Source organism: Oligoflexia bacterium (assembly GCA_034439615.1).
Lineage (GTDB): Bacteria > Bdellovibrionota > Bdellovibrionia > JABDDW01 > JABDDW01 > JAWXAT01.
Genome location: JAWXAT010000047.1, coordinates 1 through 57,671 on the forward strand (window position 1 = coordinate 1; position 57,671 = coordinate 57,671).

Annotated in this window: 49 protein-coding genes (1 of these 49 running past the window's edge); 19 read left to right on the top strand and 30 right to left on the bottom strand. The window is 39.9% G+C overall.

Translation table 11 applies throughout. The features are described 5' to 3' along the window. The first annotated feature begins 599 nt into the window (after positions 1 to 599). Positions 600 to 1,223 (top strand): hypothetical protein, encoded by a 624-nt coding sequence (locus SGI74_10820; protein MDZ4677983.1) that lies wholly within the window; start codon positions 600 to 602, stop codon positions 1,221 to 1,223. 241 nt (positions 1,224 to 1,464) lie between these two features. Here SGI74_10820 and nadB read toward each other — a convergent pair whose 3' ends face one another. Both nadB and SGI74_10830 read right to left on the bottom strand, forming a co-directional pair. Further along, positions 1,465 to 3,066 carry an L-aspartate oxidase gene (gene nadB / locus SGI74_10825; protein MDZ4677984.1) on the bottom strand — a complete coding sequence of 534 codons (1,602 nt, stop codon included), beginning with the start codon at positions 3,064 to 3,066 and terminating at the stop codon, positions 1,465 to 1,467. Positions 3,067 to 3,225: 159 nt separating this feature from the next. Continuing rightward, positions 3,226 to 4,212 (bottom strand): hypothetical protein, encoded by a 987-nt coding sequence (locus tag SGI74_10830; GenBank protein MDZ4677985.1) that lies wholly within the window; start codon positions 4,210 to 4,212, stop codon positions 3,226 to 3,228. A gap of 377 nt (positions 4,213 to 4,589) precedes the next feature. On the opposite strand from SGI74_10830, the gene SGI74_10835 reads away from it, so the two are divergent. After that, positions 4,590 to 5,537, top strand: a complete 948-nt coding sequence (locus tag SGI74_10835) for a hypothetical protein (protein MDZ4677986.1) — start codon at positions 4,590 to 4,592, stop codon at positions 5,535 to 5,537. A gap of 9 nt (positions 5,538 to 5,546) precedes the next feature. Here the strand turns inward: SGI74_10835 and SGI74_10840 are convergent, their stop codons facing one another. Genes SGI74_10840 through SGI74_10850 form a run of 3 tightly spaced genes read right to left on the bottom strand, consistent with a single transcriptional unit; the run spans position 5,547 to position 7,590 of the window. Further along, on the bottom strand, positions 5,547 to 6,149 hold the full coding sequence (locus SGI74_10840) for a hypothetical protein (protein ID MDZ4677987.1): 603 nt from the start codon (positions 6,147 to 6,149) through the stop codon (positions 5,547 to 5,549). Continuing rightward, the gene (gene pyrE, locus SGI74_10845) at positions 6,146 to 6,727 is read right to left on the bottom strand and encodes an orotate phosphoribosyltransferase (GenBank protein MDZ4677988.1); all 582 of its coding nucleotides are present in this window, start codon (positions 6,725 to 6,727) and stop codon (positions 6,146 to 6,148) included. Before pyrE ends, SGI74_10840 begins: the two co-directional genes overlap by 4 nt. A 26-nt stretch (positions 6,728 to 6,753) precedes the next feature. Beyond that, positions 6,754 to 7,590, bottom strand: a complete 837-nt coding sequence (locus SGI74_10850) for an alpha/beta hydrolase (GenBank protein MDZ4677989.1) — start codon at positions 7,588 to 7,590, stop codon at positions 6,754 to 6,756. A gap of 79 nt (positions 7,591 to 7,669) precedes the next feature. On the opposite strand from SGI74_10850, the gene SGI74_10855 reads away from it, so the two are divergent. Beyond that, complete coding sequence (locus SGI74_10855) at positions 7,670 to 8,275, top strand: hypothetical protein (GenBank protein MDZ4677990.1); 606 nt, start codon at positions 7,670 to 7,672, stop codon at positions 8,273 to 8,275. Here the strand turns inward: SGI74_10855 and SGI74_10860 are convergent. Next, a complete protein-coding gene (locus SGI74_10860; GenBank protein MDZ4677991.1) occupies positions 8,181 to 11,309 on the bottom strand; it encodes a UvrD-helicase domain-containing protein in 3,129 nt (1,042 codons plus the stop codon). The genes SGI74_10855 and SGI74_10860 overlap by 95 nt on opposite strands. Continuing rightward, positions 11,285 to 14,119, bottom strand: coding sequence for a PD-(D/E)XK nuclease family protein (locus SGI74_10865; protein ID MDZ4677992.1), 2,835 nt, complete (start codon positions 14,117 to 14,119; stop codon positions 11,285 to 11,287). Before SGI74_10865 ends, SGI74_10860 begins: the two co-directional genes overlap by 25 nt. A 78-nt stretch (positions 14,120 to 14,197) precedes the next feature. Here SGI74_10865 and SGI74_10870 point away from each other — a divergent pair, with 78 nt between their 5' ends. Then, positions 14,198 to 14,518, top strand: coding sequence for a DUF503 family protein (locus SGI74_10870; GenBank protein ID MDZ4677993.1), 321 nt, complete (start codon positions 14,198 to 14,200; stop codon positions 14,516 to 14,518). A 65-nt stretch (positions 14,519 to 14,583) separates the two neighbouring features. Here SGI74_10870 and SGI74_10875 read toward each other — a convergent pair whose 3' ends face one another. Then, positions 14,584 to 15,282 (bottom strand): hypothetical protein, encoded by a 699-nt coding sequence (locus SGI74_10875; GenBank protein ID MDZ4677994.1) that lies wholly within the window; start codon positions 15,280 to 15,282, stop codon positions 14,584 to 14,586. Between the two features lie 168 nt (positions 15,283 to 15,450). Here SGI74_10875 and SGI74_10880 point away from each other — a divergent pair, with 168 nt between their 5' ends. The 3 genes from SGI74_10880 (at position 15,451) to SGI74_10890 (ending at position 18,597) form a co-directional block, all read left to right on the top strand. Next, complete coding sequence (locus SGI74_10880; protein MDZ4677995.1) at positions 15,451 to 16,530, top strand: hypothetical protein; 1,080 nt, start codon at positions 15,451 to 15,453, stop codon at positions 16,528 to 16,530. A 61-nt stretch (positions 16,531 to 16,591) separates the two neighbouring features. Next, complete coding sequence (locus SGI74_10885) at positions 16,592 to 17,452, top strand: hypothetical protein (GenBank protein ID MDZ4677996.1); 861 nt, start codon at positions 16,592 to 16,594, stop codon at positions 17,450 to 17,452. Then, on the top strand, positions 17,437 to 18,597 hold the full coding sequence (locus SGI74_10890) for a hypothetical protein (protein MDZ4677997.1): 1,161 nt from the start codon (positions 17,437 to 17,439) through the stop codon (positions 18,595 to 18,597). The genes SGI74_10885 and SGI74_10890 overlap by 16 nt, the downstream gene beginning before the upstream one ends. 5 nt (positions 18,598 to 18,602) lie before the next feature. Here the strand turns inward: SGI74_10890 and SGI74_10895 are convergent, their stop codons facing one another. Continuing rightward, complete coding sequence (locus SGI74_10895; protein ID MDZ4677998.1) at positions 18,603 to 19,742, bottom strand: hypothetical protein; 1,140 nt, start codon at positions 19,740 to 19,742, stop codon at positions 18,603 to 18,605. A gap of 64 nt (positions 19,743 to 19,806) precedes the next feature. Here SGI74_10895 and SGI74_10900 point away from each other — a divergent pair, with 64 nt between their 5' ends. Continuing rightward, entirely contained in the window at positions 19,807 to 20,436 is a 630-nt protein-coding gene (locus tag SGI74_10900) for a hypothetical protein (protein ID MDZ4677999.1), read from the top strand. Positions 20,437 to 20,445: 9 nt separating this feature from the next. On the opposite strand, the gene coaE is transcribed toward SGI74_10900, so the two are convergent. Next, positions 20,446 to 21,045 carry a dephospho-CoA kinase gene (gene coaE / locus SGI74_10905; protein MDZ4678000.1) on the bottom strand — a complete coding sequence of 200 codons (600 nt, stop codon included), beginning with the start codon at positions 21,043 to 21,045 and terminating at the stop codon, positions 20,446 to 20,448. A 54-nt stretch (positions 21,046 to 21,099) separates the two neighbouring features. Here coaE and SGI74_10910 point away from each other — a divergent pair, with 54 nt between their 5' ends. Both SGI74_10910 and SGI74_10915 read left to right on the top strand, forming a co-directional pair. Continuing rightward, positions 21,100 to 23,064, top strand: a complete 1,965-nt coding sequence (locus tag SGI74_10910; GenBank protein MDZ4678001.1) for a serine/threonine-protein kinase — start codon at positions 21,100 to 21,102, stop codon at positions 23,062 to 23,064. A gap of 81 nt (positions 23,065 to 23,145) precedes the next feature. Beyond that, positions 23,146 to 24,942 (top strand): long-chain fatty acid--CoA ligase, encoded by a 1,797-nt coding sequence (locus tag SGI74_10915; protein ID MDZ4678002.1) that lies wholly within the window; start codon positions 23,146 to 23,148, stop codon positions 24,940 to 24,942. 28 nt (positions 24,943 to 24,970) lie between these two features. Here the strand turns inward: SGI74_10915 and SGI74_10920 are convergent, their stop codons facing one another. The 3 genes from SGI74_10920 to SGI74_10930 form a co-directional block, all read right to left on the bottom strand. Further along, positions 24,971 to 25,708, bottom strand: a complete 738-nt coding sequence (locus tag SGI74_10920; protein ID MDZ4678003.1) for a hypothetical protein — start codon at positions 25,706 to 25,708, stop codon at positions 24,971 to 24,973. A 20-nt stretch (positions 25,709 to 25,728) separates the two neighbouring features. Next, positions 25,729 to 26,250, bottom strand: coding sequence for a hypothetical protein (locus tag SGI74_10925; protein ID MDZ4678004.1), 522 nt, complete (start codon positions 26,248 to 26,250; stop codon positions 25,729 to 25,731). 93 nt (positions 26,251 to 26,343) lie between these two features. Further along, the gene (locus SGI74_10930) at positions 26,344 to 30,198 is read right to left on the bottom strand and encodes a hypothetical protein (protein ID MDZ4678005.1); all 3,855 of its coding nucleotides are present in this window, start codon (positions 30,196 to 30,198) and stop codon (positions 26,344 to 26,346) included. Here SGI74_10930 and SGI74_10935 point away from each other — a divergent pair. After that, positions 30,197 to 30,382 (top strand): hypothetical protein, encoded by a 186-nt coding sequence (locus SGI74_10935; GenBank protein ID MDZ4678006.1) that lies wholly within the window; start codon positions 30,197 to 30,199, stop codon positions 30,380 to 30,382. The genes SGI74_10930 and SGI74_10935 overlap by 2 nt on opposite strands. A 111-nt stretch (positions 30,383 to 30,493) precedes the next feature. Here the strand turns inward: SGI74_10935 and SGI74_10940 are convergent, their stop codons facing one another. Next, positions 30,494 to 31,030: a hypothetical protein gene (locus SGI74_10940; protein ID MDZ4678007.1), complete on the bottom strand. Its 537-nt coding sequence runs from the start codon at positions 31,028 to 31,030 to the stop codon at positions 30,494 to 30,496. A 273-nt stretch (positions 31,031 to 31,303) separates the two neighbouring features. Between SGI74_10940 and SGI74_10945 the strand changes: the two genes are divergently transcribed. The 5 genes from SGI74_10945 (at position 31,304) to SGI74_10965 (ending at position 35,914) form a co-directional block, all read left to right on the top strand. Next, complete coding sequence (locus SGI74_10945) at positions 31,304 to 32,170, top strand: NAD(+)/NADH kinase (protein MDZ4678008.1); 867 nt, start codon at positions 31,304 to 31,306, stop codon at positions 32,168 to 32,170. 42 nt (positions 32,171 to 32,212) lie between these two features. Continuing rightward, complete coding sequence (recN, locus tag SGI74_10950) at positions 32,213 to 33,916, top strand: DNA repair protein RecN (GenBank protein MDZ4678009.1); 1,704 nt, start codon at positions 32,213 to 32,215, stop codon at positions 33,914 to 33,916. Between the two features lie 147 nt (positions 33,917 to 34,063). Further along, positions 34,064 to 34,447, top strand: a complete 384-nt coding sequence (locus SGI74_10955; GenBank protein MDZ4678010.1) for a hypothetical protein — start codon at positions 34,064 to 34,066, stop codon at positions 34,445 to 34,447. 127 nt (positions 34,448 to 34,574) lie between these two features. Beyond that, on the top strand, positions 34,575 to 35,216 hold the full coding sequence (locus SGI74_10960) for a hypothetical protein (protein MDZ4678011.1): 642 nt from the start codon (positions 34,575 to 34,577) through the stop codon (positions 35,214 to 35,216). An 11-nt stretch (positions 35,217 to 35,227) separates the two neighbouring features. Continuing rightward, a complete protein-coding gene (locus tag SGI74_10965) occupies positions 35,228 to 35,914 on the top strand; it encodes a hypothetical protein (protein MDZ4678012.1) in 687 nt (228 codons plus the stop codon). A 4-nt stretch (positions 35,915 to 35,918) separates the two neighbouring features. Here the strand turns inward: SGI74_10965 and SGI74_10970 are convergent, their stop codons facing one another. From SGI74_10970 to SGI74_11040, 15 genes are all read right to left on the bottom strand, one after another. Further along, a complete protein-coding gene (locus tag SGI74_10970; GenBank protein MDZ4678013.1) occupies positions 35,919 to 36,641 on the bottom strand; it encodes a UDP-2,3-diacylglucosamine diphosphatase in 723 nt (240 codons plus the stop codon). Positions 36,642 to 36,683: 42 nt separating this feature from the next. Then, the gene (gene ftsZ, locus SGI74_10975) at positions 36,684 to 38,255 is read right to left on the bottom strand and encodes a cell division protein FtsZ (GenBank protein MDZ4678014.1); all 1,572 of its coding nucleotides are present in this window, start codon (positions 38,253 to 38,255) and stop codon (positions 36,684 to 36,686) included. A gap of 19 nt (positions 38,256 to 38,274) precedes the next feature. Next, entirely contained in the window at positions 38,275 to 39,540 is a 1,266-nt protein-coding gene (gene ftsA / locus SGI74_10980) for a cell division protein FtsA (GenBank protein MDZ4678015.1), read from the bottom strand. A gap of 104 nt (positions 39,541 to 39,644) precedes the next feature. After that, positions 39,645 to 40,349: an FtsQ-type POTRA domain-containing protein gene (locus SGI74_10985; protein MDZ4678016.1), complete on the bottom strand. Its 705-nt coding sequence runs from the start codon at positions 40,347 to 40,349 to the stop codon at positions 39,645 to 39,647. Further along, positions 40,346 to 41,257 (bottom strand): D-alanine--D-alanine ligase, encoded by a 912-nt coding sequence (locus tag SGI74_10990; protein ID MDZ4678017.1) that lies wholly within the window; start codon positions 41,255 to 41,257, stop codon positions 40,346 to 40,348. Before SGI74_10990 ends, SGI74_10985 begins: the two co-directional genes overlap by 4 nt. Positions 41,258 to 41,346: 89 nt before the next feature. After that, positions 41,347 to 42,159 (bottom strand): aldo/keto reductase, encoded by an 813-nt coding sequence (locus SGI74_10995; protein MDZ4678018.1) that lies wholly within the window; start codon positions 42,157 to 42,159, stop codon positions 41,347 to 41,349. A gap of 24 nt (positions 42,160 to 42,183) precedes the next feature. Further along, entirely contained in the window at positions 42,184 to 43,089 is a 906-nt protein-coding gene (murB, locus tag SGI74_11000; protein MDZ4678019.1) for a UDP-N-acetylmuramate dehydrogenase, read from the bottom strand. Next, positions 43,086 to 44,450: a UDP-N-acetylmuramate--L-alanine ligase gene (gene murC, locus SGI74_11005; GenBank protein ID MDZ4678020.1), complete on the bottom strand. Its 1,365-nt coding sequence runs from the start codon at positions 44,448 to 44,450 to the stop codon at positions 43,086 to 43,088. Before murC ends, murB begins: the two co-directional genes overlap by 4 nt. Positions 44,451 to 44,453: 3 nt before the next feature. Continuing rightward, complete coding sequence (gene murG / locus SGI74_11010; protein ID MDZ4678021.1) at positions 44,454 to 45,530, bottom strand: undecaprenyldiphospho-muramoylpentapeptide beta-N-acetylglucosaminyltransferase; 1,077 nt, start codon at positions 45,528 to 45,530, stop codon at positions 44,454 to 44,456. Continuing rightward, positions 45,527 to 46,639: a putative lipid II flippase FtsW gene (gene ftsW / locus SGI74_11015; GenBank protein MDZ4678022.1), complete on the bottom strand. Its 1,113-nt coding sequence runs from the start codon at positions 46,637 to 46,639 to the stop codon at positions 45,527 to 45,529. The genes murG and ftsW overlap by 4 nt, the downstream gene beginning before the upstream one ends. A gap of 4 nt (positions 46,640 to 46,643) precedes the next feature. Next, a complete protein-coding gene (gene murD / locus SGI74_11020; GenBank protein MDZ4678023.1) occupies positions 46,644 to 48,017 on the bottom strand; it encodes a UDP-N-acetylmuramoyl-L-alanine--D-glutamate ligase in 1,374 nt (457 codons plus the stop codon). Between the two features lie 7 nt (positions 48,018 to 48,024). Continuing rightward, positions 48,025 to 49,101, bottom strand: coding sequence for a phospho-N-acetylmuramoyl-pentapeptide-transferase (gene mraY, locus SGI74_11025; protein ID MDZ4678024.1), 1,077 nt, complete (start codon positions 49,099 to 49,101; stop codon positions 48,025 to 48,027). Positions 49,102 to 49,121: 20 nt separating this feature from the next. After that, a complete protein-coding gene (murF, locus tag SGI74_11030; protein MDZ4678025.1) occupies positions 49,122 to 50,525 on the bottom strand; it encodes a UDP-N-acetylmuramoyl-tripeptide--D-alanyl-D-alanine ligase in 1,404 nt (467 codons plus the stop codon). An 8-nt stretch (positions 50,526 to 50,533) separates the two neighbouring features. Next, positions 50,534 to 52,021 (bottom strand): UDP-N-acetylmuramoyl-L-alanyl-D-glutamate--2,6-diaminopimelate ligase, encoded by a 1,488-nt coding sequence (locus SGI74_11035; GenBank protein ID MDZ4678026.1) that lies wholly within the window; start codon positions 52,019 to 52,021, stop codon positions 50,534 to 50,536. A 21-nt stretch (positions 52,022 to 52,042) separates the two neighbouring features. After that, positions 52,043 to 54,205, bottom strand: coding sequence for a prolyl oligopeptidase family serine peptidase (locus SGI74_11040; protein MDZ4678027.1), 2,163 nt, complete (start codon positions 54,203 to 54,205; stop codon positions 52,043 to 52,045). Between the two features lie 123 nt (positions 54,206 to 54,328). On the opposite strand from SGI74_11040, the gene SGI74_11045 reads away from it, so the two are divergent. The 3 genes from SGI74_11045 (at position 54,329) to SGI74_11055 (ending at position 57,480) form a co-directional block, all read left to right on the top strand. Then, entirely contained in the window at positions 54,329 to 55,687 is a 1,359-nt protein-coding gene (locus tag SGI74_11045) for a M64 family metallopeptidase (protein ID MDZ4678028.1), read from the top strand. Between the two features lie 67 nt (positions 55,688 to 55,754). Further along, a complete protein-coding gene (locus tag SGI74_11050) occupies positions 55,755 to 56,732 on the top strand; it encodes a hypothetical protein (protein ID MDZ4678029.1) in 978 nt (325 codons plus the stop codon). A gap of 73 nt (positions 56,733 to 56,805) precedes the next feature. After that, a complete protein-coding gene (locus SGI74_11055) occupies positions 56,806 to 57,480 on the top strand; it encodes a hypothetical protein (GenBank protein ID MDZ4678030.1) in 675 nt (224 codons plus the stop codon). Positions 57,481 to 57,556: 76 nt separating this feature from the next. Here SGI74_11055 and SGI74_11060 read toward each other — a convergent pair whose 3' ends face one another. Further along, positions 57,557 to 57,671 carry the 3' portion of a DUF4360 domain-containing protein gene (locus tag SGI74_11060; GenBank protein MDZ4678031.1) on the bottom strand. The gene runs 479 nt beyond the window's last position, so 115 of the gene's 594 nt are visible here — the last part of the coding sequence; its start codon lies off the right edge, out of view; the stop codon is at positions 57,557 to 57,559.

Consider the following 57,671-nt stretch of genomic DNA (forward strand, 5'->3'; position numbering starts at 1 on the left):
ATCGAAGTGCGATCTGAAGCGGGGGATTACAAACTTTGTTGCTCCATCGAAGTGCGATCTGAAGCGGGGGATTACAAACTTTGTTACTCCATCGAAGTGAGATCTGAAACAGGGGCAATATTATTATTGTTTTTATAATAACAAGTAACTCAATTGTTCCATCGAAGTGAGATCTGAAGTGAGAGCATTACAAACTTTGCTGTTCCATCGAAGTAGGAACTGAAATGAGAGCAATACAAACCCTATTGCTTCATCGAAGCGGGAATAATACCAAATCAGTAATCATATTTAATCTGGTGTGTGTTCTTAATGCGTTATAGTACATGGCTAATTTTTCAATATTTTGTCGAAGTTATTGCCAGTTCAAGATGATTGACGAATTTTAAAGGACACAAGTGCTGAGATGCTCGTATTTTCAATCACTTAACAAACTAGCCTATGGTACGGAGTTTGAACTAAACATCATATGAATTTTGAATTGAGTAATGATTCGTATGTATGAATTTTGTTGTGAATAAATTATTCGGGCAAATGAATTTTGAAGTGAACATTGAACACCAATAATAAATATGGGGCACCAATAATGAACAAGGAACACCATGACCACGCTCAAAAATAACCTCATCTTGATTCTTCTCGTCGGCACTGGTGTCATCAATAGCGGATGCGGAAATAGCAATACTTTGAAGAAATTAACCAGTGCTAGTCTCAGCGATGAAGATCTTCATACACCGACTCCGTCTGATTCGAATAATTCACAAACACCAACGCCCTCACAAACAGCTATCAACACAACGCCTGGTGGCTGTTATCCAAAACCACCACCGATAAGTCGAATTGATCTTGTTGTTCATATAAAAATGCACAACAAAGTTCTGCTGGATGTCACGCCAGTCGTGTGCGGTTCTGATGACCCAGAAAGTATTCATTATAATTATTGTACTAAAATCATGCAGCGACCTTATGGCCGGTGTTGCGCAATGGGTCCGGATGGCGATGCAATGAGAATCCAATGTGAAAGTGAACTCATGGGATATGACCTTGAAGACGAGCGAGTCGGCCCAAAGTGGTACAGCCTAGGCTCCGGCGAAGTGGTGAAACATCCTGACAATTCCTACCTCGCTCATTATTATGGAAACGGCACCGCAAAAGCCTGTACGAATAAATCGCCAGCAATTTGTGGAACAGTTGAAATAACAGATAACGATCCAAGCCAGCAATAATTAATCTTGAAGAAGTAAACTCTTGGCAATTAATTTTGAACAAACACTTCCTAAGTAAATAACTGCATCTGGAAATACATCTACCTACAATCTTGTATAAAAAATTATTATTGCTGAATTATCTCCATTATGAGGAGAATATGGCGGTGTTACCCAAAGGGTTTGAACCCACCCAAGTTGAAAATAAGTGGTATCCATTGAATTTTCACCGCTCAATTAAAATACTTTAAATGCTTAAAATTTAAATCACTGTGTCGCTTGCGAATTTTTGATTTGTGTCGGGGTAATCTAGTGTGAAATGAATTCCGCGGCTTTCTTTTCGTGACAGTGCAGATTCAATTACAAGTTCAGCGATGAGAGCAATGTTACGAAGTTCGAGCAGGTCTTTATTCACTCTAAAATTCCAATAATATTCTTTGATTTCATCTTGCAATACTTTAATGCGATTATGTGCACGCTCGAGACGTTTTGTTGAACGAACAATGCCAACGTAGTTCCACATCAAACGTCTGATCTCATCCCAGTTGTGAGAAATCACAATCATCTCATCGGGATTCACAGCTTCGCCATGATCCCACTCTTTTACTTTCATATTCAACTCAGGGTAATCTAAAAAATGCTGTTCAATATACTCAACCGCATTATGAGCAAAAACCGTTGCTTCCATTAAAGAATTACTAGCTAATCGGTTGGCACCATGAAGGCCTGTGTGTGCTGTTTCACCAATTGCAAATAAATGATTAATATCTGTCTCGGCATTTTCTTTTGTCCACACTCCACCGCAAATATAATGAGCTGCAGGAACCACTGGAATGGGTTGCACTGTCATATCGATGCCATACTTTAAACATCGCTCATAAACTCCAGGAAAACGTGTTTTCAATTCAACTGCTGGCATATGTGTCACATCTAAAAATACGCAATCTTGACCGGTTCGTTTAATTTCGGCATCAATCGCTCGAGCCACGATATCACGAGGAGCAAGCTCTGCTTTCTCATGATACTTCGGCATAAACCGCTCACCATTTTCTAATATGAGATGAGCTCCTTCGCCTCGCAATGCTTCGGTGATTAAAAAATTTCTTGCCTGTGGATGATAGAGACATGTTGGATGAAATTGCAAAAACTCCATATTTGCAACTCTGCAACCAGCGCGTCTTGCCATGGCGATTCCGTCACCGGTAGCTCCATCCCAATTTGAAGTGTAGAGATAAACCTTTCCTGCGCCACCGGTAGCAAGAATAGTGAAGCGAGAAATTTGAGTTTGAACCTGATTATTCTTCGTATCTAGCACATAGGCGCCCAAGCATTGTGTTGGGCCGGTTTTGAGTGGATTAATTTTTTTATCGATAATCAAATCAATTGCCATTTGGTATTCAAGAATTTTAATATTTGAATTTTTAGCACATGCTGCAAGCAGAGCATTTTGAATCGCAAGACCTGTCTGATCAAAACTGTGTAAAATTCTTTTTTGAGAATGGCCACCTTCCCGTGTAAGATCAAATAAATCTGATCCGGTTGTTTTATTAAACACAACTCCGTACTCAATAAGATCACGAATGCGTGCAGGTGCTTGACTCACACACATTTTCACAATTTCTTCGTTACAAAGTCCAGCGCCGGCAACAACAGTATCTTTAATATGAGAATCAAAACTATCATCTTGCCCCGTTACACTGGCGATTCCACCTTGGGCCATTGCTGTTGCAGTATGTGTTGCAGAACCCTTTGCAAGAACAGTCACGGTGCCAAGTCGTGCCGCTTTCAACGCAAAGAAAAGCCCAGCAATACCTGAACCGATGACTAAGAAATCAGACTTTTGAACTGACACTGACGCTGACATTGTGGGCAAAGTACTGGGATGACCCGCTACAGTCAAGTGGGGTTACAAAATACAATTATCATCTACGTAAGGGTATTTAGACTATCTTTCGCACCAAAGCATTTGGACTATCTTTGACACCAATGCATTTGGACTATCTTTGACACCAATGCATTTGGACTATCTTTGGCGCCAGGGCAATTCAGCCAATTTAGATGCACATGATTGAGCTCTTAATAATGCTAATTCTAATTGTGTTTGATTTCTTACAGCCTCAAGGCGTCTTGTTTCTTTTTGGTAGCGTGTACTTCCATCAACCATAGCCTCACGATTTGACGTTTGTGAGACAAATTCTTTGGAATACCTAAATACTTCCTCATGTGCTTGAGAACTACCGGATTGTGAATCGTGAATCTGTGAACCGCTTAATGGTAACTTCATGTCAGTAATTAATTGCATATTTGTTTCAAGTGATAGGGCTTGAAGATTTAAAACTGCATCACCTCTCGCGATAGACGGAGGTGTTGCGTTACTATTTGGAATATGAATCGAAGCCCCCGTCTTTAAGGTAAGCGTCATGCCCTTTATATTTTTTTCTACATGCATAACAGTTTCTTTTTTTCTTGCGCCTGGTTTGCCAATATAAACTTCATACTGATCATAAGTGAACATGGCTTTTGCTGCTGTGATGATCACGTATGAATCGCCCGCTCCCTTTAACAGCATCATTACTTCTCTGACATGATTTGATTCATAAAAATGCAAAATATTATTTTTAATTTTTGAAACTAAAACTTCACGCTCTGGGCGCGACATTTCTCTAAACTGTGAACGAAAATTCTTATCATTCAAATCAATAGTAGTTGTTAAAGGAAAAAATCGCCCCTGCCCGCCCCAAAACTTTGAACTTGCGCCTGATTCTGGCCCAGAGAAATTTAAGAGTGAAACTATTGAATTCCCGGCATTGTCTGAATAGGCCCATTCTATAACTACATTTTGTAATTGCTCAGGAGGTGATGTTTCGACAGCTGCGTTTGCAGATAAGACCGTGGCAGCAGATGTGGATGCTCCTGTAACTGCAACACTTGCAGTTGCCGCAAAAGAAAGTGCAGTACTGAGTAAATTGACAGTCAGTAATTGCAGCAATTGTGTATTTATAAACCGCATCTGATGACCTCTATATTATATAACTTTACCGACATCTTTTCTGACATATAGGGCTCAACTTCAACCAAACCCGCTCAACTTCAACCTAAGCTTCATCACATCCACTTACCCATTAAGAATACAAGATTTATACCCATTGATTGGCTCTATAACACCCGTGGCCCAATGAACCGCTCGCCAAATCGTGGTGATGACAAAAATTGTTACTCGCATGACTTTCAACGCTAAATTCAGAATCATTTATGAAACTTTTTCAGATCACCACTCAGCCATCACCACTGAATTTCTTTTAAGACTATAAAAGCCATGGCATATGCATTGCTCATATTTGAAATTGAAAAGAAGCATAAGTAACAAAATAGAAAAGTGGAACGTTTATGAAAATTTTTAAGTTGTTTGTAATTTTTGGTCTCTTGATCTCTACCACCCCTTCATTTGCTGCAAGTGGAGAAAAACCATTTCGATTTGAACAGTGTGGGTCATGGCTCATACGCCTGGGAGATATTCATTCTAACCTCGATCGAGAACAATCAGACAAACAAACATTTAATGCTCTCATGGGTTTAAATAATTTCGAAAAAAGTTCACTCAAACCCCAACCCAAGTCTCTTCGTTCAACTTATCCATTCACGCTCGATGTGACTTCAGAAATAATTGATGAAGCAAAACATGCAGACATTTCAGATCGCGTTGATCGCATTAATCTTATGATGCGTAAGCAATCGCCTAATGTACTTACACGTGTGGGAAAGCGAACAATTATTGCCGGTTATGAAGTCCGAGGGGAAAAAGAAATTAGACTTATGCTAGACGCTGTATCCAATGATCGACAGTTACTAGAAGACATAAGAGCCGCTAAAAAAATGAAAAATTTGCTTACGGGCCTTGCAGAAACAGGAGTTGGCTTAACAGCAATTGCTTTCTTGGATTCTTATTTTGGTTTGCCTCAATATATAGGCTTAGTCAATTTAGTCGCAGGTGCTATTACTTTGTGTGCTTTACCTTTGGATCTTGTTCATCGAGAAAATGATTTTGAGAAAAAGCAAAAAGCTATTGATGCTTTTTTGGTGAAAAAGGATCCTCAATCTTGGATTTATCAAGGTCGAAGCTCCTACGTCGACAGACAAGTTGGACACCTATGGCGTAGTACTAAAAATGTAGAACGTATCGCAAACAAAGAAGTTCAACACCAGCTTACACCAAACATGCTCACAAGAAGTACTGACCCGCATCTCATTGAAACCGATATGCTCATTCGTTATGAAAAAGACGAGCAGGGCCAAATTACTCCGGTACTCTCAGTATTTTTACAATTTAGAAAATAATTGTTATTCTTATTTTGAGAACTTTAGAAAGCTTCCGCCCAATGGCCCCGCAAGCGTTAATCCAACAGCGCCTGATGTTGCGGCTACAGTTCCGATTGGAAATTTAATAATGTAGGGCTTACTCCATATATTGTGATAAGGATATTTTGCTGCCAAAGCGACTTTGTTTTCGTAAACACGCTTAATAGATTTCGGCATTACTCTTTGACCACTAACATCTAAAAAAATATTCCATACAGAATCTTTTTTATCTAAAACATTGGTATCATCTTTGTCGGTATAAAGGCTGACAAACACTGTCGTCTCATTTTGCGCTTCATACAAAGCTTTTTGACGAGCTTCGCGCAATTGCTCAGCACTCCATTGATACTGTTGTGCATCTTGAAACACCTGATGCTCAACAACTTCCATTGCCTGCAGAGTAGCTGTGACTTGATAGGCGGCACTCATGCTGGCATAAGATTTTTCACCAGTAGTCCAACGATCTAAAACCGTCGTGTATTTTCCTGGAGGGCGCTCAATGCCCTTGTAGTTGAGAGTTTCTTCGTGATTTGTCGTAGAGCACCCAATCATGCTTAAAGCTAAAACAAACATTACAGCGAGAAACTTCATTTGCTTATCTCCAGTATCATCTGTTTTGTTACGATGGGTTCATAATCAAGGCCTGCTTTTTTAATATTTTCTGCACCACCCTCTTGGCGATCAACAGCGGTGTATACACCAACTACATCAAGGCCAGCCAACTTTGCTCTTTCTACACTTTTTAAAGTTGAGCCTCCGGTAGTCACCACGTCTTCAAGAATAATCACCTTATCACCTTGGCTAAAATTCTTCATTCCTTCTACCCACTGCTGTGTGCCATGTGCTTTTGGTTCTTTACGGATATAAAAGGCAAAAAGTGAGTCGCTCCAATCTTGCGTGAACATACTCACACCTGTTGCCAGTGGGTCTGCACCCATGGTCAAACCACCAACACCTTTGATTTTTGCACCGCTTTGATTCTTCGCTTTAATTTTTCCGGCAATAAGACTACTCACCAACCAAATTCCACGCGGGTGTAAGAGTGTATGCTTCATATCGATGTAGAAATCACTAGATTTCCCTGAAGCCAGCGTGACATTACGTTTTTCGTAACTTAGTTTTCTAACCAGGCTTACAAATTCTTGGAGCATTTCTTTTGAATCAGTCACTTTTATAAATCCTGTCGCGAAAAAAATTATTGATGCTTAATAAGCCATTTTTTCAAATCAGAAAATGGTTTATCGCGCCCGACTTCATTGTAAATCTCATGATAGAATTGCTCATAAATCAGCAGTTCTTTGTCTTTTGCTTCTAATTGTTCATAAAACTCTTCGGCTTTTGGTCGACTCACTATTTTATCGTCGCCTGAAAGTTGCATCAGCACAGGAAGTTGAATTTTACGAGCGCAATCAAAAACGTATTTCATACTTGCTAGCAATTCTACAAACAGTTTCGGACTGATTCGATTATGGCGTAAGTGATCTAACTCCATAGTGCCCACATGTTCTTTATCGTGGCTAAGGTGATTCAGAGGGATTTCATTGTACAAAGTCATATTGGGTGCCATCGCTGCTAAAACGCCTGCACTTTTTCTTTTAAGTTTTGGAATTTGGACACTCAAATCTAATAATGGAGAACTAAAAATAGCACCTCGTGCTCCAAAATCTCCATGTCTGATGAGAAGTTTTGAAAGTACTAACCCACCCATTGAATGACCGAGAAAAAAAATAGGCTTTCCAGAAAATCGAGTCTTCACAACGCTGTGAAAAAGTTTGATATCTAAAACAAACTCATCGATTGTTCCAACTCCTCGTTTGCCAGAGCTTCGACCATGACCTCGAAGATCAGACATAATTAATTGATAGGGTGAACCCATAAGACCTTCGGCGAGAAGTTTGTATGAATCTGAATGCTCTCCAAGTCCGTGGATCCCCAAAATAACGGCTTGGGATGATTGTTGAGCCCAGGTTTGAAAAAATAATTCCGAACCATCGTAACCTTTGAATGTACCTTCTTCGATTTGCAAGCCCATAGTCCTTATTGTGATAGGAGTTTAAAACCACGTCAAGGCGATCATTGAACTTGTAGGCCTATCAATGTAGAATGTTTTCATGGATCGCAATTTAATCGTGCTGCTAATGGTCATAGTTTGTTTACAATTTCCTTTTATGGGAAGCGCTCAAGAATTTGATGACCCCAATAATCCACAGGCCAAAGAAGGCGAAGTCAACGCGCGCTTTGCAAGAATGACAAAAGAAGTAGGCTTTTTATGTGGTAAATTTTTGCCCAATTCAATACCTGGAATCACAGAAGTGATGTCACTGTGTGGACCGCGAGCGGCAATCAAAACCGGGCGAAATGCTTTTTTCGAAGGCACACTTCTTCAAGGTTCTGGCAGTGGACAAAGATATCTCATGGGTTCGGGAGCATTTAGATCTGATTCTCAGATAGATGATTTTGTTGCCTCATTTTATGCTGGTGCAGATATTCATTATGCGACAAATCCCATATACACGGTTGTTCCCACAGGTGAAGAAACCAGAATCTACCCAGGTCTTCATGCTGGAGGAGCACTTTGGTGGGAATTCAATGACGTCACAAGTCTTAGATTTGATTTAAAATTTAATTTTTACCCAGGGTCATCTCTGATTGTAGGTGTGGGGCTTGTGATACGCTTTGGACCTGCCGGGCAAGATGCCGATCAACAAGGCCAATGATAACTTCTTTTTTCTCTCGCGGTTCAAATATATAAGCACGCCCATCAAGTGGTGCAATCACTGCTAACTTGATTTTATCCCATGAAGCACCTGCGCGATTTACAGCCAATGCGTATAACTCTAATTGTGCACGCGCACGCTCTAATGCATCATCAGATATATTTTTTGCACTCTTATAATCGCAAACCCACACCACCTCATCGACTATTCCCCAAAGATCAATTTGCCCTTCAAGAATTACCCCTCCCTCTGTGATTAAAAAAGGCCATTCTGAAAAACCTTTTGAAATTAGTTCTTTTAAGGGTGGCTGCTTAATTTCAAGAGTTTTTTGCACAGCCTTAGAGTTAATCTTCCAACTGGTAATAAATCGTTGTGAGATAGTACTAATAAGTTCATCAAGATTTGCATCAGGATTTGTTTTGAGAAATTCAAATAAAGCGTGAAGCGCTAAACCTCGTTGTTGTGATTCTAGCTGCGCTTTTAGGGGCAGCTTTTCTTGAGATTGTGGAAGTCCATACGCACCACCCAGTGCTTCACTTACGGTAAGACGTTTAATTTTTTCTTGGGAAGATTCAGGAAGTTTCAGTTTTATATCAGCACTTGATTTAATATTTTCTTTGGCTTTTGAAATCTCAAGAGGTTCAGACCAAACTTTTACTGAATAAGTATTTTCTTGAACGCCTTGAGAAATACTAGGGCCATTAAAAAGTGATACTTTAGAAAACCAACTCTTCTCAACAACTTTACTCTTTGCTATGAGGCTGAGTTTTTCTGCTGCTCGTGTCACTGCCACATAAAAAACTCTGAGACTCTCGGCAAGTTCACGTTTATAGCGCTCTTCTTTAAGAACATGGTGCATGATGGGAGCAACTTTTTCTTCAGCTTCAGGGCTTAATACTTTCACAGCCCATTTGCCGTCAGAGGAAAGCTCTAAAAGATTTGATTTTGGCCTCAACGGATCAGAACAATATGGCACAACGACGCAATTAAATTTTAGCCCCTTACTTTTATGAATAGTCATGATGTTTACACGCTGAGGTTCAATGAAGCTTGCAGCCTCACTTTCTTCGTTAGTTTGTTCAAGATCACTCCACGCACGTTTGATAAAAACTGTGGCTGAAAATCCAGGACTCCTCTCTTCTTGACGAAGGCTTGAAACAAGTTTTCTCAAATTTGCTTCTCTACGCCCACTGACATCACCGATGAGACAAAATTCAAAAAAACCAAGGCGATTTAAGATTTCATCAAAAGCGACAGACAATGGCCAGGTTTCAACTTTTTCCACTGCATTTCTGAGATCAAGTAGTGATGGGTATTTTTCAATTTCCAAATTATTTGATTCAAGCCAATGCCAAAATGACTTTGATTCACGTTCGTGGCCCCAACGAGCTAATACAGTGTCGGGGATTCCAATCCACGGTGAACGCGCTATAAGAATAAATGCATCATCGTCAGAAGAATCTTCGATAAAACTTAAAACCGCCAACGCATCAAGAACTTCACGCCGATCATAATAGCCACCAGTCGAATGTATATAAACGGGGATCCCCGCATCAGCCAAAGTACTGGCAACAAGCCTTGCTTTATCGTTGGTCTTTACAAGGACTGCCATTTCATGAAATGCGTGCCCTTGAATTTGCCAATCTAAAACTTGTCTGGTTATAAGGTCTTCTTCGGTAGCCAAATTTTCTGCAAATTGCACATGGGTACGAATACCACCCTCTTCTGGCCCCTTTGCTACAAGATTATTCATCGGAGGATTGAGCGAAGTAAAAAGCATGTTCATAAATTTCAAGAGATCCGGGTGACTACGATAATTCACCTCAAGTCGTTCAACTAGGCCATGAGCTTCTTTGACGATTTTTTTTGTATCTTGAAAAACATTTTCATCAGCACCTCTGAAAAGATAAATACTTTGCTGAGGGTCACCAACAAAATAAGAGTTCCAAGGTTTTCTAAACAATTCAAAAAGAAGCTTTTTTTGTAATGGGCTTGTATCTTGATACTCATCTACAAACCAAAAATCCCACTCCTTACGAACAGAACTCACAACCTGCGGATGTTTTTCAATGAGTTCAAATGTTAAAAACTCAAGATCATCAAATGAAAGAGCCCCCTGTGTTCGCTTTTCTTCAAAAACTTGATTGATCGACAATGCAACTAAATCACTAATTAATTTTGCAAGCTCATCATGGTTTTTATTAATTTCAGGATCATAACTTAATTCAGCCCATTTTTCTTTTTTAAGCTCAAAAATAAAATCAATAGATTCTTTAAATTCAGAACCTTTAGCCCCTACTCTTATAGCGGGCTTAGACATCTCACCAACGACATTTAAAAATTTCTCACGTACTACCACATAGTCGTCAGCTGTTTTATCAAGAATAAGCCAGAGCGATTGAAGCTCGCTAATTTTTTCACCCAGCTTATCGGATAATTTTGAGATATCGGCTGTGCATAAAAATTTTAGATGATCTTTGAGACTGGAAATATCTTTTTTGGCGATATCTTCCCACCCAGTGGCAGACTTAAAATCATTTCCATAGGTTTGACGATGGGCCATTAAATCACAAACGATGCTAATAAGTTCTGAGAAAGAATATTGCTCTAGTAAAATTCCATACTCAGGTTTTTGAGAGATAATACTCCTTAAAACTTTTTGAACAATTTCTCGCTCTTCTGGGCCATTTAAAATTACAAACTCAGGGTCAAGACCCAAGAGCATACCAAACCTATGTAAAATGAGTGAGAGTGTTCCGTGGATTGTGGATATATGAAGCTTCTCTGTATCTTGCACAAAATGTACAAGCCAAGAAGGTGGATTTTTTTCTTTTGATAATATTGAAACAACTCTTTCACGCAGCTCAGCTGTAGCGCGCTCCGTGAAAGTAGTCGCCACAAGCCTTGGAACTCGCTTATTTTGATTATAAAGATATGTAGCGATTTCAATAATTCTACGAGCGAGGCTTTCGGTTTTGCCAGTACCTGCTCCCGCTTCAACGATTGTAGTTATGAGAGGTGAGGTGCTCGACATAGAGTCCTCCATGAGCAAGAAGGACACAAAGTTTCAGTTCGAGGTATCGGTGTGAATTTTCCTTCACGAATGTGTTCTAAACATTCATGTACACTTTCATTGATTTGGGTAAAATACTTATCTTTTATTTCTTGAGTAACATTTGCATTACCCACTTTTTCTAAGGGCAACACACCTGCTAATTCCACATCACTTAATTGAAAACCTTTTTTACGATTCATTTTTTTCAATGAATAAAATTGAGCGGCAATTATTTTTTTAAGTTTCTCACCGTTTTTTTCTAACAAACCTGACTCGATGGCCTGTGCATAAAGTGCTAATTGATAACTGCCACGCTTTTGCCAACTTGGAATATTGCTGCTGGCAGAATCACCACTTTTATAATCAATTAAGATTGCAGAGCCCTGTGCCGCCACATCAATACGATCGATACTTCCTCGAAAAGGGGCCCAATGTTTTGACACATCTTGCGGAGCAACTTTACTAAATTCTAATGTCTTTTGACCTTCACTCCACGCAAGATAACCCTTAAACGACATTTCAAAACCAAGTGGGGTTGTACATGGATATTCTTTTCTCCAATCTATTTCATATTGGATAAATCTACGTAAGAGTCTGACAAATCTTGATCTGATTGAAGGCCAAATATCAGAGCTCACTTGTTTTTGAACTACATCAAGAGTGTCGATGAGCTCTTCACATTCTTTATCACCCCAGAGTTCAAGTGAAATTTCAGATTGCAAAATTCGCTCAGCAGCTCGATGCAGCCATTGACCACGAGTTTGGGCTGAAGGTTCAACGTCAAGTTCGCTTTCATCAAATAGTCGTAAATGGGTACTTGCAAAAAACTTAAACGGACACGCCCCATAAGATTCAATCTTTGATGCACTCAATGATACAGAAAGTGGTTTTGCATCTTCAGCAGGTATTACAACTTGTCGCAATCCTTCAATTTCTTCACTTACACGGAGGCCAAGATTTTTTGCAGTTAAGGGGTTCCATATTTTAAAACCATCAACTTGATCAGCGACCATGGGGTTTAAAATGTTTTTTTGCACATCAAGCCACATTGTGTGTTCAGAAAAATCAAGGGTTTCAAGATTTTTACCAAGATCTGAAGCGGTCTTAAGCCATAACGAACTTGCACTTACAGTGCGCCCATTTGAATCTGTTTTTGGACAACTTAATACAATGTGATTCCACGCTCCAGTTTTAAGCCAGCGGATTTGGCTATCATCACGTTTATCAGTCGATGCAGAAAGGTCAAAACCATACTGCTTTAACAAAATCAATTGATCTGAATTAAGGTTACTCACTACCGATCGACGCCCAGGCGTATCGATACTTCCTAAAATAATTAAATGCGTGGCAGGTGCTTCTTCGGCAGAAGCTAAGTCCACGGCCCAAATTCCTTTAGCACCCGCTTGCTTGTAGACGATATCAATGCGGCTTGTGATTTCTTGCCAAGCTTCAATCCAAAGTTTTAATTGCAACTTACCATCACCCACCTCTGATCGCAAAGCGGTCACGGCTCTTAAGAAATTTACATCTCGTTGTGAGTCAGACAAATCCAACACAAGTTCTTCATAAAGTTTGAAAAGTAGACTTTCAAAATCTTGTCTTGTGAGCTCACCTCGTGATTTGAGTCGCCCAAGTTTTAGGATTTGATTACGCATTTCATCAATCGAAACTTGGTCTTCAGATATAACGGGGCCGAGCACACGTTTTTCTTTTCTTCGCCTGCTCGTTCGACGATAATGAGACATCGTTAAGAATGCTTCTTGTAGGATTCCTGAGTGAACTTGGCCATCAACTAATTCTAATCTGCCATTGAGGGCACGAAAAACACGGCCCGCCGATAATCGAGCAGAAAGAGATCTTTGAAATCCGATTCCTTGCCAAGCTAAATCATGATTTAATAAATTTTCATATTCAGAAATTTCTGGAGCTGCGATACAAATCGATTCAGGTTTAATACCTGCAGCAACCCATTTTGAAATAGTCTCCACAGCTTTACGAGCTTCAGCATCTGGTGAGCTGCAACGCCAAATATCAAATGGTACATTCGCATTTAAAACTTCTACCATTTTTTCTTCTTTTACCTGAGGTACACCCAAACCCAAACCACGATATGAATAAAGACCTGACTCTAAAAGTGCTTCTGCATTTTCTACAGGCACAAGAATTTTTACATTGCTCTCTTTAGCAAGTCGGTGAATAAGCTCACGCTCTCCGTCTGTCATGTCTAAACCCAAATCAAAAACAAGTTCAGAGTCTTGCTTTAACACTTCAGGATGTTCCGCTAAATAGTAGGGAACAAAAAACCATGGAAGCCTTTTTGCTTCGATGCAACGTTTATAAAAGCGAATCCCAAGGCTTGCGAGTTCTTGAAACTGAGAAGAATCAAAAGGATTTTGGTGTTCAAATTCTGCAATAGTTTCTAATGCAATTGGATGAGAAATAATTTGAGCGAGATTCTGACAGGCTTCTAAAAATTTTCGAGGAGCCCGAGGTCTTTGACACCACTGGGCCGTGCCTTGCGTTTGAAGAAAATCTCGAGCGGTGATTTTTGAACCCACAGGACCTAAAATTCCCATGGAAGGATCAACGCTTTGCAGTAAATTTCGCCAAAACTCTGAAGCACGCTTCACGGGTTCACCGATGACGATGCCATTTCTTTCAAGGAGGTTTTGGCGCAAAAATATTTTAGATTTAACGTCGCTGACCACCCAGACCTGTCGCGAAGGATCAAATCGGGACCAAAGAGTTTTTTTGCAAGCTAGTTTAGAAAGCCATACAATAGTAAGCATCGCAGGCGGAAGTTATAAAAATTCGCCAAAGAAAGCAATGAAGCATTGACCAAAGAAGTTAACCGCCAGAGGTTCTAAATGATTATTGCAGCTTTAAGGCTCACCTTTATGACGTCACCGGATAATAGCTCTAGCCGCGGACTAGCTCAAAAAATTAAAGACCGACTTTTAACCAAATTTAAAGCTTCTGTGACTGAAATCCCAACACCTGGTTCAAATGAACTTGTAATCGGCGTAGCAATTGTTGGTTACGACGAAGCAAAAACAAAAGAGCGCGTGAATCAGATCATTCGTCATTTGCAAGAATGGAGTTCTGTAGAACTCGTCAATGATGAAGTCGAGATTATGCAATTTGATGATCTTGAGATGGAACGGGATTTTGAGAAGTACAATCCGTAATTGTTAAATTAAAAAATGAACTCTCCCGAACAGTATTGTCCCTAAGGGAGAGTTCATCTGAATTTTTAGTGAGGAGTCGCCAAGTAGTTACTCAGACAAGTAGCAATGGCGGCATCTGTTTGCCCGCCAGCACAATTATCGGTAAATGCCTTAGCTTTTACACATGGATTATTAGCGTCAGTTGAAGTGTTATCCGATGGAGACGCACAGGCTGAGCTTTTTAGATCACGGGCCATTGTTGCGACCAACGCAGGATTTGTTCCCGCACAAGCTGCGACTGCTGTTTGTACTCCAGTGGCACCAGCTCCGAAAGTTGAACAATCATTTAAATTTGTAGCCATATTGATTAACGAGGCCACCTTTTTAATTCCGCTTGAAGCTGATCCGTTACCCGCATTAACGTATGATTGTGAACGAGTAGCTCCCCCCGGAACAACCAACACACTCAAAGCCACGTTCATACCATCGAGGCCACCTGAATTTGTTTTCATGGCATCAACCATCTCAGCCATTCGATGAAGTTTTTTATCAACGATCAGATAAATTCCAAAACGAACGCGCTGAGCTTCTTTGGTAGTAACACTACCAAGTTTTGCTTCACAACCGGAAGCTGCTGTAGAAGCTGCATCAGGATTAGTAAAAGCCGATTTCGCGGCGTTATCTACGCAGGCCCTAGCCGCTTCGATATTTCCATCCTCAGCAGTTTCACACGCTGTTAGAGAAAATGATAAGAGTACGCTACACAAGATGAGACGTTGAGACATTGTTGATATCCTCCACAAGTAATTTGCTCTTAAAGTGTAGCACAGTGCTTACTGTTTACTCACTCTTGCGAAAGACTAGTTTGTTTGAGGGGCAAAAAATTCCCCTCTACTTTAGTCATGTCAATCAGATGATCCTTAATAAATTTAAAATGCGCCGATAAAAAGAATATGAAGTCTCTATGGACGGTGACATTCAGCATTGCATTACTTTTTTCTTTTGAATCATATTCTCAAGAAATCCAACCTTTTTTCAGAAGTGTTCGTGCCCAAGCTATGGGAGGTGCTGGAGTTGCAACCGTTAATGACGAAACGGCACTGTTTATTAACCCCGCTGGTTTAGGAAAAATTCGCGGCCCTTACTTTGTATTAATAAATCCTGAGCTTGAAACTAATTATGAGGCAAACGCTGCACTGAGTGCTGGGTTTCAATATGCAGCAGTACTCAATGCTCAATCCATGCTCGATGTGGCAAAGCGAAACCCAGATAAACGTCTGCATCTACGTGTTCAAGCTCAACCCTCTTTTGTGACCACCAACTTTGGATTTGGAGTCTATTCAAAGTATAACTACGACGGTGAATACACCTCATCAACTGATAACTATCATCTAGATTATATCAACGATTATGGTGCTGTGATTGGTTACAACTTACGTTTGTGGGAAGGTCGTATCAAAATTGGTTTTGCAGGAAAATTTATAAACCGCGTATATGTAAATCAAGATGTTGCCGGCACCACGACTGGACTTCAATTCAGTGACATCGCCAATGAAGGCGGAGGAGTGGGTTGGGATGGCGGAGTTATTTTATCGGGACCTTGGTTGTGGTTACCAAGTATCGCAGCCGTCGTCCACGATGTTGGAAAAACTTATTTCACCACTACGAACGGTTACTTTTATAGAAACAATCTTCCTCGACCACCACCGCAAAGCCAAAGTATAGATGCAGCCATTGCCGTATTTCCTATTCTAAGCAACAAGGTGCGTTCAAGCTTTACCGCTGAATGGCGAGACGTACAAAACCCAGAACGAGTCGACATCTACAGACGTTTACATGTTGGAGCTGAGATAAATTTTAACGATACATTTTTCTTACGTGGTGGAATGAACCAGCGGTATTACACAGCTGGATTTGAATTATCAATGCTTGGGCAACAATTTCAGTTCACTACCTATGGCGAAGAAATCGGAACACCTACTCGTTTTCGAGAAGACCGCCGCTATATTATCGAATACGGAATCCGATTTTAATTTGTTTTAGCGTCAAGTAATTGACACTGAATTTCATAATTTTCTAAGCTAAACTATTAATATGGCTAAGAATATTTCTTTGATGGCTATCATTATGCTGGTGTCACTTGTGAGTGGTGGCGGCTGTAATATGTTCGGAGATTTGGCAGACAAATCTTCTGATGAAGCTATTCTTGATGATGTCGAAAATTTAATCGATGCTGGTTTATGGAATGATGCCGTTTTAAAATGGCAACTCCTATCTTCTACTGCCAAATCAAAGCGTGAGAATAAATTACTTCTCGCTTCAGCATATGCAGGTCGTGGCGGATTAGACATACTTCGACTCATCAGTGCCATTAATTCAGGTGGTACAAATTTTTTCACAATCCTCATGAAGGCGTTTAGAAGTTCGCAGTATCGACATATTGATGATCAGATTCTAGCTGAAGCAGTAATGGTTAATATTGGCGCAACAGCACTTCTACGCACAGTTGATGAAAATATTTTTACGATGTTCGTAGAATTCGCAAAACTTGGTACCATTATGGCAGCGTTTGCCGATACTGATGCAGACAATGTAGTAGATACGACCTTTAATAACTGCACAGCTTTAGATAGTCACCCTACATATAAAAAACATATTGTCACTGGGCTTACAATAATCATTGAGAGTCTAGCGGCTACAGGGAGTACACTTGCTGGTAGTAGTGTGTCCAATATCTCAGCAAATTGCACAGTTTTTGGTGTTAATTTTTGTTCAAAAACTGACATCAGTAACGTCACAGCAGCTGAAGAACTTTCAGCTGAAACACTGATGGGCGAAAGTCATCTCGCAATCGGTCTTGCTGCAACAACGAGTGTTAACACTCGTGAATTCACTACACCAGTCACTTCAAATGGAGACCCCTGTGCTGGAGTCGCCCCGTGTTTATGTCCGTAAGTAAAAAAGTTTTTATTCATTTTAATAAAATCACAAGCACTCTACTACTTTTCACCTGTTTAACTACAACTGCTACTGCAAATGAGATCGTTGAGAATTGGCAATCAGCCAGAGCCATGGCACTTGGAAATGCCTACACCGCAATTGTTTCTGATAAAGATGCACTTTTTTATAATCCAGCTGCACTCAATAAAATCCGCGGACTTCACCTCACACTTCTTGACCCTGCAATTGCGAGTGATGCCTTAAATGGGTATCAACTTTACAAAGATTTCACAGGTTCAAATTATTCAACGGCAATTCGTAATTTTTATGGCAAACAAATTTGGGCGGGAATTTCTGATTCACTTGCTTTTTCAATGCCCAATTTCGCAATTGCTGGTTACTCATATACAAACTTTTTCTTAAATCTCCACAACCCCGCTTATTCAAACGTTACTTTTAGCGCCACAAGTGATTACGGAATCATCGGTGGAATGGGTGCTAGTCTTTTACCTGGAGACGCACTTAGACTTGGTTTTGCAATTAAGCGTGTCACACGCTACGGTGGAAGAGTAACTTTGGGCCCCAGTACACTTGCAACACTTTCTAATTCAGAACTCACAAGTCTTATTGCAGTTTCTGGAACCGGATACGGACTTGATGGTGGACTACTGATTGAATTGCCCGCCCCAGCAAGCCCTACCTTTTCATTAGTCTGGCAAGATATTGGACAAACAAGATTTACACCCACTACGGGTTTACGAGCGCCTCCGGCTCTAGACAATAACGCCGTCGCAGGTTACTCAATGCTCTTTGATTGGACACTTATAAAATTTCGCCCTTCATTTGAATATCGACATATCAATTTGCAAAATGAGCAAGGTGGTAAAAAAATCCATCTTGGTGCAGAGCTTACACTTTTGAACATTGATATTCGCGGTGGAGTAAATCAAGGATACTTATCGTATGGCGTTGGAGTTGATCTAAAATACATACGTGTCGATGCGTCTTCTTGGGGTACAGAACTTGATACCTATGCCGGTCAAAGAGAAGATCGTCGCTACATGGTGCAATTCACCCTGGATCTGAACTTCAACCCTACTTTCGGCACGGACAATAACGCTAGCGGTAATGCCCGGCCGAAACCTTATCAACGTCGATAAAATTATTAGAAATCCAAACTGAGTTTTGCGATATAACGACGGCTTTCGCGAGGAGAGCTTGATGTGCCAATCTCTTCAGAATATGTAGCAACATCGAGTCTTAAAATGCTGAGTTCAGCACTTGCACCCAAAGTAAAATAACCTTGTGAAATACCAGCGCGGTATCCGCCCTGAAGCCATCCGAAAGCTTTCCACAAAAGTTCAGCACCGATGTGTGTGCTTTTACGTAAACTTGCATAACGAGTTCCCATGTCACGAGCATCAATCATCACACGTGGTTTAAACACCCAAAACTCGGGTAATTCTAATTTTGTGCCCACATCAAAGCGGCGTTCTAATTTTGCATCAGTTATAGAGCTTGTCTCTTTACCAACGAGGTGAAGATTTGTTTTAAATCCAGCATCAACAACGTTACGTACGGCAAAGCCGAAAGTTGGTTTTGCATATTTAAGAAATTTAAAAAAGCCTTCTTCTGGAGGAGTCACTCGATACATAAAACCGATGTCAGTATCAAAAGCCAAACCCTCTTGAGCATCAGACATACGAAATAATTCTGAGGATTGTACAAAATCAAAAAGTGTTAAATCTTTTTCAAAATAAACACGGTAGACAACTTTAGGCGCAAGACCCATTGAAAATGATTTAGTAGCACCGAAGAACCACGCTTTTCCATATTGAAGCACGCTGTCTTGATTAGCTTGAACACCAACCGTAGTGCCTGCTGTTCCGTGAATATCACCTTCAATTGAAAGATCAACGGGTTTGAAACCAACGGCCCAAGTAGGACGCGCCCATGTTGCTGCCAATCCAACGCGACTTGCAAAATGCTCACCGTAGTATTTTTGAAGAGCTGTTTGAATCGCCGTAGGATTACTTCCTGCATCTTTTAAATCTTTTTGCACGTTGAAAAGTGTCGGAGTAAACATACCTTGAATGTCAAAATTAAGTTCACCCTCTTCTAGAAAACCCAAGCCCGCAACGTTCGTATAAAGTGCGTTGTAGTCATCAGCCACTGCTGTAAATGCACCCCCCATACCCATAATTCGTGGCGTGAGATGTGTGTTGTGCAGATACTCACTTTGAGCTGCGTGGATAGTTTGAGTGAATAATATTAAAAATATGGCGAGTGAGATGTTTGTTTTCATTGTTGTCCTCCGTGACACCTTTTAATGTTAGCGACAACATGTTGCGTTACGATAGACTAATCTTATGGCGAAAGCGTCCGGTTTTATTATGATTGGTATATTTCTTTTTTCGCTATTCAGTGTTGCCGGCCCCATTAACCCTGATCCAAAAACTAATAAGCCAGATCCAAAAGCAGAAATGACTAAGTCAGAAGATGTGCTCCCACTTCAACAAGTCGATGTAACCACACCCGTAGAAAGTACCGATAGTGAAACCTCATTCTTTTATCCGCATCAAAGTGCATTTTCAATTTCATTTGGGCCAGTTTTTTTATCACCCGCTGAAGGCGTAGTTATGACCTATGGTCAACTCAGCGGGACCTACGTCTGGCAAAGCCCTACATCATTTCATTTAGAAACAGGGCTTGATGCCACAACTCAAGGCCAAGGTCATTTATGGCAGGCCTTTCGAAATAATTTTAGCTCATCACTAAAATGGCGCCCCTTTTGGTCACTCGGTGTTGGTTTTAAAATGTATCCAGAAAGAGGCCTCATTACATTCTTGTCATTATCGAATTATTTTTTTCGATTAGCTCTTGGAACCGAATACTCGATTTGGGAATCAGTTTCATTTCGTTCAGAAATGTTTTTGGCACCCGACATGGAAGGTCGAGGGTTTTTTGGTGGGATTTTAGGTTTCTCGTACGGGTTTTAACTCAAATACTCACTTATTTAATAAACTCACAACTTGTTTTCGCGTTTCTTCTACACTGAAATTATTATCAATTAAGATATCTGCTAACTCCATTTTTTTCTCTAGAGGCCATTGTGTAGCGACTCGTTTTAATGCTTCTTCTGCTTTGATTTTATCGCGACTCATCAATCGTTTTAATTGAATATCTGAAGTTGTATGAACCACCATTACTTCACTAAAGTGACTCACTAAATCTTTTTCATAAATTAATGCCGCATCATAAAACAAAAGCTTACAACCACTACGTTCATGAAACTGAAACTCACAGCGTGCTCGCCACTGAATTAACGGATGGGTAATACGCTCTAATGTTTGACGACTTCGTTCATCAGAAAATACTATCTCTCGGAGCGCACTACGATTGAGCGCCCCCCCTGAAGCAAATGATTTGCCGTTTAAAACTTCCTCGCCAAAAGTCTCGCTAATACACTTCAAACCAAAAGACCTAGGCTCTACAACTTCACGTGCGAGCTTGTCAGCGTCGATAACGACTTGACCTTCATCGCGTAGCATTTTTGATACAGTGCTTTTTCCGCTGGCTATACCACCAGTGAGACCAATAATTTTCATACTTAAACTTTAACCCCATAATGCCGATCAAATCTATGACGGAGAATACTATAAGTGTCACAAAAAGCTGAAATGTTTGGCAAATTTATTTTACTAGATAAACTCGCCATGGGTGGTATGGCCGAAGTGTATCGTGCGAAAGCTCCAGGAGCTGAAGGCATTGGTAAAATCATTGCACTCAAAAGAATTCTACCTCAATACACTGCCAATAGCGAATTCATTGATATGTTCAAGGGCGAAGCGAAGATCACAGTTAATCTCAATCAAGGAAATATCGGGCAAATTTTTGAATTCGGTGAAGAACAAGGGCAATTTTATCTTGCCATGGAATTCATTGATGGCCGAAATCTTAGACAAATTCTTTCTCGCTGCACAAAAATTCAAAAATCTCTAACTATCGAGCAATGTGTATTTGTCATGGCACAAGTGGCAAATGGCCTAGATTACGCTCATCGCTGCACTGATAAAAATACAGGAAATTCTCTAAGCATTATTCATCGTGATATGAGCCCTCAAAATATTATGATGAGCTTTGAAGGCGAAGTGAAGATTGTCGATTTTGGAATTGCAAAAGCTGAAAGCAAAATTGAAGCGACACGTGCTGGAACCCTCAAAGGCAAATTTGGATACATGAGCCCCGAACAAGCCGAGGGAATGGAGTTAGACGCACGTACAGATATTTTTTCTGCTGGCATTGTACTCTGGGAATTACTCAGTGGCGAACGTCTCTTTATTGCAAATAATGAGATCAATACTATCCGCAAAATTCGCGAATGCCAGATACCATCCTTAAGAAAAATTAATCCAAATATTCACGAAGAACTAGATCGAATTTCAAATAAAGCACTCGCTAAAGATCGCAGCCTTCGCTATCAAACAGCCGCTGAACTTTATAAAGATTTGAGTCGTTTTCTCTACAAAGTGAATCCCGAGTTCACACAACATGAGCTGGGTATATTTCTAAAAACTCTATTTAAAGAAGATATTCTTGAAGATCGCAAAAAAGTAGCTGAGTTTGCGAAAATCAGTTTTCCTTCATCGGCATCAGCAGCCTCTGCAACCGCAGGCGCCAAAGAAGACCATACGATGGTCACTGAAGATGATGACACAAAAACTTACACCGGGACTTCCATCATTTCAGATATAGAAAAACGAATGGATCCAAATAAAATAGATGCTCCAAAAAATCTCATTGCTGATGATAAAAGTAAAAAAGAACTCACTTTTGATTTTAAAGTCGATAAGTTGGATTTATCTCAAAAAGTAAAAGCAGCACAAAGCCAGCGACCTGATATTCAATCAACATATTCAGGTACTCATCCTGCACCACCCCAATTAAACTCCAACACATACAGTGGCAATACCAATATGAGGTCCGCTGGCACTGGTAGCTACACTATGAAGCGCGAGAGTGTAGTACTTAAATGGTTACCAACATTATTGATACTAACGGGAGTAGGTTTAGGTGGATACTACGCTATCAAGCATCCAGAAAAAATATTTGGTGAAACAGAAAGATTAATTGCTGCGACAAAAGGCACAGAAACACCCACAACTTCTACAGCTGTATTACCTGTAGTTGAAACGGCACGAGTTTATGTTCATAGCGTTCCTGCTGGAGCTCAGATTGAAGTGGATGGTCAAGCAAATGGGACTACCCCTGCTGAAGTAATCGTGTCTATTAATAAAAAATTAACTATTTCATTAAGACGCGATGGATATTTGACCTACAGCAAAGAATTCATTGCAACTAAAAGCCCCGAAGATTTTGGTGCAACACTCCAAAAAGCCAACTTTGGATACCTCGATGTGGAAGTTCAACCCGCAACAGCTGATATTTATATTAACGGACAAAAATTATCAGAAAAAAGTCCATTGAAACGCTACCCTGTTCCAGCTGGTGTGAGCATTACTGTAAAAGCCTATAATCCCTATACCAATAGTTCAGATCAAACCGTCATCACAGTCAAACAAGACACTTCAAAATCTATTCGCCTGTATCCACGAAAATCAAAATGAGTACTTGACCTTAAGGGTCTCCATTGAGCAAATTAGTTACTAGATACTCACTTTTCACCACCCTACGTATTGGAGAAATTTATGGCCACATCAAATACCAAATCCATCAGCCAAGTTTTTGTCGAGACACGTAACAAACCGACTACATCAGTGGCTTTTAGATACTCAGATGGAACAAAATGGCATGATATTTCTTGGCCTGAATATTATCGTATGTCTGAAAGATTAGCAGCGGGCTTAGCGAGCATCGGTGTTAAACGCGGTGATCGCGTTGCGATAATGAGTAACACGCGGTACCAATGGGCCGCAGCAGATATGGCAATACTAGGAATGGGATGTGTCACAGTGCCCATTTATCAAAATAGTACTTTAGAAGACGTAGGTTTTATCATCAATAACTCTAACGCCGTTGCTGCCATCGCCGAAGATGACGGACAAGTTCAAAAACTACGTCGCTTGGGTTCACAAATTCCTTCTTTGAAACACATTGTCGCCATAACCCCTGTAACTGATTCTGATACACATCAGTGGGAAAGTTTTTTAAAAAAAGGCGAAACATATCTAAAAACAAATCCGAATTATTTTATTGATGAGTGTCGTAAAGCCGCAATGTCTGACATGGCAACCATTGTTTATACATCAGGTACAACTGGCCAACCAAAAGGTGTTGTACTTTTACATTCATGCATAGCTTCTGAATGTTCAGACCTTGAAACACTTCTGGATTTGGGCGAAAAAGATTCCACACTTACCTTTTTGCCTTTTGCTCACATTTTTGGTCGCGTAGAACTTTGGGCAAATATCTACATCGGATGGAAAATTGGTTTTGCCGAAAGCATTGATCGCATTGCAGCAAACCTTGTTGAAATTAAACCAACATTTATGATGGCTGTTCCTAGAATTTTTGAAAAAATCTATGCAAAAATTCTAGGACAAGTTGACGAAGGAAGCCCTGCAAAAAAACAGATATTTAAATGGGCCATTAAAGTTGGTTCTGAAGTGAGTAAATGTAAATGCGAGAAAAAACCCATCCCACTAGCACTCTTAATTCAATACAAAGTTGCATACAAGCTAGTGTTTTCAAAAATAAACGCAAAGCTTGGTGGAAACATTCGATTTCTCGTGAGCGGCGGAGCTCCACTTTCTAAGCAGATTGCAGAATTTTTTCATGCTGCTGGAATTCTTGTTTGTGAAGGTTACGGTTTAACTGAAACCACCGCAGCGGTTACAATAAATACACCTTACAAGTATCGCTTCGGTACGGTTGGCCCAACGCTTGGCGATTCACAAATAAAAATAGCAAGTGATGGCGAGATTCTCATTAAAAGTAAAAAAGTTTTTAGAGAATATTTTCTTAATCCTGAAGCCACCAAAGAAGTGTTAACTCAGGATGGGTGGTTTCATTCAGGCGATATCGGGGAGATCGATGGCGATGGCTTTATTAGAATCACTGACCGTAAAAAAGATCTCATCATTACTGCTGCTGGTAAAAACATTGCACCACAAAAAATTGAGGGAGTCTTAAAAACCAATAAATTCATCAGCCAAGTAGTTATCTTCGGAGATAAAATGAAATATCTCGTAGCCCTTGTGACTTTGAATCCTGATGAATTAAAGAAATTTGCTGTTACACATAGTCTCGAACATCACAACCCTCAAGATCTTGTGAAACACTCCAAAGTTCAAGATGCAGTTCGTGAAATTATTCGCGAAAAAAACGGTATCTTAGCAAGTTATGAGACGATCAAAAACTTTACGATTTTGCCCATTGATTTCAGCATCGAAAATGGTGAGCTAACACCTTCAATGAAAGTTAAGCGAAAACATCTAAGTCAAAAATATGAAAGTATTATTCGTGATCTTTACGTTGGGCACTGAAGTCCCAAGTAGATAATAATTATCGCGATTAATTAAAATAAAATCTAAAAGTCATAGCAGCCCATGGACCACTAAGATCTGTGAAGCGATTTGTACCATCTATGTTTTTAATTTGATTTCCAGATTCAATACGCCCCCGAACCGTGCTTGCTGATCGATTCGCAGTATAGTTATTAACTACAAGATATCTATAACCGCTATCCAAACTCATGCTTACATTGTCAAAAAATGAAAATTCGATTCCAGCAAAAGCTTGCCCCATTATACCAAAACCTGAACCTTCTTCGATATAATCGGTGACTCCGTAGAGAGTGGTTCCGGTCGGTGTCATGGTAACCGTATTTTTTAAAGTAGCTAATGCATACCCTGCACCACCGCCGATAAAAAGTTTATAATTGGTTGAGCTTTTCATTGGAATTTCAAAATTAATCTGCGGAATAACAGCATACACTTGACTCGTAACACTAAGGGCTTTCAAAGTATTCACACGCCCTTCGAGTTCTTTTGTGAGCTGCGGGTACAAAAGTTCTACTCCTAAACGTGTGGTGATCCCCTTGGTAAAAGAGAATCCAAATTCACCAGAATAATTTTGATTCACACCATCGTTATCAGGAAAATCAACAATTGTAGGGAACCCAGGTGCATATGCATACTTTTGTAGTTTATTAAGTCCAACCGCACCTCGAAGATAAGCTGCAGCCGTCTGTGATTTAAAATTAAAAACACGCGCATCAGATATTGATGCATGGCTTAAAACGACAGCCATGAAAAAAATAGATTTTATTTTCACATGCCTTTCACGTCGACAACGATGCGACCAGGCTTATCTGTACTTACCAATTCAAAAACCTCCACTTGCGCTTTTGACTTCAATAGCATTTCAATAGTGAGGTTCTTATTGGATTCATCATAGTACATTGTGCCAGTTGAAAAAAATTTCGACTTAGAAAGTAATTGTTTTAAAATTGGATTATTAATTTTAGATGGAATCACATTCTCTAAATCAATTACCACTCGTCTTTGATTGCCTTGAACAGCCACATGAAAAAACCCTGGGCGAAGGGCCAGCTTACCACCATCTTTATGAGCGATGTCGAGCACTAGTCTTTCTAAACCAGTAACCTTATCAAAACTTTGGCGTATATTTAAAAGTGCGACATCACCCTGGTCGTGTCCGCCAACAAACACACCATTATCCATATATTTTTCACGCTTCTCAGCTGTGACTTGTTGTACAGGAATTGCTGCGTCAGCATTTGAAAGAAAGCATACGAATATAAAAAATATCGGCACAACTTTGTTTGTCATATTTTACCTCTGAGCCTTATTTCTGAAGCAGACTCAATGTTGATGGTACTGATGAAGAGGTAAGATTATCAAATATAAAATGAAGAGCGTGATCTAGTTACCATTGTTAATTTGATCTATCAGTACACGAGAGAGGCCTGAGACCTGATTATTCTTTGCCAAGAGCAAGCCGACATCAATCAACCTTTTGCGCTGCATGTCGTCTTGTAATAAAAAGGCCAATCCATCTCCTACGCCACTTTGCCCAGATGACTGATTGAGTATGCTTTTTATAAGTTCACTAGGCTTAATTTCCACAACACGAGGGTCAAGGGAGTATAGGTTTAAAGCCGAATTAATCTGAGAAAATTCACCAGGTCGCTTCGCATAACCGTCTGAAGTAAGTTTCATAAGTGAAGGAAGTAAGTAGGCACTGCGCGAATCACGCAGCGTCAGTAGAGTGTCAATAAACTTGATAAACACATTCCATGACGATGAATCTAAAGTTAATAAATTAGCACCTAATTTAAGCGCTCCGCCTTGAGGCTGTGTTGAATCTTCAACCAAAGTGTCTGTGAGGTCATTCCAAACTACCGACTTATTGATCACAAACGGTAAACCTTGAAGAAGAGATGTTAACTTGAGAGTTGGGGCTTCGATATTAATCACATTATGAAAAATTGAATCTTTGAAATTTTTGTACCCCTGAAGATTATTTTCCTGAATCGCCAATAATTTATCAATGAGGATTTCAATTGGCGATAAATCTCCTTGTTGAGCTTTTGTTAATAAAGCATCAATTACTTTTTTCAATGGCTCAATATCATCTGGTTGAATGAGACTAATAACGCTTAATACACCATTGATGATTCGCTCCGCATAACCTTTCTCTGCTGCATGACTAAGAGATTGTGTGAGCAAATTAAAAAGGCCCACGTAACTCATGTAGCGAAGACTTCCCATATGATTATTAATAGGGTCATCTTTCCATTTGAAAGCTTCTGGAGTTGCATTTTGAAGTGCAATATAGAGGCGTTTTAAAACCCTAAGATCACCATTGGCAGCAAGCTCATGAAGAGCATCAATATTCTCTTCCATATTCTTAAGATGAATACCACGGTTGCTATTACCATAGAGTGCTGTCGCAATATTAAGTTGGCTGTGTTTACTTTTAATTACCTCGGAAAGATCAACACCCTTAATAATTCCTAATTGAAAGTCTGTTCCTACGTGGCTAATTCCCCCGATGGGAACATCAATATCAGCCACATTTACTAAAGTTTCTAATTGATCTAATCGTGTGACGATGTGAATTTTTCTACTACCATCTGGCATGTAATTGACTACAAGTCTTTGAGATCTTATTGATTCCATCAAAAACCGAGGCATATTATAATTTTTGTGCAAATCTTTTAGTGCGGCAATGAGTTCATGTAAATCTGTAGTGCGCAATGAATCTCTAAGAGCAACAATAATCTGCTCTTTCCATTGTTGATTATTGAGCCGTGGATATAAGCCAGTTTCATACAACCAAGTATTGTTGCGTGTTTCAAAATTTTCTACAGCTTGATTAAATTCAGCGTCGATATGTGATTGTGACCAGTGAGTGTACACATCTTTGATATTTTTTTTCATGTCTTTAATTATTTTAGGATCAGTCGTTATCTTTATTCTAAAATTATTATCACTCTCAAAAACTTTCACTGGCCCTTGATTTTTTAAATTGAGTGCAATAACACCCATTTGAGTAAAATCGCGCATCTGAGTAATCTTCCCAAGCATTTGAAGTGCGTGGTCGGCACCGCTGTGAGAAAAAATGTCAGATAATAGACCGTCAAACCGATAAGGAATTGTGTAAGGGCTTTCACCAGAAATACTTATGAGTTTAAAAATTTTTGTCAAATCACCAGATTTAAAGATTCTTTCAATTTCACTTAACGTTCCAAGCAAGTAGGGTGAAGTTACAAGTGTAGTTCTTAAGAGCTCAGCAGCGCTCTCAAGAAGACCCGCCCCTTTTAATTGCTCAGCGATTTGCCCAATTACAGGCACCGAACCTTCTGCATTAATGCATTTCATTGCTAAATAAAGGTTATTACCACCCGAACTAAAGAGGCTTGAACCTTGAAGTTGTGCGCACGAAGTATAATCTCCCGATGGCGGTGCAGGAGTGAATGGCGTGATATTATTTAAGACAGTATTTGGGTCTTCTTGGTTTGGCACATACAGTGATTGTGGTGAACCACTTCCCATGCCTGCATTTTGAGAATTCTTAAAAATTTCGACCAAGAATTTTACTAAGACTTTTAACTGACCATTTCCTGCAATTGTCCCAGTAAATGCAACCGCATTTATAAATTTATTATCCGTGAACCAGTTATATAAAACAGGGGCGATATTTTTCAGCAACTTCTCATCTAAAAGTGTATCGCGAATTACCTCTTGCACGGGTCTCTCACTCGCCAAACCCAGTGTCTGAGCAGCAACTCCAAGAGACATCCCCAAACCACCGCGCTGATCAGCGAGAGATTTTTTAAAACTTTTAGCAAACGCTACAAGCTCTATGCGACGTTGAGGGTCTGCAGCTAAAATGTTTCTTAGTACAACTTGAAGACTTGCTTCTGCACTGTTAGTAAATACTTGCTTAGCAACAGCATCTTTTAAATCTCTCAATGCTTGATCTTGGCTAGTAATACCAGCCACAAGTACTGAGAGATTAATAAAATCTCTTTTCTCTGGTACTAAACTATTGAGATCAGTTAATAAAATAATTCGTGATCGCTCAGGAATATTTAGATTTATCCAATCAACTAATAATTTACCGCTTAAATTTTCAAGAACCAAATAATTTAATAAAACACTTAAAGTGTTCAGGTCAGTCTCGGTGAGATCTTTTGCCATAAGTTCAAGTAAAAATCGCGACGCACCTCGGGCAGCAATTTCTTCTAACAATGGCCCAGCTAAGGTGACATAATCTGATTTTACTACTCGAACCCACTCATTAAGCCTTTTGCTTTTATCAAGTAACCCAAGTGATGATTTTATTCCTACACCATACCCACGTAATGCCAAATCTGAAAGTAAGTCGATATTACTGGTAAGATCTGTATGGTAGTCACAAGAATCTTTGCTCGTTGCTAAAAGCAGAGGGACTGTTTGCAAAAAGAATCTATTTGCTGCGTCTGTTGAGGTTAAACTATTTACTTCTCGCGCGAAGAATCCCCAGATATTTTCATGTTTACGATTACTCGTTCCATTTTGAAAACAAGTAAGCGGGCGATCTGCTCCATTGATAGTTTTTCTTAACCGTTCAAGCCGATTACCACCAGTTGTGTTTCCCAATGGAAGATAATCTAAAAGATCTCCCATATTGATGAGGTCCAGATCTGTTAGTAATTTTAGCCCTCTTCCAAATTGTGCATCTGAAAGATGCGTGAGTACCCCATGAAAATTTCCATCTGTTATACTATGTAAAATAATGTCCGCTGCCAAATTCGTGGTCTGATTTACATCTACGACAGAATTTGCATCATCTTTTGAAAACAAAACTGAAAGTACACGAGCTCGCAAGCCACTAAATGTATTTGCACCTGCAACAATTGCAGGACTGAGCTGATCTCGCTTAATAACGTCACCAGCATAACGGGCTAATGAAATAAAATCTTTCTCATCTTTAACCAAATGACGAGCCAGTGGCAGAGCTTTTTGTAGAGTCTGTGTTTCACCCAGCACCTGAATATTTTTATAATAACCGTCTAAGAATCCATGAGTGTCCATGCGACTCACGAGGTCTAAGATTTTATTGAGGCGATTATCTGAAGAATTAATGTGGCGATTATAAATTTCAAGAGATGCATTAAGGTCAGAATCAGCAGTTGAATCTAAAAAATCTTTGTACGGCTGAATAGAATTATTCTCACCATTGAGACACGTCACCATTGAACGAATTTTTTTTGCTGTGAGCTGACGCATGTCTAATTCCACATTGCGACAAGCTTCTATATTGATGGGTTTTATGGGTGAGTTAAACGAAGGCGGCTCTGCAGTTGGTGAGCAGGCAGCAAAAGATAACGAAAGTCCAATGGCGTACTTCCGTAAATCCCCTGTCGTAAATCCCCCGATGATGCCTACGGACGAAAGCCTGGCTCTGCATTAAGAAGCCATTAACTTTATGTTAAATGAATTTAACAAAGCTCGCCATGGGACAAGAGGATAGATTTCATAGGAGATAAACTGAGTAAGATTTTAAAGACTTTGGTCTTGAAGGTTAAGTTCCATAACCAGAGTAACCAGAGCAACAAATGCCACCTTGAGTACCAAATCGGGGCTCAGGCATACATCGTGATGATTGACCACAATATGCTGTGGCATTACTCGTGTTACAGTAACTTCCGTAACCTGAACCACCAAATGATTGGTAATTCACGCCAAAAGAAAATCCCCAGCGACGAGAAATACGGTAACCGCCGTAATTATTTTGGGGATAATAATTCTGAGGAACACACGCAAATTGAGGAGATTGTCCCCATTGTGAAACGTTCATGGGGTATCCACCACTTTGTAGGCAATTATAATATTGAGCGCGTGCGATGCCATATGCATCATTGCCATATTGGGGGCCATATTGATTGTACTGACCATTATTTGTATATGAGTTACAGTATTCAACCGGCATTCCAGGAGGACAATTTGTTGCCTGAGGGGTAACAGCGACTGTTGGTGCTTGGCCTTTTGATTCTTCTTTTTGACAACCAGCTAAACCAAATGCAGCTACCGTTAGGGCTAAAAGAACTACTTTTTTCATATGCAACGTGCCTCCTAAAATTGAACGTTATACTCACCTATAACAATGTCCGTGCCAACGTGCCAGCCAAGCGTGCCAAGACTCAATAAACACTTGAAATTCATCTGAAAAACATAGATTTGTGCTGCTAATTCTTAACTTTAAAAGTAGTGTAAAAATCATCGTTACTTGTAGGCCACACGAACACTCTTGCATTTTTTTCAAAGGCCTCTATATTTTTGATTTGCTTGAGTTTGCTTAAAGTTTAGACACACCTAGGAGGATTAATTCTTTATGGCAAAGGCACCCAAAAACATCTGCATCACGTATCGTCCCCAATCTGCCCGCGCCTTAAAAACCGCCAATGAAGTTGCACAATGGTTGATTCAAAAAAAACTCAACGTATTCACACATCCTGGTTTAGATACCATTGCCGGAACAAAAAAAATTGCATCTCGAAGTCATGTAGCTTCTTTAGATTTAGTTATAGTTTTAGGAGGAGACGGCACCTTCTTAAGTGCTGTTCGACTGTTGCAAGACAAACAAGTCCCTATTTTAGGAGTGAATCTTGGCAATCTTGGTTTTTTAACAGAAACCAAAGTTGAAGAACTTTATGACGTCTTAAAACTTGCATTGAAAAATAAAATGCTCAAAACCGAACGCACCACTTTAAAAGCCCAGATTGTTAAAAAAAATGGCAAGAAATTCAGCTACCATGCGCTTAACGACGTTGTTGTTGAAAGAGGTCCAAATTCACGATTGATTGATCTTTCAATTTACTCAGGTAACTTTTTAGTGAGTACAGTTAAAGCTGACGGTTTAATTTTGGCAACACCTACGGGCTCAACAGCTTACTGCCTAGCAGCCGGTGGGCCGATCGTGCACCCCAGTGTAAGCGCCATTAACATGACCCCCATATGTCCGCACACACTTACAAACCGTCCGATAATTCTGCCCGACAATCAGGCCATCAAGCTTAAATTGAAGCAGCACCCTGGCAAGGCCGTGCTTATGGTAGATGGCCAGCGATGTGAAGATCTCACGAGTTCTGATGATCTCATCATTACTCGAGGTAAAAACACGATCATCATGCTCACACTTCCGTCGCGTAATTATTTTGATATTCTTCGCGCCAAACTCAGATTTGGTCAGCGCGAATAAGTTTTAAAGCCTTTATTTTTAAAAAGGTTTGAAGGAGATTAAATGTTATTAGAACTCAAAGTCAGTCACTTCGCCGTTATCGACAGCTTGCAAGTTCACTTCTTACGCCCCGGCCTTAATGTACTCACAGGTGAAACCGGAGCCGGAAAAAGTATTTTACTTAAATCTTTAGCCCTTCTTCTTGGGGGAAAAGCCAGCCCCGATGTGATTCGTACAGGTCATGAGCAAGCCATTATTGAGGGCTCTTTTGATATAGGTCAAAGAGCAGACATCAAACAAGAACTTAAAGATCTTGATCTTGATTCAGGCGATGACAGTCTTGTTATAAGACGCATTATCAGTCAAACTGGTAAACACAGGCTTTATATCAATGGGCATCTTTCAACATTGAATGTTTTAGAAAAAACAGTCCCACGTCTTGTTGAAATCACAGGTCAACATGAACATCACACTCTCACCAAACCAATTGCACAACTCAATGTGCTGGATAAATTCGGTGAGCTTATAGATTTGCGACGAAGTTTTTTTGAGAAATACACTGAAGCTCGTGTTTTACGTGAAAATATTGAGACAATTACGGCCGCTTCAAAAGATCGTGAACAAAAAATTGATTTTTTGAGATTCCAAATTAGTGAAATCGAAAGTTTTAATCCCGTTTTAGGAGAAGACCAAGACCTTCAAAGCCGCCATCAGCGTGCTCGTTTTGCTACAAGACTTCATTCGTATGCTCAAAAAGGTGAAAGTGTTCTTTATAATCAAGAGCCCAGCGTTCATGCCATGTTGAGTGATTTAGTACGAGAAGGCGAGAACCTCGTTGAGCTTGATCCAAAATTAAAACCAGCACTCAATGCACTTAAAGAAGCGTCTATCTTGGCAGAAGATGCCTCTTTTGAATTTCGTGATTATTCAAAACAACATCAAGCAGATGAAGGTGAGATTGAGCGCCTAGAAGAAAGAGTGAGTAATCTTAAAAAATTACAGAAAAAATACGGCACCACCGTCGAAGAGATCTTAGAATTTAAAAACCGAGCTGTTACAGAATGTAATCTCTTAGAAATGCACGACGAAAACCTTAAAGATCTTTATCTAAAAATTAATAAAATAAATTCAGAGCTTAAATCTCAAGCCACTGATCTTCATAAAAAACGTCTCAAAGCAGCTAAACAGTTAGAGACAAGTGTTAACCGTGAACTCTTAGATTTAAACATGAAAGGCACAGAATTTCTCATAGCTGTTAAGCCCCTAGAAGAACTTATAACAACTGGTGGTGATGAAGTTCTCTTTTTAATTAAATCTGCGTCTAAAGATGAACCAAGGCCAATTAGCAAAGTAGCTTCTGGAGGAGAACTTTCTCGCCTGATGCTTGCATTAAAACAAGCATCCAGTACATCTCTCGAGTCTGCAATGACTTATCTTTTTGATGAAGTTGATACTGGCGTTAGTGGTACCACAGCTGAAAAAGTGGGTCGAAAGCTTAAATCCATCGGCAACAACCACCAAGTTATTTGCATAACTCATCTTCCACAGGTTGCAGCATTTGCTGATGCTCATTTTTTAATTACTAAAGATGTGATCAAGGGTCATGTGAAAAGTGATGTTACTGAACTTAATCAAAAAGAACGTGTTCAAGAACTTGGTCGCATGATTAGTGGTGAAAAAATCACAGCTGCTAGTCTGACACATGCCCGTGAGATGATTGAATCCAGCTCACGACGTCAAAAGCCCACATCGCCCGCCAAACATTAAATCAGTCCGAACATTAGACTAAAGACATGTGCAGTAATATCTTTTGAGCACCGATGATAAAATATGGTCATCCGCGCATTAGCAACATTGCTGGTAATCACATTTTATTCTTCAGGACTTTTGGCTGAGGATTCGTCTGAGTTCTCAGTGAAAACTATAAGTACAAAAATTCCAGTTCCACCTAAACCCATTCAACTTATTTCACCTCCACATAAATCAGAAGTCACACCTGGTATTTTAACCTTCATCTGGGAACAAACAACTTTTGTACCAAGTGCAAAGGTGCAACTTACGGTTGAAAAATTAGACGAAAATAAAAAGTATGTGATGCGCACCAAACATAGTCAAAAACAAATGCACTGTAACCCTGGCAATTATCGTTGGCGCGTAACAGGTGTTGATAATCCTACCCATGAAAGCCGCTGGAGAAGTTTTAATGTAATTGGCTATAAATCACGTGGGATGGCGTCTATTCCCAATGAGAAAATAGGCTTAAAGAAGAAAACTAAGCCCCTACCCTCCCCTCAATAATAGTCCCAAATCAGCAGCGTCAACACCGTTGACAGGTAAATTTTACTCAACAACTCCTCTTGCTTACAACCACAACTCGTATTAAGTTTCGTAACTGTGAATTCATGTGTATGGGGCGGGAATGGTCATGAAATTATTAAAATTAAAAATTATTTTAGCACTAACACTTATTTCTTTAAATTGTTTTGCTGATCCTCAAAATCCAATCTCCATTCATGGTTATGTTTATTGCCAGTATCTCGTTGATTACAATAACGATGCCTGGGCGACACGAAACGTTACTGGGGTAGTCACCCTCAATACTGCCGGTGAATACGACTTCACACTTTCTGGGGATTTTATATTCGTGAATTGTTCACCACAAAAAGTATGGATACATACGTATTTTCAAAAAGCACCTGGCGAATATAATTTTGATTATAAAAAAAATCGTGTCCTTATGTTTACTGAACACCGAGAAAAAAACGACAAAGACCATGAACCCAGACTTATTTATATTCCCATCAATACTATCACTACCACACAAGGGCAAAAACATAGTTTCACAGGTTTTGCACCATTACGAACAATATTGGGTGATAGGTATAACGATTTTGCAAATGGTAATGTTGTTAAAGTTGCTCTGAATATTCGTGTTGGGCACCCTGAAGTTAAATCTCCAACATCCAAGTTTACACCAAAAATTAATAAGTATGGTCTTTCAATTGGAATCCAAAGGGCGATTTTTAAATTTGAAAACAGACAGTTTATTTCGGTAACCCTAGAGTAAAGGATAATGTCATGAAGCTTAAATTAGTATTTATTTTATTATTTCTAGTACAAGCTATCACTATAGAAGTAAAAGCTCAGGAATTACCCAATACTTCTTATCCGTACTACGGTCGTTATTCTCGCTGTGAAAATTCCGGCGATACAAAACGCAACTTAGGCCGAAACAACTGGGCATTTTCCGTGACCCTTGAATTCGTTACTGCAGTCAATTCAGCATCTCCACTGGACTTTACCACTTCAGCACTTGAATATGACAGATGGGTTGATTTCAAAGCAAAGCCCGCCACCGATTCTGAATACGTATTGGTAAAAACCTTAGTACGTGAAGTAAGATGTAAACATCTTCCTAGATTTCCAAACGAGTTTCGCTACACTCCCATACTTCGTGATCAACGCAATCGTGTTGAGATTACCTGTAAACACAAAGCATTTTCTGGTGGATACAAAGATGAGGCTAGAACTTTAGATTCTGGTATTATCACAATGCCTCGCAATTCGAATGCCTTTGAATATTACGATACCTACGGACAACGTGACTTTCTTATTCCTATCAAAGAGTGCCTCAACAAGGTTGATCTTAAGCGCTATGAAAATGGTGAGCTTGTTGATTTAACCCTTATCACACGCTATTTGCCTCAAGGAAAATATGGCCCTAAGTACGCTTCACGCTTAGAAACTATTACTGTATCAAAATAAGAATTTAAATTTTTTGATGAGTAATTTGACCAGCTGGTGAAACGCGTAAATAATGGGGACCATCAAACCATGAACCCAGATTGATCAATCGCGCTTTACGCGATGAGGTTTCAAACTCAAAATCATCAGCAATGTGTGTGTGTCCCGTTAATAAAAGATCAAATTCTTGCTTCATGCTTAAACCAAGCGCGTAAGTTCTCGCAATGTCTTTTGAATCATTCTTAATCTTTTCGGTGTACTGACGACTTGCATGGGAAGCTTTATGCCCGACATTAAACACGAGTTGTGAAGGCAAATTTTCAATCAAGAGCTTCATTGGAGGGGTTCTTAAAAACCAACGCAAGAAAAGATAATCATAATCTTTTCTATTAATCTCATCACCGTGTTCTGCCCAAATTTTTATATCGTGGTAATCAATTTTCATAGGCCCCGTCGGGATTTCAAACTCTAACTGAGACTGCCAAAATTTTTTAAGATGCAGATCATGATTTCCCTCAAAATAAATAATGCGACAAGTGTTGCGAAGAGTTTTTAACTCAGCAATCAAGGGTGCGTACTCAGCTTGAAAGGCTTTTCCTTCACCGATCCAAATATCAAAGAGATCACCAAGAATAACAAAAAGTTCAGCTTCTTTTTGTGCAAGTTTGACAAGAGACAATAAAGCCTCTCCTGTGGGAGAGGCCATATTGACAAGATGTACATCTGAAATAAAAAATGCTGATTTCACAATCCAGCTCTCAGTGAGTCATAGCCTTTTGTTAGCTCAACCTTAAAGACCAGCATCCGGTGGACGTTGGTTTTTTCGGATGAATGCAGGTATATCGTAAGTTTTTTCATCAAACTGACGACCCATTTCGCGAGCCATCCTACGAGCTGAATCTAAATCTGAACCACCCATATTATTTTCTGGTGCCGATGGAGCCACAGGCATGGTGAGTTGAACTGGTTCTTGACGTTTAATTTTTACGTCTGTGTTTATGCTTTCGCGAAATGCGCGAGCCTTCGCCAATAAAATATCACGGGGAAGTACGGGTCTTTGACCATTTTCTTTTGGTACTGACATTTCAATCTGCTGATTCGGGAGCGGAGGCAAACCTTCAGCTAGTGGTTTAATGATGGGTGGAGCTGACTGCATTGGTGCTTGCTGCATCGGCGTTTGTTGCATTGGAGCTTGAATCGGCTCTTGATATTGTTGTTGGTACTGAAAACTTGGTTGTACTGGTTGTTGATAATTAGGTTGTTGTAGATAGCCCACTTGAAAAATTTGGTTATTTGAAATCTGAGGTTGTGTCACCGCTGCTTCAGCTGTGGGTGGTTCAATAACAGCTTGTGCCTGTGACAACGCTTGCATTTGGCTCATGTGTTCTGAAAAACTAGCGCGTTCTTCTTTTCCAAAACCAGTAGCGATAACCGTGACTCGAACTTCATCAGTCATATTGTCATCAATCACAGCGCCGAAAATAATTTCAGCATCTTCATGTGCGGCTTCAGTAATAAGTGTTGAAGCTTCGTTAACTTCAAACATGGTGAGGTCTGGTCCGCCAGTAACATTGATGATGATTCCAGTAGCACCGTCGATGGCTACATTTTCAAGCAGTGGGCTCGAAATTGCCATGGTCGCAGCTTCGATTGCACGATTCTCGCCAGTAGCTTGACCGGTACCCATAAGGGCCATGCCTTTATTAGCCATAACTGTTTTGATATCGGCAAAGTCGAGGTTGATAAGACCACGAATATTAATAAGATCAGCGATACCTTGAACGGCTTGCAATAAAACCTCATCAGCTTTTTTAAATGTTTCAAGGAGTGGTGTTCTTTCACCTGCGATAGCTAAAAGTTTTTGATTAGGAATAACGATGAGCGTATCAACGTTATCTCTGAGTTCTGCTAATCCAAGATCAGCGTGCTTTTTACGACGTTTACCTTCGAACAAGAATGGTCTTGTCACAACACCGACTGTGAGGGCTCCAAGTTCTCTTGCGATTTTCGCTACAACAGGTGCGCCGCCGGTACCAGTACCGCCACCCATTCCCGCAGTAACGAATACCATGTCAGAACCTTCGAGTTTTTCTGCAATGTCATTATAGCTTTCAATGGCTGCGCGTTTTCCAATTTCTGGATTCGCACCTGCACCGAGACCTTTTGTGAGTTCGCGTCCTAGTTGAATTTTCACTGGAGCGGGCGATGCTTCGAGAGCTTGTCGATCTGTATTGGCCACAACAAATTGAACGCCGCTCATTCCTGAGCCCATCATTGTTGTCACCGCATTTGAGCCGCCGCCGCCTATACCAACAACTTTGATATTTGCGCCTGCATTATTGATGTCTTCGATCTCGAACATTTATCCTCCCGTTAGAGTATCAGAACGCGCCGTCTAGAAAATCAGCGACACTTGTTTTAAGTCGCTCTACTAACGATCCTGATTTCTTTGCTGTTTCTTTGGCACTATTTTCAGCACCGTATTTCATAAGTCCAACACCTGTTGCATAGGCTGGACTTTGTACAACTTCTTTTAATCCTGTTGTACTAAGGGCCATCCCTCGACGCACAGGCATCTCAAAAATAAATTCACTTAATTCAACAATTCCATCAAGACAACTTGCCCCACCGGCTAACACAACCCCAGCACCGATGAGCTCTTGATAACCACTTTTTAAAATTTCGTTATTAATTAAATGAAGTGTTTCTTCAATGCGTGGCTCAATGACTTCTGTCAGAGTTGCACGAGAAACTGTGCGTGGATTACGTCCACCAACACTTGGAACATCGATGGTCTCACCGCTGTCGATAAGACTTGTCATCGCACAACCGAATTTTTTCTTTATGATTTCAGCTTCAACAACAGGGGTTCTTAAACCTACTGAAATATCTTGTGTGAGATGCATTCCACCAATGGGTAAAACTGCAGTGTGAACAACGGCTCCAGCTACATAGACAATGATGTCGCAAGTTCCGCCACCCATATCAACCACTGCTACGCCGAGATCTTTTTCGTCTTGACTCAAAACGGCTTCAGCAGATGCTAAAGATTCAAGCACGAGTCCTGAAACATGTAGGCCTGCGCGCTCTGCACACTTTGCAATATTTTGAAGACTCATCTTAGCACCAGTCACGAGATGAACTCCCGCTTCTAAGCGCACACCGGACATTCCACGAGGATCACGAATTCCCTCTTGTGCATCAACTGCAAAACTTTGTGGGAGGAGATGGAGAATTTCACGATCATCAGGAAGTGCCACAGCTTTTGCAGCTTCAAGCACACGCCTCACATCGTCTGGTGCAACTTCATGATTTTTAATTGCGACCATGCCTTTGCTATTAAACGAACGAATATGTGAACCTGCAACACCAACCCAAACGCTGTCGATTTTTACTCCAGCCATGAGCTCAGCTTCTTCTCGGGCTTTTTTGATTGCGTCGACAGTAATATCGATATTGATGACAGAACCTTTTCGAAGTCCTTTAGAAGGGCAATTTCCAACACCAATAATTTCGTAAGATATTTTATCTGGATTCACACGTGCAATGATGACACTCACTTTCGTGGTGCCGATATCAAGACCTGCACTTATACGACCCGTAATTTGTGGTTCCTTTGTTGAAGAAACGTTGGTCGTCTTTTTCATCAATCAGCTCCGATTCCATTCAGGCTGCTGTTGCTTGCCATTTTTTCCAAGTTTTCTAATAAATTAGGCCTCTTAATGCGCCTGCTCCAAGGCCTAGGAAAATGCTATCGACGTCCTCTAACTTTTACAAGGACTTTTTTTGAGTAGTCGGCATCAATACGCGTTGCATTAATTTTATGCTGGTCTAAATACTGGACCACACGTCTTGCGCGATCGAGATGAAGGGGAAGATTTTCTTTACCAATATCAATCACGATTCCAGTTTTTGCGAGCGTGAGATGATACCCTTGTTCGTTATCATATTGCACTTCACTAACATCACTTAAACTCAGTAAACCCTCTGCTGGTAAGCTTTTTAAAATTTCAAGTGCCTTTGTTCTGAGCTCTTTATTAGAATGAAATCCGCTCTCAGAGAGAATTGGATATGCGCCCACACGAGATGCTTGAGCTTGATCAATTACATCACTATGACCGTCTAAAAAATAAAACTGCCCCTTTCCATTACCTAATACGGCTACAGGTTTGCGTTCAATAATATCAATAATAAGTGTTCCTAAAAGTTCACGACGCACCTCAACAGCTTCAACCCAAGGATCAGTTTTTAAACTTTGAGCTTCTTGACTAACGGGAATTTCCCAAAACGCATCGCCGATTTTTGATTTTAAAAGTCCACGAAGTCTTTGTGTGGTGGCACTTGATGCACCATTAATTTCAATTTTTTTAAGTTTTACGATGTTAGAATTCATGAGCCCTTGCCACAGCCCCGTACCAATCATTCCAATAAAAAATAAAACAAATAAATATCTCATGGATAATCAAGCGTTGCTTCTTCAACGAGCGTTTGAATTATTTCTTCAAAACTTAAACCAACTTGTGCTGCGGCTTTTGGAAACAGACTTGTCTCTGTACAACCCGGGAGAGTGTTTATCTCAAGTACAAAGGGGTTATTATTTTTATCAATACGAATATCTACACGCGCGTAGTGCCGACACCCCACCACCTTGAATGTCTCAAGCGAAATTTGTTCGCATTTTCTTTTAACCTCTTCACTCAAACGCGCTGGAATAATATATTCCGTCTGACCTGGAGTATATTTTCTTTTGTAATCATAGAAATCACTTTTTGGAACAATCTCAATAATAGGAAGTACTCGACCAAACCAAATAGGGACTGTCACTTCAGTACCCGCAATGTATTTTTCTACTAAAATATTTCGGTCACATTTTGCAGCACTCACGAGTGCATTATTAAAGGCATCCATTTTATAAACGATTGTGATACCAACGGTTGAACCTTCATTTGCCGGTTTCACAACTACAGGCGCATCAAACTTTAAAGCCTGATTACCATCGGCGATTTTACTAGCATGAAAAACTTGATACTCAGGTGTGGGAACACCCCAATGTGTGAGAATTTGTTTTGTGAATATTTTATTCATTGCTAATGCAGAAGCTAATACTCCGCTACCTGAATAAGGGATCTTCAGATATTCTAGAATTCCCTGAACAGTGCCATCTTCGCCATATTTTCCGTGTAAGGCCAAAAGTGCACAATCTATATTTTTGCTGGCCAAAACTTTGGGGAGATCAGCACCGGCATCTATAACTTCGTGGGGATAATTTAATTTTTGAAGTGCTTTAAGAAACGCGGCTCCGGTTTTGAGACTAACTTCACGTTCGCTTCCCATTCCACCTTGAATAAGTGCAACTTTTTTCACTGTGTTTTCTCCTGATGCTTATTTTAAAATATTATCACAGCAGTCTGTTGCACGCTGACTAAATTATGAGTTGAATAACTAGACGTTGGTCAGATCAAAAAAATCGTATCGATGTCATTTTGTGTTAATTCAAATTCAGTGATTTTGAGATCTTCACGCATATGTTGTTCATTGGTAGTACCAGTGATCGGTAAAATTCCAATTTGCTTACAAAACCTAAAAATTACTTGCTGAGGAGTAACATTTAATCTGGTAGCAATACTTTTAAGTGTCGAATGAGTAAGTACATGCATGTTTGCAGTCAAAAGTGAAAACCCCTGATATGTAATATTATTACTGAGGCAAAATTCTCTGACTCCTTGATCCCAACCCCGTTGGGCAAAACATCTATTTTGCACCATAGTCGGTTTTACTTTGGCATTTTTCATTAACACTTTAAGGTGTTGTATTCCGACATTGCTAACACCAATTATTTTTGCTTGGCCTGATTGATGCAAATCTTCAATTGCACGCCACACTTCAAAATCACTTTCAGTTAATCCATAACCAGAGCTAGGGCCATGTAAAAGAAATGAATCAATGTAATTTGTATGAAGATTTTTAAGTGAGCTTGCAAAAGATGATTTCACCTGATCAGTGAAACTATCCTCTGGATTATACGGAAGTCGATGATCTTGCCCATTTTGGTATGTAAATTTAGTTTGCAAAAATAATGACTCACGCTTAACACCAAGTTTGGACAATTCTAAAAGTGCATTCCCTAGGTAATCCTCTCTGTAATGTTTTTTTTGATTGGCAGTATCTATTGCAGTAAAACCAACATCTATAGCTTTTTTCACAAGCTCTGATGTCTTCTCTTCCTTCCAGGCGGTACCATAGATCATTATAGGTATTTGATGCATCCGTGGCTCCTTGCCGGTTTTCTCCTACTTATCACCCAACCAAACAACTTCAGTATGAAGCTTAATATTATATTTTTCTTTCACACTATTTATACATAGATTCATTAATGATTTAATATCTTCTGCTGTTGCGCCACCTTTATTTACAATAAAATTTGCATGCTTCATTGAAATTTGAGCCCCTCCGATTTCACGACCTTTAAGCCCCAAATCTTCTATGAGTTTACCTGAGTGCAAGGGCAATGGATTTCGAAACACAGAGCCACAGCTTGGATACTCTAAGGGCTGTTTTTGTAAACGTGTTTGGTTCAAAGTACGAACCACATTTAAAATATCTGGATTAGAAATATTTCTCCACGCAATCTTTACTCGTGTGATGATACCAGGTTGCCAACCCTGACAATGCCGGTAACCCCACTTCAGCTTTTTGGCATCTAGAATCTCTAATGTACCATTAGGTTTTAGAACCTCAATTGCTTCGGTGATTTCATGAAATTCACGAGGTGTCAGTTTTTCTCCAACCCCTGCGTTCATGACAACACCACCACCCACTTGCCCCGGTAAACCACCTAAAAAAGCTGCGGGATCTAATTTATATTTTAAAAATATTTTAAGTAATTCACTTTTTGCTGTGCCAGTGAGTGCCCAGAATTTTAATTTTTCTTTATCTTCAAGTATTTCAATCCCCGTTAATCGCGATAGTGAGATAACAACTCCACGTACTCCTTTATCGCTGATAAGTACGTTTGTCCCACCACCAAGAATAGTCAGGGGGGTTTTATTAAGCTGACAAATTTTTTGGGTATTAATGAGTTCGTCTATATTTTTGGGTTCACAAAAAAAATCAGCTTTTCCACCAACGAGCCAGCTACTGTGCGAGGCAAGATTTATATTTTTTTGAATTCCGGGGATAGATTCTAGGGTGCTCATTTAAGTATCAATTCAGAACTTAATTTATAAATATCACCAGCACCCAAAGTGACAAGCACATCACCTGATTTCAAAAGCTTTGAGAGCTCTTTTACAACATTTTGTTGTTCACCCCAATAAAAAATATTCTTTTGTTTCTTACTTAATTCTTGAGCTAAGCGCTGCGAACTAATTTCTGCAATCGCTGTTTCACCAGCCGCGTAAATATCAAGTAGACCAACGACGTCGGCTCCTTCAAAACATTCTAAAAATTGTTGCCAACAACTTTCAGTTCTTGAATAGCGATGAGGCTGAAATGCAACAACAAGCCTATGTTTTGAATAAGCACTTTTAAGTGCTTGAATTGTAGCTCGCACTTCGGTCGGGTGATGCCCGTAATCATCAATCACAATGGCGCCATTATATTCACCTTTATATTGCAGCCTACGATCAACGCCCTTGTATTGTGCGAGTCCGTTTGAAATTGTTTGAAAATCCAACTTTAACTCTAAACCAACTGCTATTCCCGCCAATGCATTTAGCACATTATGGGCACCGGGAACATGCAGTGTGATCGACCCAAGATTATTTCCGTTAAGATCTACTTCAAATGTTTGCGAAGTAGTTTGAACTTTCACAGAATGTGCTCTGAGTTTAGCTTCTTTTGAAAAACCGTAAGTCATCATTCTTTTATCAAAAGTGTGAGCAAGCTTAGCTACATATTCATCATCAACACATAAAATTGCCATACCGTAAAAAGGAACTTTGTGAGCAAACTCAGAAAAAGCCTTTTGAAGATTTTCAAAATTTTTATAGTGATCAAGATGATCATTATCGATATTGGTGATGACAGAGATTTCAGGTTGTAAACGCAAAAAACTTCCGTCACTTTCATCAGCTTCAGCCACTAGCCATTCACCTTTACCAAGTGCCGCTGTACTTTTAATAAGATCAAGCCTTCCACCAATCACGATGGTCGGATCAAGTTTTGCGGCCAAAAGCATCGCAGCAGTCATACTTGTCGTGGTTGTTTTTCCATGACTTCCACCAATGGCTATTCCACGTTTGAGACTCATAAGTTCTGCAAGCATTTCAGCTCGCTGAATGATTGGAATTTGTCTGCGTTTTGCCTCTTGAATTTCAGGATTTTGAGGTTTCACTGCTGAACTGTAAACGAGTACATCACATTGAGTTGGAACATGAGATGATTTATGCCCCTGATGGATCTCAACACCCATGGCTTTAAGTCTTTCAACTTGGGCATTTACAGATTGATCAGAGCCAGTGACATGACAACCCATATTGGCAAGGAGCTCGGCAATTCCACTCATCCCGATACCACCGATGCCGACGAAGTGAATTTTTGCCTCGATTAAATTCAAAACTCAAACTCCAGCGATTAAATAGTGGGCAATTTTCTCAGCACTTTGTGATTTAAAAAATTTAGAGATATTTTCTTCAGATTCGCGAAGTTTTTCAGGTTGATCCATAAACCCAGTCACTGTTTGTATGAACTTTTCTGGCGTGAATTCTTTTTGCAGTATCATTGTAGCAGCATTCTCTTTTACTAATGCTTCAGCATTACATTGCTGGTGATTATCGGCTGCATCTGGAAATGGAATAAGTACTGAAGCCTTTCGACATGCAGCGAGTTCTGCAAGTGTTGATGCCCCAGCACGACTTACTACAAGATCAGCCCACGCATAACGCTCAGGCATATCGTAAAGAAATTCAAAACATTGAACATTCTCTAGGCCCAGCTTTTGATACTCGACATCCATATCATGATAATCTCGGTTACCAATTTGATGAATAATTTCAACTTTATCTAACCAATCACCACCTCGCTTCACTGCATCGAGAACGATAGTGTTGATTCCCCGAGCCCCCTGACTCCCACCAAACACGAGAATACGAAACCGTCGATGTTCTTGACGGGCTTTAGGAAAAAGTCCGGTTCGAATAGGAATTCCGACTACATCGGCATTGCTAAATGTAGAGCGGGTCACTTCAAAATTTACAAATGCTTTTTCAACAAGTGATGCTAGCCAACGATTTGTAAGCCCTGGTTGTGCATTGGGTTCAAACAAAACGATACGTACACCTAACAACTTAGCAGCTAACATCACAGGCCCTGACGCGTAACCTCCGACACCTAAGACAATGCGAGGTTGAAATTGCATCAACAATCGTATGGATTGAATGATCGCCATCGGAAGTCTGATGAACGTCATAAGTTTTCTTCCAATGCCAACGTTGTTAAGTGCTCCGATATCGATGAAATGAAGTGGATAACCTTCTTTTGGAACAATTTTAATTTCAAGCCCGCCGCGTGTACCGATGAAAAATATTTGAAGCTTTGGATTAATTTTCTTTAATGCCTCAGCTACAGCAATAGCGGGGTAAATATGTCCGCCGGTTCCGCCCCCTGCGATGAATATACTTTGCCCAGCTTCGATCACGCGTTCTCCCGTAAAACATTTGCACTGTTATGTATGTTTATTAAAATTCCACAAGCTATACTCACAGCTATTAGACTACTGCCTCCGTAAGAAAGAAACGGCATTGTCAGACCTTTTGTTGGCAATAGTCCCATTGCAACACCTGCGTTAATGACTACTTGAAAACCAATCAGACAACTTAAGCCTATGGCTAAACACCTCCCAAAAGGCTCGCTGCAACGCACAGCAATTTGAACACCTCTTAATACTAACCACGCAAAGAGCAGTAAGACAAAGGCCAAACCAACAAAACCGGTTTCCTCGCCAAGGACTGAAAGAATAAAATCAGTATGCGCTTCAGGTAAAAAGAAAAGTTTAGCTTGGCCTTTTCCGAGGCCCGTCCCGAAAAGACCGCCCGCATGAAAACTTAAAAGTGATTGGATCACTTGAAATCCACTATTAGACGGGTCAGCCCATGGATTCAAAAATGCAAGTACACGCTGTCTTCTGTAACCAACTCGCATTACAAAAACATAAAAAAGTGGAATTGAAATTATCAGGGCTGAGAAAAGATATCGCCAAGGAAGCCCAAAACAAAAAAGCATTGATAAACCGATGAGAAAAAATATGACTGAAGAACCAAAATCGGGCTGCTTAAGTAAAAACGCTACAGGAAGCAAAACAGTGAGTGCGCCAATAAGCCAAATACGCGATCGATTAGTTTCATTTTTCTCATAATTCAAAAGATAAGCAAAAGTAACAGCTGACATTAGTTTTGCAATTTCACCAGGCTCTATGTGAAACCCAAATGGAAGATTGATCCATCGAGTAGCACCGCCCACACGATGACCCAACCCAGGAACAAAAACCGCAGCTAAAATTACGATCAAACCTGCGAAGAAAAACCAAAAGTATTTTTTAAAATATATATAAGGAAACCGACTCGTCACAGCTAACGCAACAAGTGCCAGGCAAACAAAGATCAGTTGTCGTTTGAAAAAGTGAAGTCCGTCGCCAAATTTCTCGGAGGCAAAAATAAAGCTAGCACTGTAAACCAATACCAGCCCAATTCCCATAAGAGCACACACGCACAGAAGAAGACTACGATCAAGCGCAGTCCCCGAAGGGATTGTATTAGAGCTTCTGGATAAGTTCCTTGTAGTAGTTGCCACGCTCCTCAAAATTCTCAAACATGTCGTAACTGGAGCAGCCGGGACTTAACAAGATCACATCACCGCTGCGTGACTTTTGATAAGCAAGTAAAACAGCTTCTTCAAAAGTTCCAATAATGAACGTCTCGCTGAAATCGCCAATGGTGCGGTTCAGTCTTTCTTTTGCCTCACCAACTAAGATGAGATTTTTTACTTTCTTCTGCACGGGTTCAACTAAGGGGGCAAAATCCACACCCTTATCTTTCCCACCTGCAATTAGGATAACAGGTTCGTCGAAAGCATCCAAGGCCCTCAAAACTGAATGTACGTTTGTAGCCTTAGAATCATTATAAAATTCAACGCCACCTTTGCGGCGCACAAATTCCAGGCGGTGTTCAAGCCCTGGGAATTCCTCAATAACTTTTTGAATCTGATCTGGTTTTGCACCATAAGGTCTAGCTGCAATCATTGAAGCCATGATGTTTTCAAGTGCATGTTTTCCGCGCATTTTAATCTTTGAGGTAGGGTAAATTTCTTGCTGTCCATTTACATAGAGTCTGATTTCTTTATTGCCGTAAACCGCGCCACCAATGCGTTTGATCTGATCTTCTAGACCAGCACGTTTGCTAAAATAATTTAGTTTTGCTCGCTGCACATTTTGATCGCGAGCGCATTCAACGACCAAAGGGTCATCTGCATTCATAACTGCATAACTTTCTGAGTTTGCATTTTTGAATATTTTTTTCTTCGCCGCGGTATAGTCATTCATTCCACGATATCGGTCTAGGTGATCTTCTGCCAAGTTTAACAAAACTGCGTGGTGGGGTTTAAAAGTATCTGCGGTTTCTAATTGAAAGCTTGATACCTCAACCACCAAGACTTTGGCCGTGGCCTTACTTGTGACATATTCAATAAGTGGTGTACCGAAGTTTCCACCAATCCAAGTTTCAACACCGGATTGTCTTAAAAATTCATATGTCAGTTTTGCTACGGTAGATTTTCCGTTTGTTCCAGTTATGGCGATAATAGGTTCTTTAATCAAACTTGCTGCTAATTCAAGTTCACCAGTGATGGGGATCCCTTTATCTTTTGCTGCTTGAAATGCTTTATTCGTAGGATTCACACCAGGGCTTAAGACAATTAGGTCTTGTGCAGTTGTTACTTTTTCAGAATGCCCACCAAGATCCCACTGTGGTTCAAACTCTTCTAACAAATCAGCGACACCGCCAAGTTGTTCACGGGTTTTCATATCACTTATTGTGATTATTGCTTTTTGCTCGTAGAAAAATTTTGCCAGCGCGATGCCGGTTTTGTGAGCCCCAACAATTAATACCTTCATACCCTTATACTTCGACATAAAACTACTACCTCAACTTCAATGTACTTAGTGCCAAAATTGCTAATAAAATACTGATAATCCAAAATCGAACAATTACTTTAGGCTCTGCCCATCCTTTAAGTTCAAAGTGATGATGAATCGGAGCCATCTTAAAGACTCGTTTTCCCGTCATCTTAAATGATGCTACTTGGATGATTACAGACATTGCTTCTATGACAAAAATTCCACCTAAAAGCACCATTAAAACTTCGTTCTTTGTTAAAACCGCAATGGTACCAAGAATTCCGCCTAAACTAAGAGAACCCACATCACCCATGAAAACTTGAGCCGGGTAAGTGTTATACCAAAGAAAGCCAAGACCAGCAGCAGCTACAGTGGCGCTAACAACTGCTAACTCCCCCGCTCCGCGCACAAATGGAATTTGTAGATATGTGGCAATTTTAAAATTTCCGCAAACATAAGCCAAAATGGCTAAAGTTACAGCATTGATCATGACTGGTCCGATGGCCAAGCCATCAAGGCCATCTGTTAAATTCACAGCATTGGCCGTACCGACAATCACGAGCATAGAAAATGGAATGTACCAAATTCCTAAATCAATTCCGCTTCCCTTAAAGAACGGAAAATCAAGAGTGGTACCCAGATCTGTAGAACGATAGATAATAACTGAAACAATTCCTGCTAATAAAAATTCTAAAAATAAACGTGTGCGACCTTTAAGGCCTTTTGTGTTTTTCTTACTGATCTTAAGATAATCGTCGTAATAACCAATGAGTCCAAAACCTGCACAGATAAAAAGTGCGGCCCAAACAAGAACACTTTGAACATCAGCCCATAAAAATGAAGGAATAAAAATACTGATTAAAATCAAGGCGCCACCCATGGTGGGAGTTCCCTTTTTTGACATATGGGATTGAGGACCATCGTCACGAATCACTTGCCCTAGTTGACGTGATTGAAGTCTACGAATAAATCGTGGACCCAAAAGCCAACAAAAAAGAAAGGCTGTGAGAAAAGCCATAAATGTTCTGAATGTCAGATATTTAAAGACGTTGAGAAAAGAAAATTGGTCGTGAAGTGAATACAAGAGATGATAGAGCATGGCCGTCCGCAGTTTAGGTTTTAATGTTTATCCAAAAAATTAATAGGCCGCCATGATTCTAAAACGCGTTCTAATTTCATGCCTCGCGAACCTTTAATTAACACTATGTCTCCTGTCTGTAGCACAGTGCCAAAAGAACGCGCAAGTTTTTCTTCATAAGACTTTGAAATAACTATGTTTTTACTAAATCCTTTAGCCCTTAAACCAAACTCCACATCATGGGCATGCTCGCCGATGAGTAAGATGCCTTCTGGCTGTACAGTTGCAAGGGCTTCACCAACTTCTTGATGCATTTTTTTTGATAAATCACCTAGCTCAAGCATGTCACCAAACACAATGTACTTACGCCCTCGTGCTGCAAGTTTTGAAAAATTATCAATCGCAGTCATGCAGCTATCAGGGTTGGCATTGTAGGCATCAAATAATACTTGGGCCCCATTCTCAAGATCAACTAATTGCCCACGTCCCCAACCGGATTTGCAAAGTGCTAAACCTTTCCAAATAAGTGGGGCTTCTACGCCACAGGCGAGTGCAACACAACTTGCGGCCATTGCATTTGCAATTTGTTGACGACCAAAACTTGGAATACGAGCCATACCAGGATCTTTTTGAATCACACCTTGAACTTCAATGAAATCAAGTGTGAGAAATTTTTCTTTAAATGAAACATCAACATCGCGGGCGTAACTTGAATATGAAAATACTTTACACCCCCCAGGGGCACGGGCACGCATCATGGCGGTGTATTGATTATCTAGATTGTAAATGCGCGTAGCTTTATCAGGAGCTGCTTCGTAGATCTCTTCTTTAGCTTGAGCGATTTTTTCAAGATTTCCGAAATGCTCGATATGGGCGCGTCCAACGTTTGTGACTAAAACAATATCAGGCTTTGAAAGCTTCACGAGTTCTGTGATTTCACCGGCGTGATTCATTCCCATTTCAACAACGGCAATTTTATGATGTGTTCGCAATTCTAAAAGTGTAAGTGGAACTCCAATATGGTTATTGAGATTTCCTTTAGTCGAGAGCACAGAAAATTTCTGACTCAAAATCGTATGACAAAATTCTTTTGTAGTTGTTTTTCCGTTGCTCCCGGTGAGTCCGACAAGTTTACCTTGCCACTGCGACCTATGCCAAAGGCCCATGCTTTGAAGTGCTTTGAGTGTATCTTCCACGCGAATTATTGTGACTTCACCACTAACTTTAGGAACAGGTTTATCAATGATGATTGCTGCAGCACCTTTTTGTACAGCGGCACCAGCGAATTCATGGGCATCGAAATTTTCGCCACGTAATGCAAAAAAAACTTTTCCTGTGAGATCAGCTCTTGTGTCTGTTCCAACGCCATCAAGAATGCGACTGCCGCGTTGCTGGAGATTTCCGCCCGTGCCTTTTAATAAATCATCGATTGTCCAAAGTGCCATTTTCACCCCTACCTTAAGTATTCCCTGGCTACTTGCACATCGTCAAACGGATGTTTCTTGGTTCCGATGATTTGATAATCTTCATGACCTTTGCCTGCGATCAGGACAACATCGCCAGGCTTTGCTTTGCGGATAGCGAGTTCAATTGCATGACGTCGGTCTGGCTCGACAATGACATTCTCACCCGTAACTAGACTTTGAGCTGAAGCACCACCCAAAATGTCTTCGATAATTTCATTAGCATCTTCTGTACGTGGGTTGTCACTTGTCACTACTACGAGATCTGAAAAACTCTGCGCCGCTTTCATCATCAGCGGTCTTTTTCCGCTATCACGATCTCCACCACATCCGAATAAAGTAATGATACGTGCATTTGGAGATTTTTCATCACGTAGGTTTTTTAAAAAACTTAAAACATTTTTTAATGCATCATCGGTGTGGGCGTAATCAACAAAAACATGAATACCTGATTTGGAAGCTACTTTTTCAAGTCGGCCCTTCACACCTTCAAGTTTACTGAGTGCTTCAGCAATAGTTTGAATTAAAACCCCTGCATGAAGCCCCACACCAATTGCTCCTAATGCATTTGAAATATTATGTCGCCCAATCATTTGAAGATGAATGTCAACGCTGCCATTTGGAGTTATCGCTTTAAAAATAGTCCCATCAAATGAAAGATTGATATTCTCAGCTTTGATATCACCCTTATCTAAACCGTATTTCCATGTGGGAACATCAGGCATCATGCTTTCCCAATGAGGATCATCAATATTGATGATGGCTCGTTTATTTTTCTTTTTTGATTTTTTCAATAACTCTTTAAACAGGCGAGCTTTTGCTTTGATGTAATCATTCATAGTTTTATGAAAATCTAAATGATCACGAGTTAAATTTGTAAAAACTGCGGTATCAAAGTGCACAGAATCAGCGCGCATCAATGAAAGTGCATGTGATGACACTTCTATACTCACAGCTTTTGCACCGGCTGTGATCCATTGAGCTAATAATTTTTGAAGCTCAAGGGCATCAGGTGTTGTGTGGCTTGAGGCCACTACTGATTTTCCTAAATGATTATTGATTGTGCCAATCACACCTGTGGGCATTTTATTTGCGATTAAAATAGCCTCGATCATATGGGTGATCGTCGTTTTACCATTGGTGCCTGTGACACCTGCTACAAAAAGATTTTCAGAAGGTTTGGCATAAAAATTTGCTGCAAGAACATCAACAGCACTGCGAGAATTATTAACTTTAATGACAGCACCAGCGAAGCGCACAGAAACTACGCGGTCATCTTCGACAACTACAGCTGAAGCTTTCTTTTCACAGGCTTCGCCAATAAAAAGATGCCCGTCAAACTGGTGACCTCTAACTGCTATGAAAAGATCACCGGGTTGAAAATGACGAGAATCGCTGCAAATTCCTTTGATCTCAACATCAACTGATCCCCGAAGGGAAATAACCGGTAGACCTTCGATTACATTGCGAAGAATCATGATTCTCTCATGATGTTCCAATTATTTTTTTGGTGCAAGACCCATGTTACTCAAAACAAAAGTCCATTTATCTGCGATCTCTTCAATTGTTTTAGAAAGTGGTTTACCCGCACCATGACCTGCTTTTGTTTGAATATGAATAAGCACTGGGTTTTTACCCTTTTGGGCATTTTGTAACGCAGCTACGAATTTAAAACTGTGCCCCGGTACTACCCGATCATCGTGATCACCGGTCATAACCATTGTTGCAGGATACTTTTCTCCTTTTTGAATATTATGGAGCGGAGAGTACTTAGATAAGAATTTAAAATGATCAGGGTTTGTGGCAACACCATATTCACCAGTCCAATATCTACCAGCTGTAAATTGTTGATAGCGATACATATCAAGAACACCAACTGCTGGAATAGCGACTTTAAATAAATCAGGCTCTTGAACCATAACAGCACCAACTAAAAGCCCACCATTAGAACCACCACCTATGGCTAAGCGTTCACTTGATGTATATTTATTATCGATAAGCCAATGTGCCGCTGCAATGAAGTCATCAAAAACATTTTGCTTTTTCTCTAGCATTCCTTGTGCGTGCCACGACTCACCGTACTCACCGCCACCGCGAAGATTGGGCATTGCATAAACTCCGCCCTTTTCAAGCCAGGCAAAAACACTGGCGCTAAAGCTCGATGTCAGTGAAATATTAAACCCACCATATCCATAGAGATAAGTTGGATTCGTACCGTCAAGAACAAGATCTTTTTTATGAACGACAAACATAGGAACCTGAGTTCCGTCTTTACTCTTATAAAAAATCTGTTTTGTTTCATAGTTTGAAAAATCTGCAGGAATATTTGGCTTAAAATAAACCTCACTTTTATTTGTAAGCATATCGTAACGATATATTACAGCTGGGGAAGTGAAACTCGTGAAGGTGTAAAATGTTTTTGTATCTTCGTCTTCGCCGTTAAATCCACTGACAGTTCCCAAACCTGGTAATTCGATATTGCGAATGAATTTACCCTCGAGATCATAAACGCGCACAACTGATTGTGAATCTTTTAGATAAGTAATAACAAATTGATTATTGAGAATAGAAATATCTTCAATGACTTCGCCATAACCTGGTTCAGGAATTATATCTTTCCACTTTGAAGGGTCAGTGTCGTTTATCTCTGTAGAAATAATTTTACCCTTTGACGCATCTTTAGTTGTAGAAACCCAGATGCGTGTGCCGTCGACCTTTAGAACATGATAAGCGGCATCAAAAGCATTAAAGAGTGGTTTAAATGGCGCGTTTGCACCGGCCCTAAGATCTTTCGCGTGTATAGTATTTTTTTTGTCAGTCGTTTTGCTACCTGATACAAAAAGATAATTACCCGATTTTATTTCCCATGCTCCAAAGCCCCAGTTTTTGTCTGTGAGATCTTCGTAAACAACCTTATCTGAACTCTCAGGCGTCCCTAAAATATGAAAAAACACTTTACTCGAAAACAAGACACCAGATTTTGTTTTTTCAGTAAAGCGAGAATAATAAAAGCCTCGATCGTCAGCACTCCAGCTAAGACTTGAAAACTTGATATCTTTAATCTGATCAGGTAGTTCAACTCCCGTTTCAATATCACGCACTCCCCAATTGACATAATCAGAGCCTGCAGTTGAAAGAGCATAAGCGAGGAGCTTTCCATTTCGGCTTAATGAGGTACCAGATAAAGCAACGGTTCCATCTTTTGCGTAGGCATTTGGATCAAGAAGTACTTGTGGTTCATCGCCAAGATTTTTCATTGTGTAAAGGACACTCTGATTAGCCAATGCTTTATGTTTATAAATAAAATATCGATCCCCTCTTTTAGAAGGGGCGGATTGTGAATCATAATTAAAAAGCTCAGTGAGACGTTCTTTAAACTCTTTATGAATTGGGCGATTGGCTAAATATTTCTGAGTGAATTCATTTTCTTTTCGGATCCATTTACGCACGGGTGTTGATCGATAATCACCTTCTAGCCAACGATAAGGATCTAAAACTTTATTGCCATGAAAATTGTCAGTTACAGCCGTACGTTTTGCATAAGGTAGGAGTGCGCCTAAAAATTTCTTACAAACTGTAGGAAGGTTTTTTGCTGCTTGAGATTGATTTGGTGAAAAGGACAAAATTAGAACTAAAACAATCAAACTGTGAAGTCGTTGCATTTTAAAATCCTCAATAAAAGCATTTAATTGATGCGGCGAGTATAAACACCTTGACCCCAATTATCAATTGAAGTAATTACAATACGGTACTTAAAGTTTTCTGATTCATTAGTGGGGGTGGTGATGCAACAACTCAAAATTCTATTAAGCCTACTGGTCTTATTAATACACTCATTAGCAGGAGCAAATCCGTACCCCTACCAAGACGAAGTAACAAAAGATCCTGAGTGGCTTAAAAATTGGCAGCCTCATCAAATTTTTGAAAAACAAATTCTTCACTCGCGATTAAATGTTGGTCAAGAAGTCATGCGCATTCAAGTTGATTGGTCTCAAACCGGTGAAGTCTATGCGTTAAACTCAGTCACCAAAGAACTTTCTGGAACTCCAGGTCTTAAAAAAACAACATCTCGCCGTGATGCTTTAGGCAGCTACATCGGTATAATTCGTAATAGTCAAACAGGTGAAGCACTGGGTTACTCGTCAGTGGGCACAGGTCAAGAATATAGAAAATTAGTCAGAGCCATGACCTTTAGATTTCCCATGCCTCAAAGCAAAGTGATCTTTCAATTAATGGCCGAAGATCCACAATCGGGTATTATGAAATTAGTACTTGAAAAAACCGTTGAGCTTCCACTTATTCAAACCATTGTTTCAATACCTGTAGAGACTAGAATTCTCAGTTCAGCAGTAAATCAAAATGAAAAATTGATTTTTGCAATTTATGCTGATGGATATTTAGCAAATCGTAAAAATGTTTTTTGGCTTCAAGCTCAAAAAACTGTTGATGCATTAAAGCGCACAAACTTTCCGGGCATTGAGCATTTTGAATTTGTAGGAGTTTTTGCTCCTTCAAATCAAGCATTAGGGTCAGCTACTGATTTTGGATTACCTGTAAAAACAAGAGATTCATTTTTAGGACTCTACTACCCCTACTGGAATAAATTCGGAAGGTGGTATCATATTGTTTACCCTACAAATGAAAAGAAGTTTCGCGATGCTTTAGGGCAAGTACCTCATGATTACGCGCTAGCACTTTTAGACAATTCAGAATACTGGGGTATCGGAAACTACAAAGCATTCACCGCTATTCCCGCAGGTAACACTCAATACTTTGCATATCTACTCACTCACGAATTAGGGCATTTTTTCGGCCTCAATGAAGAGTACGATGGCGGGGGCGCCACAGAATTAGAATTTGCTACTGGCATTGATGAACCTTGGTCACAAAATATTACTTTTTTAAAAGATCCTAAAAATCTTAAATGGAAACAATTCGTAAAACCACAAACTCCCATACCTACACCACTCACCCACTGGAGTATGACAACAAGACCGCTAGGAGCTTACGTTGGTGGTTACGCAGATTCCCTTGGGAACTCTCATATTCCTGGCATGGATTGCGCCATGTCTAAAATTTCTGATTTTTGCCCCGTCTGTAAACACGCCATCGTTGAACGCGTGAAATTTGATTTAGGTCACTAAAACTGGACCAGTAATTATTACCAGCTGAGATAAAGTATGTCAGAGCCAAAATCATGGAGGGCTGCTGATGAATTACTTTATTTCAGTTTTAGTCGCATGCGTGTTTTTACTATTTCCGACGCTCACAAAAGCTATCGTCTATGTAGACACCATCAAGGGAATCGCCAGTGACTTTGATAAAAAGAAAACCAAACACAAAATAATTAAAAAAAGCATTCTAGATGGCACTTGGGATTCTTCTGAACTGGATTTTCCAATTAATCTTGAAAATAAAAGCACTCAAGGTTTTGAAGCCGCCATTGTCGATAAACGCTATGTGCGTGTTTCATCAAAAACTTTTCTTTTACTGCCCAAACTTTTGCAAACAAAAATTGTGAGAAATTTATCTTCTTGGGATGACAATCTCACAGCCTATAAAGTCATGGTGAAAACCAAAAATAATGATCTTCAAAATATGGAGGTTATTAAAAGATTACGCATAAATCTGAACTCACTTCCTGAAAATGTGGGAGCAGAAAAACTTCTTTCTGAATATGCAAGACGCTGGGCTTACAATGTCTCTGATTCTGATGGGCCCAATTGCCTTCACACATCTTTAGCTGCAATTTTCTCACGCTGGACAGAACCCATGTACTTAGATCAGCCTGATTTTCTTTTTTACCGTAACGGTGTGTTTAAAGTTATTCCCGAGCCCACACAATGGGGCGATATGATCTACTTTGATCTGGGTCGAGACTATCACGCTTTTAATTTTTTGGGCCTTGATCTCAAAGATCCGTCAAAGAAAATTGTTTTTAGCAAAAATGGCTACGAACGAGGGCATTTTTTGTTTATGGATCTTGAAGACGTAAAAGCTCTTTACGCACCTATTGCAAAGATCACTTATCACCGAGCAAAAGGGACTCCCCCTCCGCCCACTAACGATGAAGGTGATTTTGGCCCACGTAAACTTGAGAAATCGTTTATCAGTCTAGAAAGCTTTCCTGTGATTAAAGCGGGGCTACGCACAAAACCTGCGCGAAGTTTTGCACCTATAGAATTTTAAAAAGCCTGGCTCATTGGTTATCAGATTGCATTTATAAAATTATGAAAAACTAGCATCCCTTAATGGAGAACCTATGCGTTTTAAAAGCATACTGGTGATCATTTTATTGACACTTGCTTTACCATTTCAGGCCTCAGCCGGGCTGGGTGAAATTTGTAATAGTTTGTTTCAAACTATTATTGGCCGCGTACCTTCCCTTGAGAAAATCCAACTCACACAAGTAATGCGTGATGAATTAACTCATGCGTACCAAGTTTTATTAAAGGCACAAACTAAACCTACATCTAAATCTGAAACCTCACATTTAGATATACCAAGCACAATACAATTAAATGAAACACAATATAATATACTAGGCTATCTCGGGTATGGCGGCGAGGGTGAGGTTTTTTTAGTTGAATCAGGTGGGATTAAATATTCAATCAAAGTATTTCACGAGAAATCTCTTTTAACTGGAAGTATAAAAGATCATAAAAAAATAAAAAGAAACGGGTTTAATAGCGTAGAACCCCTAGAAATAGATACGAAAAGAAATTCGGTTTTATTTCGGTATGTAGAAGGTCCAGATTTACACTTGATCTTTAAAAATTACGGCGTCATTTTTAATTTGCGTCAGGAACTAAAAATTTCTGAAACTACACGAAGCTACATTAAGCAACACTTTGATGTTTTAAAAGTACTTTATGATTCAAAAAGTGGGCTCCTATTATTCACGCAGAATGTAATTTTTGATCTTAACAGCGACTAATTTGTCATTATTGATCCTCAATAAAAAAGCCCGCTATATGCGGGCTTTAAATTATGTTTTCAACAACAAAATTTTATTAAGGCTGGCATTGTCTAAATGCCAAGTGATAAACGAGTGCTGCTTGCACGTCTTGTGAATCAACACTTGAGTAAGCTTGTCGACCTGAATAACTAGCTACTCGAATGCTGGAG

What these genes read in the sequence shown, in the direction of transcription:
- SGI74_10820 (MDZ4677983.1), top strand. Translation starts at nt 600, where the DNA reads ATGACCACGCTCAAAAATAACCTCATCTTGATTCTTCTCGTCGGCACT.
- nadB (MDZ4677984.1), bottom strand. Translation starts at nt 3,066, where the DNA reads ATGTCAGCGTCAGTGTCAGTTCAAAAGTCTGATTTCTTAGTCATCGGT.
- SGI74_10830 (MDZ4677985.1), bottom strand. Translation starts at nt 4,212, where the DNA reads ATGCGGTTTATAAATACACAATTGCTGCAATTACTGACTGTCAATTTA.
- SGI74_10835 (MDZ4677986.1), top strand. Translation starts at nt 4,590, where the DNA reads ATGAAAATTTTTAAGTTGTTTGTAATTTTTGGTCTCTTGATCTCTACC.
- SGI74_10840 (MDZ4677987.1), bottom strand. Translation starts at nt 6,149, where the DNA reads ATGAAGTTTCTCGCTGTAATGTTTGTTTTAGCTTTAAGCATGATTGGG.
- SGI74_10850 (MDZ4677989.1), bottom strand. Translation starts at nt 7,590, where the DNA reads ATGGGCTTGCAAATCGAAGAAGGTACATTCAAAGGTTACGATGGTTCG.
- SGI74_10855 (MDZ4677990.1), top strand. Translation starts at nt 7,670, where the DNA reads ATGGATCGCAATTTAATCGTGCTGCTAATGGTCATAGTTTGTTTACAA.
- SGI74_10860 (MDZ4677991.1), bottom strand. Translation starts at nt 11,309, where the DNA reads ATGTCGAGCACCTCACCTCTCATAACTACAATCGTTGAAGCGGGAGCA.
- SGI74_10865 (MDZ4677992.1), bottom strand. Translation starts at nt 14,119, where the DNA reads ATGCTTACTATTGTATGGCTTTCTAAACTAGCTTGCAAAAAAACTCTT.
- SGI74_10870 (MDZ4677993.1), top strand. Translation starts at nt 14,198, where the DNA reads ATGATTATTGCAGCTTTAAGGCTCACCTTTATGACGTCACCGGATAAT.
- SGI74_10875 (MDZ4677994.1), bottom strand. Translation starts at nt 15,282, where the DNA reads ATGTCTCAACGTCTCATCTTGTGTAGCGTACTCTTATCATTTTCTCTA.
- SGI74_10880 (MDZ4677995.1), top strand. Translation starts at nt 15,451, where the DNA reads ATGAAGTCTCTATGGACGGTGACATTCAGCATTGCATTACTTTTTTCT.
- SGI74_10885 (MDZ4677996.1), top strand. Translation starts at nt 16,592, where the DNA reads ATGGCTAAGAATATTTCTTTGATGGCTATCATTATGCTGGTGTCACTT.
- SGI74_10895 (MDZ4677998.1), bottom strand. Translation starts at nt 19,742, where the DNA reads ATGAAAACAAACATCTCACTCGCCATATTTTTAATATTATTCACTCAA.
- SGI74_10900 (MDZ4677999.1), top strand. Translation starts at nt 19,807, where the DNA reads ATGGCGAAAGCGTCCGGTTTTATTATGATTGGTATATTTCTTTTTTCG.
- coaE (MDZ4678000.1), bottom strand. Translation starts at nt 21,045, where the DNA reads ATGAAAATTATTGGTCTCACTGGTGGTATAGCCAGCGGAAAAAGCACT.
- SGI74_10915 (MDZ4678002.1), top strand. Translation starts at nt 23,146, where the DNA reads ATGGCCACATCAAATACCAAATCCATCAGCCAAGTTTTTGTCGAGACA.
- SGI74_10920 (MDZ4678003.1), bottom strand. Translation starts at nt 25,708, where the DNA reads ATGGCTGTCGTTTTAAGCCATGCATCAATATCTGATGCGCGTGTTTTT.
- SGI74_10925 (MDZ4678004.1), bottom strand. Translation starts at nt 26,250, where the DNA reads ATGACAAACAAAGTTGTGCCGATATTTTTTATATTCGTATGCTTTCTT.
- SGI74_10935 (MDZ4678006.1), top strand. Translation starts at nt 30,197, where the DNA reads ATGTCTAATTCCACATTGCGACAAGCTTCTATATTGATGGGTTTTATG.
- SGI74_10930 (MDZ4678005.1), bottom strand. Translation starts at nt 30,198, where the DNA reads ATGCGTCAGCTCACAGCAAAAAAAATTCGTTCAATGGTGACGTGTCTC.
- SGI74_10940 (MDZ4678007.1), bottom strand. Translation starts at nt 31,030, where the DNA reads ATGAAAAAAGTAGTTCTTTTAGCCCTAACGGTAGCTGCATTTGGTTTA.
- SGI74_10945 (MDZ4678008.1), top strand. Translation starts at nt 31,304, where the DNA reads ATGGCAAAGGCACCCAAAAACATCTGCATCACGTATCGTCCCCAATCT.
- recN (MDZ4678009.1), top strand. Translation starts at nt 32,213, where the DNA reads ATGTTATTAGAACTCAAAGTCAGTCACTTCGCCGTTATCGACAGCTTG.
- SGI74_10960 (MDZ4678011.1), top strand. Translation starts at nt 34,575, where the DNA reads ATGAAATTATTAAAATTAAAAATTATTTTAGCACTAACACTTATTTCT.
- SGI74_10965 (MDZ4678012.1), top strand. Translation starts at nt 35,228, where the DNA reads ATGAAGCTTAAATTAGTATTTATTTTATTATTTCTAGTACAAGCTATC.
- ftsZ (MDZ4678014.1), bottom strand. Translation starts at nt 38,255, where the DNA reads ATGTTCGAGATCGAAGACATCAATAATGCAGGCGCAAATATCAAAGTT.
- ftsA (MDZ4678015.1), bottom strand. Translation starts at nt 39,540, where the DNA reads ATGAAAAAGACGACCAACGTTTCTTCAACAAAGGAACCACAAATTACG.
- SGI74_10985 (MDZ4678016.1), bottom strand. Translation starts at nt 40,349, where the DNA reads ATGAGATATTTATTTGTTTTATTTTTTATTGGAATGATTGGTACGGGG.
- SGI74_10995 (MDZ4678018.1), bottom strand. Translation starts at nt 42,159, where the DNA reads ATGCATCAAATACCTATAATGATCTATGGTACCGCCTGGAAGGAAGAG.
- murB (MDZ4678019.1), bottom strand. Translation starts at nt 43,089, where the DNA reads ATGAGCACCCTAGAATCTATCCCCGGAATTCAAAAAAATATAAATCTT.
- murD (MDZ4678023.1), bottom strand. Translation starts at nt 48,017, where the DNA reads ATGTCGAAGTATAAGGGTATGAAGGTATTAATTGTTGGGGCTCACAAA.
- mraY (MDZ4678024.1), bottom strand. Translation starts at nt 49,101, where the DNA reads ATGCTCTATCATCTCTTGTATTCACTTCACGACCAATTTTCTTTTCTC.
- murF (MDZ4678025.1), bottom strand. Translation starts at nt 50,525, where the DNA reads ATGGCACTTTGGACAATCGATGATTTATTAAAAGGCACGGGCGGAAAT.
- SGI74_11035 (MDZ4678026.1), bottom strand. Translation starts at nt 52,021, where the DNA reads ATGATTCTTCGCAATGTAATCGAAGGTCTACCGGTTATTTCCCTTCGG.
- SGI74_11040 (MDZ4678027.1), bottom strand. Translation starts at nt 54,205, where the DNA reads ATGCAACGACTTCACAGTTTGATTGTTTTAGTTCTAATTTTGTCCTTT.
- SGI74_11045 (MDZ4678028.1), top strand. Translation starts at nt 54,329, where the DNA reads ATGCAACAACTCAAAATTCTATTAAGCCTACTGGTCTTATTAATACAC.
- SGI74_11050 (MDZ4678029.1), top strand. Translation starts at nt 55,755, where the DNA reads ATGAATTACTTTATTTCAGTTTTAGTCGCATGCGTGTTTTTACTATTT.
- SGI74_11055 (MDZ4678030.1), top strand. Translation starts at nt 56,806, where the DNA reads ATGCGTTTTAAAAGCATACTGGTGATCATTTTATTGACACTTGCTTTA.